55 protein-coding genes and 1 pseudogene (1 of these 56 cut by a window edge) are annotated in these 55,486 nt (G+C 65.2%); 23 read left to right on the top strand and 33 right to left on the bottom strand.

Features of this window, described 5'->3' with window-relative positions:
• A protein-coding gene (locus ACQUQO_RS11880; protein ID WP_435078235.1) for an Sjogren's syndrome/scleroderma autoantigen 1 family protein crosses the window boundary here: on the top strand, positions 1-188 show its 3' end. 451 nt of this gene lie to the left of the window's left edge; only the last 188 of its 639 coding nucleotides appear in the window; its start codon lies off the left edge, out of view; its stop codon occupies positions 186-188.
• Here the strand turns inward: ACQUQO_RS11880 and ACQUQO_RS11875 are convergent, their stop codons facing one another.
• From ACQUQO_RS11875 to ACQUQO_RS11820, 12 genes are all read right to left on the bottom strand, one after another.
• Positions 189-554 carry a hypothetical protein gene (locus ACQUQO_RS11875; protein ID WP_435078234.1) on the bottom strand — a complete coding sequence of 122 codons (366 nt, stop codon included), beginning with the start codon at positions 552-554 and terminating at the stop codon, positions 189-191.
• Positions 555-593: 39 nt separating this feature from the next.
• Positions 594-3,008 (bottom strand): DEAD/DEAH box helicase, encoded by a 2,415-nt coding sequence (locus tag ACQUQO_RS11870; RefSeq protein ID WP_435078233.1) that lies wholly within the window; start codon positions 3,006-3,008, stop codon positions 594-596.
• Between the two features lie 65 nt (positions 3,009-3,073).
• On the bottom strand, positions 3,074-3,658 hold the full coding sequence (locus ACQUQO_RS11865) for a dolichol kinase (RefSeq protein ID WP_435078232.1): 585 nt from the start codon (positions 3,656-3,658) through the stop codon (positions 3,074-3,076).
• Positions 3,658-5,409 (bottom strand): glycine--tRNA ligase, encoded by a 1,752-nt coding sequence (glyS, locus tag ACQUQO_RS11860; RefSeq protein ID WP_435078231.1) that lies wholly within the window; start codon positions 5,407-5,409, stop codon positions 3,658-3,660. The genes ACQUQO_RS11865 and glyS overlap by 1 nt, the downstream gene beginning before the upstream one ends.
• Complete coding sequence (locus tag ACQUQO_RS11855) at positions 5,402-6,253, bottom strand: CBS domain-containing protein (protein ID WP_435078230.1); 852 nt, start codon at positions 6,251-6,253, stop codon at positions 5,402-5,404. Before ACQUQO_RS11855 ends, glyS begins: the two co-directional genes overlap by 8 nt.
• Positions 6,254-6,299: 46 nt before the next feature.
• Complete coding sequence (locus tag ACQUQO_RS11850; RefSeq protein WP_435078229.1) at positions 6,300-6,830, bottom strand: DUF7529 family protein; 531 nt, start codon at positions 6,828-6,830, stop codon at positions 6,300-6,302.
• 41 nt (positions 6,831-6,871) lie between these two features.
• The gene (locus ACQUQO_RS11845) at positions 6,872-7,285 is read right to left on the bottom strand and encodes a DUF7555 family protein (protein ID WP_435078228.1); all 414 of its coding nucleotides are present in this window, start codon (positions 7,283-7,285) and stop codon (positions 6,872-6,874) included.
• Positions 7,285-8,622, bottom strand: a complete 1,338-nt coding sequence (locus ACQUQO_RS11840) for an ABC transporter ATP-binding protein (protein ID WP_435078227.1) — start codon at positions 8,620-8,622, stop codon at positions 7,285-7,287. Before ACQUQO_RS11840 ends, ACQUQO_RS11845 begins: the two co-directional genes overlap by 1 nt.
• Complete coding sequence (locus tag ACQUQO_RS11835) at positions 8,615-9,844, bottom strand: ABC transporter ATP-binding protein (RefSeq protein WP_435078226.1); 1,230 nt, start codon at positions 9,842-9,844, stop codon at positions 8,615-8,617. The genes ACQUQO_RS11840 and ACQUQO_RS11835 overlap by 8 nt, the downstream gene beginning before the upstream one ends.
• Positions 9,841-11,304, bottom strand: coding sequence for an ABC transporter permease (locus ACQUQO_RS11830; RefSeq protein WP_435078225.1), 1,464 nt, complete (start codon positions 11,302-11,304; stop codon positions 9,841-9,843). Before ACQUQO_RS11830 ends, ACQUQO_RS11835 begins: the two co-directional genes overlap by 4 nt.
• A gap of 3 nt (positions 11,305-11,307) precedes the next feature.
• Positions 11,308-12,369 carry an ABC transporter permease gene (locus tag ACQUQO_RS11825; protein ID WP_435078224.1) on the bottom strand — a complete coding sequence of 354 codons (1,062 nt, stop codon included), beginning with the start codon at positions 12,367-12,369 and terminating at the stop codon, positions 11,308-11,310.
• Positions 12,370-12,510: 141 nt separating this feature from the next.
• A complete protein-coding gene (locus tag ACQUQO_RS11820; RefSeq protein WP_435078223.1) occupies positions 12,511-14,388 on the bottom strand; it encodes an ABC transporter substrate-binding protein in 1,878 nt (625 codons plus the stop codon).
• A gap of 174 nt (positions 14,389-14,562) precedes the next feature.
• Here ACQUQO_RS11820 and ACQUQO_RS11815 point away from each other — a divergent pair, with 174 nt between their 5' ends.
• Positions 14,563-14,733 (top strand): DUF7556 family protein, encoded by a 171-nt coding sequence (locus tag ACQUQO_RS11815; RefSeq protein ID WP_435078222.1) that lies wholly within the window; start codon positions 14,563-14,565, stop codon positions 14,731-14,733.
• Positions 14,734-14,748: 15 nt separating this feature from the next.
• Here ACQUQO_RS11815 and ACQUQO_RS11810 read toward each other — a convergent pair whose 3' ends face one another.
• On the bottom strand, positions 14,749-15,252 hold the full coding sequence (locus ACQUQO_RS11810) for a 2'-5' RNA ligase family protein (RefSeq protein ID WP_435078221.1): 504 nt from the start codon (positions 15,250-15,252) through the stop codon (positions 14,749-14,751).
• A 262-nt stretch (positions 15,253-15,514) separates the two neighbouring features.
• On the opposite strand from ACQUQO_RS11810, the gene ACQUQO_RS11805 reads away from it, so the two are divergent.
• The 9 genes from ACQUQO_RS11805 (at position 15,515) to argF (ending at position 24,404) form a co-directional block, all read left to right on the top strand.
• Entirely contained in the window at positions 15,515-16,771 is a 1,257-nt protein-coding gene (locus ACQUQO_RS11805) for an argininosuccinate synthase (protein WP_435078220.1), read from the top strand.
• Position 16,772: 1 nt separating this feature from the next.
• On the top strand, positions 16,773-18,218 hold the full coding sequence (gene argH, locus ACQUQO_RS11800) for an argininosuccinate lyase (protein WP_435078219.1): 1,446 nt from the start codon (positions 16,773-16,775) through the stop codon (positions 18,216-18,218).
• A 155-nt stretch (positions 18,219-18,373) separates the two neighbouring features.
• Positions 18,374-18,538 carry a lysine biosynthesis protein LysW gene (gene lysW, locus ACQUQO_RS11795; protein ID WP_435078218.1) on the top strand — a complete coding sequence of 55 codons (165 nt, stop codon included), beginning with the start codon at positions 18,374-18,376 and terminating at the stop codon, positions 18,536-18,538.
• Between the two features lie 2 nt (positions 18,539-18,540).
• Positions 18,541-19,413, top strand: a complete 873-nt coding sequence (lysX, locus tag ACQUQO_RS11790; protein WP_435078217.1) for a lysine biosynthesis protein LysX — start codon at positions 18,541-18,543, stop codon at positions 19,411-19,413.
• Between the two features lie 21 nt (positions 19,414-19,434).
• Positions 19,435-20,472, top strand: a complete 1,038-nt coding sequence (gene argC, locus ACQUQO_RS11785; protein WP_435078216.1) for an N-acetyl-gamma-glutamyl-phosphate reductase — start codon at positions 19,435-19,437, stop codon at positions 20,470-20,472.
• Entirely contained in the window at positions 20,472-21,308 is an 837-nt protein-coding gene (locus tag ACQUQO_RS11780; RefSeq protein WP_435078215.1) for an acetylglutamate/acetylaminoadipate kinase, read from the top strand. The genes argC and ACQUQO_RS11780 overlap by 1 nt, the downstream gene beginning before the upstream one ends.
• The gene (locus ACQUQO_RS11775; protein WP_435078214.1) at positions 21,305-22,441 is read left to right on the top strand and encodes an aspartate aminotransferase family protein; all 1,137 of its coding nucleotides are present in this window, start codon (positions 21,305-21,307) and stop codon (positions 22,439-22,441) included. Before ACQUQO_RS11780 ends, ACQUQO_RS11775 begins: the two co-directional genes overlap by 4 nt.
• Positions 22,438-23,502: a [LysW]-lysine hydrolase gene (locus ACQUQO_RS11770; RefSeq protein ID WP_435078213.1), complete on the top strand. Its 1,065-nt coding sequence runs from the start codon at positions 22,438-22,440 to the stop codon at positions 23,500-23,502. Before ACQUQO_RS11775 ends, ACQUQO_RS11770 begins: the two co-directional genes overlap by 4 nt.
• Positions 23,499-24,404 (top strand): ornithine carbamoyltransferase, encoded by a 906-nt coding sequence (gene argF, locus ACQUQO_RS11765; protein WP_435078212.1) that lies wholly within the window; start codon positions 23,499-23,501, stop codon positions 24,402-24,404. The genes ACQUQO_RS11770 and argF overlap by 4 nt, the downstream gene beginning before the upstream one ends.
• On the opposite strand, the gene ACQUQO_RS11760 is transcribed toward argF, so the two are convergent.
• Positions 24,401-24,871 (bottom strand): histidine kinase, encoded by a 471-nt coding sequence (locus ACQUQO_RS11760; protein ID WP_435078211.1) that lies wholly within the window; start codon positions 24,869-24,871, stop codon positions 24,401-24,403. The two genes, argF and ACQUQO_RS11760, sit on opposite strands and share 4 nt — an antisense overlap.
• Before the next feature lie 123 nt (positions 24,872-24,994).
• Here ACQUQO_RS11760 and ACQUQO_RS11755 point away from each other — a divergent pair, with 123 nt between their 5' ends.
• Positions 24,995-25,387 (top strand): helix-turn-helix domain-containing protein, encoded by a 393-nt coding sequence (locus ACQUQO_RS11755; RefSeq protein WP_435078210.1) that lies wholly within the window; start codon positions 24,995-24,997, stop codon positions 25,385-25,387.
• A 15-nt stretch (positions 25,388-25,402) separates the two neighbouring features.
• Here ACQUQO_RS11755 and ACQUQO_RS11750 read toward each other — a convergent pair whose 3' ends face one another.
• A complete protein-coding gene (locus ACQUQO_RS11750; RefSeq protein WP_435078209.1) occupies positions 25,403-26,509 on the bottom strand; it encodes a S1C family serine protease in 1,107 nt (368 codons plus the stop codon).
• A gap of 88 nt (positions 26,510-26,597) precedes the next feature.
• On the opposite strand from ACQUQO_RS11750, the gene thrC reads away from it, so the two are divergent.
• Entirely contained in the window at positions 26,598-27,845 is a 1,248-nt protein-coding gene (thrC, locus tag ACQUQO_RS11745) for a threonine synthase (protein WP_435078208.1), read from the top strand.
• An 8-nt stretch (positions 27,846-27,853) separates the two neighbouring features.
• A complete protein-coding gene (locus ACQUQO_RS11740; RefSeq protein WP_435078207.1) occupies positions 27,854-28,021 on the top strand; it encodes a hypothetical protein in 168 nt (55 codons plus the stop codon).
• 35 nt (positions 28,022-28,056) lie between these two features.
• Here ACQUQO_RS11740 and ACQUQO_RS11735 read toward each other — a convergent pair whose 3' ends face one another.
• Genes ACQUQO_RS11735 through ACQUQO_RS11720 form a run of 4 tightly spaced genes read right to left on the bottom strand, consistent with a single transcriptional unit; the run spans position 28,057 to position 31,971 of the window.
• Positions 28,057-28,323 carry a DUF7513 family protein gene (locus tag ACQUQO_RS11735; RefSeq protein ID WP_435078206.1) on the bottom strand — a complete coding sequence of 89 codons (267 nt, stop codon included), beginning with the start codon at positions 28,321-28,323 and terminating at the stop codon, positions 28,057-28,059.
• Positions 28,320-29,885: a Na+/H+ antiporter NhaC family protein gene (locus tag ACQUQO_RS11730; RefSeq protein ID WP_435078204.1), complete on the bottom strand. Its 1,566-nt coding sequence runs from the start codon at positions 29,883-29,885 to the stop codon at positions 28,320-28,322. The genes ACQUQO_RS11735 and ACQUQO_RS11730 overlap by 4 nt, the downstream gene beginning before the upstream one ends.
• Positions 29,886-29,935: 50 nt before the next feature.
• The gene (gene serA, locus ACQUQO_RS11725) at positions 29,936-31,522 is read right to left on the bottom strand and encodes a phosphoglycerate dehydrogenase (RefSeq protein WP_435078203.1); all 1,587 of its coding nucleotides are present in this window, start codon (positions 31,520-31,522) and stop codon (positions 29,936-29,938) included.
• Between the two features lie 59 nt (positions 31,523-31,581).
• Entirely contained in the window at positions 31,582-31,971 is a 390-nt protein-coding gene (locus tag ACQUQO_RS11720) for a hypothetical protein (RefSeq protein ID WP_435078202.1), read from the bottom strand.
• Positions 31,972-32,061: 90 nt separating this feature from the next.
• Between ACQUQO_RS11720 and serB the strand changes: the two genes are divergently transcribed.
• The gene (serB, locus tag ACQUQO_RS11715) at positions 32,062-32,691 is read left to right on the top strand and encodes a phosphoserine phosphatase SerB (RefSeq protein ID WP_435078201.1); all 630 of its coding nucleotides are present in this window, start codon (positions 32,062-32,064) and stop codon (positions 32,689-32,691) included.
• A gap of 3 nt (positions 32,692-32,694) precedes the next feature.
• On the opposite strand, the gene metX is transcribed toward serB, so the two are convergent.
• From metX to ACQUQO_RS11700, 3 genes are all read right to left on the bottom strand, one after another.
• Positions 32,695-33,906: a homoserine O-acetyltransferase MetX gene (metX, locus tag ACQUQO_RS11710; protein WP_435078200.1), complete on the bottom strand. Its 1,212-nt coding sequence runs from the start codon at positions 33,904-33,906 to the stop codon at positions 32,695-32,697.
• Complete coding sequence (locus tag ACQUQO_RS11705; protein WP_435078199.1) at positions 33,903-35,186, bottom strand: O-acetylhomoserine aminocarboxypropyltransferase/cysteine synthase family protein; 1,284 nt, start codon at positions 35,184-35,186, stop codon at positions 33,903-33,905. The genes metX and ACQUQO_RS11705 overlap by 4 nt, the downstream gene beginning before the upstream one ends.
• A 356-nt stretch (positions 35,187-35,542) precedes the next feature.
• Positions 35,543-36,025, bottom strand: coding sequence for a peroxiredoxin family protein (locus ACQUQO_RS11700; protein ID WP_435078198.1), 483 nt, complete (start codon positions 36,023-36,025; stop codon positions 35,543-35,545).
• A 117-nt stretch (positions 36,026-36,142) separates the two neighbouring features.
• Here ACQUQO_RS11700 and ACQUQO_RS11695 point away from each other — a divergent pair, with 117 nt between their 5' ends.
• Positions 36,143-36,610, top strand: coding sequence for a hypothetical protein (locus tag ACQUQO_RS11695; protein WP_435078197.1), 468 nt, complete (start codon positions 36,143-36,145; stop codon positions 36,608-36,610).
• On the opposite strand, the gene ACQUQO_RS11690 is transcribed toward ACQUQO_RS11695, so the two are convergent.
• Positions 36,607-37,773, bottom strand: coding sequence for a pyridoxal-phosphate-dependent aminotransferase family protein (locus tag ACQUQO_RS11690; protein WP_435078196.1), 1,167 nt, complete (start codon positions 37,771-37,773; stop codon positions 36,607-36,609). The genes ACQUQO_RS11695 and ACQUQO_RS11690 overlap by 4 nt on opposite strands.
• Positions 37,774-37,938: 165 nt before the next feature.
• Between ACQUQO_RS11690 and ACQUQO_RS11685 the strand changes: the two genes are divergently transcribed.
• The gene (locus ACQUQO_RS11685; protein ID WP_435078195.1) at positions 37,939-38,421 is read left to right on the top strand and encodes a VOC family protein; all 483 of its coding nucleotides are present in this window, start codon (positions 37,939-37,941) and stop codon (positions 38,419-38,421) included.
• A 90-nt stretch (positions 38,422-38,511) separates the two neighbouring features.
• Positions 38,512-40,641, top strand: a complete 2,130-nt coding sequence (gene ligA / locus ACQUQO_RS11680) for an NAD-dependent DNA ligase LigA (protein ID WP_435078194.1) — start codon at positions 38,512-38,514, stop codon at positions 40,639-40,641.
• 6 nt (positions 40,642-40,647) lie between these two features.
• On the opposite strand, the gene ACQUQO_RS11675 is transcribed toward ligA, so the two are convergent.
• Positions 40,648-41,490: an ABC transporter permease gene (locus ACQUQO_RS11675; RefSeq protein ID WP_435078193.1), complete on the bottom strand. Its 843-nt coding sequence runs from the start codon at positions 41,488-41,490 to the stop codon at positions 40,648-40,650.
• On the bottom strand, positions 41,487-42,431 hold the full coding sequence (locus ACQUQO_RS11670) for an ABC transporter ATP-binding protein (protein WP_435078192.1): 945 nt from the start codon (positions 42,429-42,431) through the stop codon (positions 41,487-41,489). The genes ACQUQO_RS11675 and ACQUQO_RS11670 overlap by 4 nt, the downstream gene beginning before the upstream one ends.
• A 437-nt stretch (positions 42,432-42,868) precedes the next feature.
• Here ACQUQO_RS11670 and ACQUQO_RS11665 point away from each other — a divergent pair, with 437 nt between their 5' ends.
• The 3 genes from ACQUQO_RS11665 (at position 42,869) to ACQUQO_RS11655 (ending at position 46,404) form a co-directional block, all read left to right on the top strand.
• Positions 42,869-43,243, top strand: coding sequence for a hypothetical protein (locus ACQUQO_RS11665; protein WP_435078191.1), 375 nt, complete (start codon positions 42,869-42,871; stop codon positions 43,241-43,243).
• Between the two features lie 225 nt (positions 43,244-43,468).
• Complete coding sequence (locus ACQUQO_RS11660) at positions 43,469-44,641, top strand: DUF7343 domain-containing protein (protein WP_435078190.1); 1,173 nt, start codon at positions 43,469-43,471, stop codon at positions 44,639-44,641.
• Between the two features lie 26 nt (positions 44,642-44,667).
• Positions 44,668-46,404, top strand: coding sequence for an excinuclease ABC subunit C (locus tag ACQUQO_RS11655; RefSeq protein ID WP_435078189.1), 1,737 nt, complete (start codon positions 44,668-44,670; stop codon positions 46,402-46,404).
• 88 nt (positions 46,405-46,492) lie between these two features.
• Here the strand turns inward: ACQUQO_RS11655 and ACQUQO_RS11650 are convergent, their stop codons facing one another.
• The 4 genes from ACQUQO_RS11650 to ACQUQO_RS11635 form a co-directional block, all read right to left on the bottom strand.
• Positions 46,493-46,702: a hypothetical protein gene (locus ACQUQO_RS11650; protein ID WP_435078188.1), complete on the bottom strand. Its 210-nt coding sequence runs from the start codon at positions 46,700-46,702 to the stop codon at positions 46,493-46,495.
• A gap of 126 nt (positions 46,703-46,828) precedes the next feature.
• Positions 46,829-47,257, bottom strand: coding sequence for an acyl-CoA thioesterase (locus tag ACQUQO_RS11645; RefSeq protein WP_435078279.1), 429 nt, complete (start codon positions 47,255-47,257; stop codon positions 46,829-46,831).
• Between the two features lie 95 nt (positions 47,258-47,352).
• Positions 47,353-48,348 (bottom strand): ribonucleotide-diphosphate reductase subunit beta, encoded by a 996-nt coding sequence (locus ACQUQO_RS11640; RefSeq protein WP_435078187.1) that lies wholly within the window; start codon positions 48,346-48,348, stop codon positions 47,353-47,355.
• A complete protein-coding gene (locus tag ACQUQO_RS11635; protein ID WP_435078186.1) occupies positions 48,348-50,786 on the bottom strand; it encodes a ribonucleoside-diphosphate reductase subunit alpha in 2,439 nt (812 codons plus the stop codon). The genes ACQUQO_RS11640 and ACQUQO_RS11635 overlap by 1 nt, the downstream gene beginning before the upstream one ends.
• A 326-nt stretch (positions 50,787-51,112) precedes the next feature.
• On the opposite strand from ACQUQO_RS11635, the gene ACQUQO_RS11630 reads away from it, so the two are divergent.
• Entirely contained in the window at positions 51,113-51,235 is a 123-nt protein-coding gene (locus ACQUQO_RS11630) for a hypothetical protein (protein ID WP_435078185.1), read from the top strand.
• Here the strand turns inward: ACQUQO_RS11630 and uvrB are convergent.
• The 3 genes from uvrB to ACQUQO_RS11615 form a co-directional block, all read right to left on the bottom strand.
• Positions 51,232-53,301: an excinuclease ABC subunit UvrB gene (gene uvrB / locus ACQUQO_RS11625; protein WP_435078184.1), complete on the bottom strand. Its 2,070-nt coding sequence runs from the start codon at positions 53,299-53,301 to the stop codon at positions 51,232-51,234. The genes ACQUQO_RS11630 and uvrB overlap by 4 nt on opposite strands.
• Before the next feature lie 75 nt (positions 53,302-53,376).
• Positions 53,377-53,787 (bottom strand): hypothetical protein, encoded by a 411-nt coding sequence (locus tag ACQUQO_RS11620; RefSeq protein WP_435078183.1) that lies wholly within the window; start codon positions 53,785-53,787, stop codon positions 53,377-53,379.
• A gap of 50 nt (positions 53,788-53,837) precedes the next feature.
• Positions 53,838-54,731, bottom strand: coding sequence for a sulfurtransferase (locus tag ACQUQO_RS11615; RefSeq protein ID WP_435078182.1), 894 nt, complete (start codon positions 54,729-54,731; stop codon positions 53,838-53,840).
• Positions 54,732-54,978: 247 nt separating this feature from the next.
• On the opposite strand from ACQUQO_RS11615, the gene ACQUQO_RS11610 reads away from it, so the two are divergent.
• A complete protein-coding gene (locus ACQUQO_RS11610; RefSeq protein ID WP_435078181.1) occupies positions 54,979-55,116 on the top strand; it encodes a YHS domain-containing protein in 138 nt (45 codons plus the stop codon).
• A 22-nt stretch (positions 55,117-55,138) separates the two neighbouring features.
• Here the strand turns inward: ACQUQO_RS11610 and ACQUQO_RS11605 are convergent.
• A pseudogene (locus tag ACQUQO_RS11605) lies at positions 55,139-55,486 on the bottom strand (class I SAM-dependent methyltransferase); the annotation flags it as partial.

Here is a 55,486-nt window from a genome sequence, read left to right as displayed (position 1 = left end):
AAACGACCACCCGGCCCGCGGGCGGGGCAAACGACCTCGACGCGGCCGAGGCGTCGCTGTCGCGCACGCTCGCCGAACTAACGGCCACGGCCGAAGAAACCGAAGACTTGGGCCGGAAGCGCGAACACCTCGCCGCCGCGCGCGAGGCCGCCGAGGCACTCGATGCCGTGCGGACCGCACGGAAGTAGTTAGACCGTCTCGTCCGGGTCGACCTCGAATCGGGGACCGCCGCGGGCGATGTCGAAACCCATGAACGCGAACAGCACGGCCAACGAGAGGGTGGCGACGGCGTAGAACGCACCGTCAGTACCGAAGGACAGATTCGTGAGTTGATAGACCCCTATCATGAAGAAAGCGAGGCCCAAAATCCGGTGCCAGCCGAACCGTTTCGTGATGGGTGTCTCGAAGCCGGCGAGGACGAACAGCAGTCCGGTGAGGAACAACAGCCCCGATGAAATGCCGAGATTGCTAAATCCAATGAGAGCGGACAACCCGACTCCCAGCAACAACATGAGATAACCGATCCAGCGGGAGCCACGGCGCGTTATGGCCATACCAAAGATTAATTTTCTAATAGAAAAAGCCATCGCCGCCTACTGGTTGTAGTCGCTGCCGACGACCTCGCGGATGCGTTCGGCGGTCACCTCGCCGACGCCCGACACCTCCTGTAGGTCCTCCTCGTTGGCGATCATCACGCCCTCGACGCTGCCGAACGCTTCGAGCAGAGCGCGCGCGGTCACCGGCCCGATGTCCGCGATGGCGCTCACAACGTACTCCTGCTGTTCGTCGAGCGTTTTGGTCCCTTTCTCGCCGTGGACGCTCACCTCGCGGTCGGCCACCTCCTGTTCCCGGCCCGCAATCACGTGCAGGAGGTCCGCGGTGTCGGACTCGTCGGTCGTTCGGAGGACGCTCGCGCCGAAATCAACAGCTAAGGAGGCGAGCGCGCCCCGAATGGCGTTCGGATGGACGTTGCGCTCGCCGTAGAGGTCCCCACCCTCGATGAGCACCACAGGGTGGGCGTAGTGGCGCGTCGCATCGCCGACCTGCTCGAATATCGAGCGGTCGCCGCCGGTGAGCGTATCGAGGAAATCGCTCACGGATTTGCGCTCGACGACCACCCGATCCGACAGCACGTAATCACCCACCGCGAGCGTTTCGAGGCGGGTCTCACAGTCCTCGCGCGTCGAGAGGTCCCGGGCAATTGACGAATCGAGCTCGCGCTGGTCGACGACGATTTCGACGCCCTCGTCGCTCGCTGCGGTCGCTACCACCCCATCGTCCTCGGTCTCCCTCTCGGAGTCGGCGTCGTCAGTCTCGTCGGCCGCTTCGATAGCCGAATCGGTTTCCGACGGCACGGCGAACGACGACAGCCCCGACTGGCCGCCATCACCCGCCACGCCGCCGTCCGATGGCTCTCCCACCGGGCCGTCGAACGCATCGAGACCCTGCTGGGCGAGGTCGGATTCGATGGCTCCGGCGGCGTCCTTCAAACTGTCAAGTTCGTCGGTCATGCGGGACTGCTCGTGGCGCGACTTCCAGAAATACGCCTCGTCGCGGGTATCCTCGGCGAGCAACACCATTACCCGGCCCTCGGTCTGACGACCCGTCCGACCCTTGCGCTGAATCGAGCGGATGGCTGTCGGCACCGGCTCGTAGAACAGGACGAGATCGACTTCCGGCACGTCGAGACCCTCCTCGGCGACCGATGTCGAGACCAGTACCTCGAAGGCCCCCGCTCGAAACGCATCGAGGGTCTCCTGTTGTTCGGTCTGGGTCATCCCGTCCGAGCCCTCCTTGTCGCCCTGTCCGACGAACTTCCGCGTCTCGAAATGCGCGCCCAGAAATTCCGTAAGGGTTTCGGCCGTATCCCTGGATTCGGTGAAGACGATGACCCGCTCACCACCCTCGATGCCCAGACACTGGGCGAGCAGGATGCGCGCCCGGCGGAACTTCGGATGGAGGTCGTCGTAGGTTTCGGCTTGCTCCATCGCCTCTCGAACTTTGGTCTCGGAGACGAACCGCTGGCTCGCCTTCGACGCGCCCGACGAGCGCGCGGCGTTGCGCTGGCGCTCGAAGTATCGACGGAGGGATTCGACGCTTTGCGTCTCGGCGAGGGTCACCGCCCGCCGGAGTTTCATCACTTCGGCGTGGATGGACATCCCCTCGTAGCCCTCCGATTGGTCGTTGTCGATGAGCTGCTGGAGTTCGCCCCGAATCCGATTGAGGTCGCGCTGGGAGATGTCCGCACTCGTCGCGCGCGTCACGCCGAGTTCCTTCAACTGTTCGAGCCGCTCTTCGATGACCGCAACCAGCGCGTCCCGGATGGTGAGGATCTCGTCAGGGAGCGTCACGCGCTCCCACTCGACGCTCGTGTCGTGGGTATACTCGGCGACGTCGGCGTCTTCCTCGGTCATCACCGTGACGTTGGCGAGACCGAGGTTCTCACAGACCGAGCGTATCGCCTCCTCGTCGCCACCCGGCGAGGCGCTCATCCCCGTCACGAGTGGCGTCTCGGCGTCGGCGTGGTAGCGCTCGGCGATGTAGTTGTACGCGTACTCACCCGATGCGCGATGGCACTCGTCGAAGGTCAGATGCGTCGTCGTGGAGAGGTCGATACGGCCGCCGATGAGGTCGTTCTCGATGACCTGCGGGGTGGCGATGACGACCCGCGCGCGCTTGAAGAGGGCTTCGCGGTCGTCAGGACTGACCTCGCCGGTGAACACCACGATCTCGTCGTCGGGAATCGTGAGCGCTTCGCGGTAGAACTCGGCATGCTGAGTGACCAAGGGTTTCGTTGGCGCGAGCAGCAGCGAGGTGCCACCCTGCTCGTGGAGGCGTTCGGCAGTCACGAGCAGGCTCACGGTCGTCTTGCCGAGTCCAGTGGGCAGACAGACGAGCGTGTGCCCGCTTGCAGCCTCGTCGGCGAGTTCGGCCTGATAGCGCCGTCGTTCAAGCACGCCCGGTTCGACGAGCGGGCGCTCGACGTACTCCTCACCTGTGGCCGCCATTGGGCCGTTCTACCGCCCCATCCCGAATAAGGGTTCGCAGTCGAGAGTGAAAGTGAAACCGTTCGCTATCCGGGCGCAAGCGGAGCGCCGCCGGTGAGCCAGAGTCCAAGGGAGATGGCGAGCGCCGCCGCCACAGGGATGGTGAGGTTGTCGTCGATGACGTAGCCACGGAAAACGGGTTTCACGCCATCGGCGAGCGTCGCGGCGAGCGCACCGAGCAGCGCGGGCACGAGCGGGACGAACGGGATGGCGAGCACGAAACAGACCGCAAACGTGACCGCGAGCACCGACAGTTCCTTCATACTCCGGGGTTCGCTCGACCCCAACAGGCCGCTCAGCGGGTCGGCAATCGTCAGCATCAGGATGGCCGGGATGGCAATCCGCGCATCGAAGGCAAACGCGACGACGGTCGCCGCGACCATGTAGAGCGCGTAGCCCGCGAGATTGGTTTGTTCATACTCGCGGGTGAGTTCCTCGTAGAGCCGCCAGTCCAGTCCCACAGAGAGGCGCACGGCTTCGAGACAGAGCGCGACCAACGCCCCGAACAGGAACAGCCACCGAACCCACTCGTAGGTGATGATGCCGAGCAGATATGCCGCCGGCAGCGCCGTGCCGCTGACGTGGACGGCCCGACGCTTGAGTTCGCCCATCAGGCGTCGAGCGATTCGTCCGCCCGCAGCGCCGCGAGCCGGGCGGGCAGCTCGGCGGTGGCGATGCGCGTTTGAACTGTCGAATCGCGCTCGCGCACCGTCACCGTCCCCTCCTCCAGTGATTCGTAATCGACGGTCACACAGTAGGGTGTCCCGACCTCGTCCTGTCGGCGATAGCGCCGTCCGATGTTACCCGAATCGTCGTAGTCGACCGAAAAACCGGCCTCGCGCAGGTCGGCAGCGACCTCGCGGGCGCGCTCGCCCAGCCCGTCCTTGTCCATCAGCGGGAACACCCCTACAAATGTCGGTGCGAGCCTCGGGGGGAGGGCGAGATAGCGCCGCGGCTCGCCCTCGACTTCGTCCTCGCGGTAGCTGTGGGCAAGAATAGTATAGAGGACGCGTCCGATTCCGAAGGAGGGTTCGATGACGTGTGGCGTGACGTGCTCGCCGGTGATGGTCTCCGTACGCACCGCAAAGCCGGTTTCCTCGGTCGGCACGGTGTAGCTCTCGCCGCCGATGTCGACGGTGACTGCCTCGCCGTCGAACGCGGAGGGGTCCCGCTCGGCGAGGGCAGCGAGCTCGTCGGCCACGTCGCCGGCGTCCGCGCCGAACTCCGGACCGAGATAGCTCATGTTCGGCTCGACCGAGGGCCGCTCGACGGTCCGTGGCTCGTCGTAGGGTTTGAACACCGAGAAGTCCTCCTCGGAATACTCGTCGTGCTTCGAGAGGTCGTAGGCACCGCGGTCGGCGAAGCCGGTGATTTCGATCCAGTTGCCGTCGAGTTCGGTCTCGGCGTCCCAACAATCGCTCGCGTAGTGGGAGAGTTCGTCAGGCAGGTGCTGGCGATACCTAAATCGGTCCATGTCGACGCCGACGCTCTCGTACCACTCCCTGGCGATGGCGAGGTAGTAGGCGATCCACTCGCTCGTGATGACGCCCGTATCGAGCGCCTCGTCGACGGTCAGCCGTTCGATACTTCCCTCGGACTCCTGTGCGGCCGCCGAGTAGAGTGGAAGCGTGACGTCCGCGACCGGCTCGATGGGTGGGCCATCCGTTTCGGGGTCGACGAACTGTTCGAGTTCGGCCATCGTGAACTCCCGCACCCGGATGAGCGAGCGCCGCGGGCTGATCTCGTTGCGGTAGCCGTGGCCGATCTGGGCGACGCCGAAGGGGAGTTGATTGCGCGCGTACTCGGCGAGGCGGGGGAACTCGACGAAGATTCCCTGTGCAGTCTCGGGACGTAGATAGCCCGGCGAGGACGAACCGGGACCGATGGACGTCTCGAACATCAGGTTGAACGCCTCGACCGGCTCGCCGGCCAGTTCTCGGCCACACGACGGACAGGATATCCCGTTGTCGGCGATGAGTTCGGCAACGCGCTCAGTGCCGAGGGACTCGGCCTCCTCGATTCCTGTACTATCCTCGACGAGGTGGTCGGCGCGGTGGCTCGCACCACACTCCGGGCATTCGAGGATCATGTCGTCGAATCCATCCAAGTGCCCGGAGGCCTCGAACACCGCCTCCGGAGTCACCGTCGGCGAGGAGATCTCCATGTTGTCCTCGCGGGTGACGAAGCGCTCGCGCCAGCTCGCTTCGAGGTTGCGTTTCAGCGCTGCGCCCTCCGGGCCGTAGGTGTAAAAGCCGCTGGCTCCCCCATATGCCTCGTTCGCGGGGAAGAAGAATCCGCGGCGCTTGGCGAGTTCGGCGAGCGTTGCGGCGTCCGCACCGGCGGCGGTCTCGGGGTCAGCCATCGAGCGCCTCCAACAGGTTCACGTCCCGGACCACGCCGATGAGGTCACTCCCGCTGACCAGCGGAATCTGTTCGATGTCGTTCGTTATCATCGCCCGTGCAGCCTCCTGTGCCGTCCGTGTCGTCCCGACGCTCACGACATCGCTCGTCATGAACTCCCGAACAGGCTCGTTCGGAATTTCGACGTTTCGCGTGGGGAAATACCGGTTGCCGACGGCCTTGATTCCCTCCCACATCCAGTCGTCGTCCTGGCCGGCGATGGCATCACCAGTCTGGGCCTCACCCTCGACGACTCGGGCCACGGCGAGGATGTCCGGTTCGGTGAGCACGCCACACATCTCGCCGTCGTCGTCGAGCACCACGGCGTAGGGCACGCCCGAGTGTGAGAGTTCACGCTCGGCGACCGGTAGCGGCGTGCCGGCGTAGACGGCGTTGACGGTTCGGGAGGCGAGGTCGCCGACCTGTCTGTCGCCGGCAGCCTCGCCCTCTGCAATCGCCCGTACCACGTCGGTGACGGTGATGATTCCCTCCAGATAGCCGTCCACCACCGGCACGCGGCGGGCATCCTCGGCAACCATCGTTGCGGCAACCGCCTCGATGGTCGTCTCGGAGGTCGTCGTCGGGCCGTCCTCGACGAGCAGGGCGAGCTGGTCCTCGTCGGGCCGTTCGATGAGCGTCTGTCGCGAGACCAGCCCCCGAAACTCCTCGTCGTCGCCCTCGCCCTTGACGACAGGGACCGAGGAGAACGCACGCTCCTGGAGGTATTCGAGCGCGTCGTCGCGCGTCCCGGGCAGCGAAACCGTAACGAGCGACTCGCGCGGCGTCATCGCGTCGGCGACGTTCATGAGCGTTCACTGGCTTCCCACCTACAAAGTCCTTCCACTTCGCTGGCTATCGGACGGCGTCGTAATCGGTCGCCGGGAAGAACTTCTCGGGGTCGTCGTGCTCGAACGACCCCAGCCGCGTGCCGTCGAGCGTCTGGAGATGCGTGTACATCGCTTCGGCCTCGCTGGCGGCACCCATCAGCGGCCGCGAGCCACGGCGCTCGAACCCGCCGGCGACGAACACCGCCGTCTCGCTGTCCGGGTCGGCGAGCAGCGTCACCAGAAACACCTGGCCGTGCGATTCGTTGCGGAAGACGTCGTACTGGGGGAACCCGCCGTTCTCGAACGCATCGGAGAACTCCTCGGCGTAGTTATCGGGAATCACGTAGACCAATCCGAAACGCCCCTCGTCGCCGCTGTCCGGCGCTTCGGTCGCGGTGTGGCCAGCCGGAATCGTCAGCGTTGTCCAGCCGTCGGCTTCGTACTCCTCGGCGAGGGCGTCCATATCTTCGAGCGTCGCCGCCCACGCCTCCTTGAGACCGTCGGCACGGGCGGCGAGTCGGTCGTCGTGGTCGGCGTTCTCGCTCGTTTCTGGCATATGGACGTTTTCGAGCGCGGGGTGTAAAGCCTGTTGCCCGCTCAGGCGGCGACGCCGAAGCCCGCCTCCATCACGAACGACGTCACCAGGACGAGCACGCTCGCGACGAACAGCTTCGCCGGCGGCGACAGTCGCTCGTCGGGCGCGAGACCGTACCGTCCGAGCGGCGGCAGCCGCTGGACGAACGCCTGAAAGCTTGATTCGTCGCGGTCGACAATCACCGGGTCTTCGTCCTTCCACGGCGGCGTCGGCCGGAGTTGGAGCGCCGATAGCCCGAACAGGAAGAAACCGACGAAAAACAGCGCGAACTTCACGCCGACCCAGCCCGCACCGAGGGGAAAACTCACGACGGCCGCCAGCGCAACGAGGACGGCCACGAACGCGAGCGAGTAGACGACCGCGTCGAGGGCCTGCCGCAGTCGAAACGCCGCCGGTCGCGGCCGGTCGGCGGCCATCACTGCTCGTCGAAGACGGTGTGGGCGAAGAACTCGCCCGGCTCCTCGTGCTCGTCTTTGTGTCGGTGACAGAGACTCGTCCGCCCAGCCTCGCTCACCTCGTGGTGGGCCGGCATCTCCGTATCGCACTCGCTGCCGAACTCCTCGCGCAGACGGGCGATTGCCCCCTCCTCGTCGTTGTCGCGCAGGTGCTCCTCGACCGCGTCGAGATGGCTCTGGATTTCGTTCGGGACCTGCACGTCGCCGAACAGCTCCTCGTGCATCTCCTCGACGTCCGAGAAACGGGTGTCCATGCCGAGCAGTGCGCGCGCACGCTCCGAGAGCGAGCGCTCGGCACGGTCGCGCTCGCGCAAGACTTCGCGGAACACCTCGATGCGCTCCCAAAGCTCGTCGTCGGTCTCACGATACTTCTCGGGCCTGATCTTCGCCGGACAGCGCGTGCTGAACGGACAGCCCGTCGGCGGGTCGCGCGGGCTCGGCGGCGTCCCTCGCAGCGTGATGCGGTCCTTGTCGCTCTCGGGGTTCGCCTCGGGAATCGCCGACAGCAACGCGTGCGTGTAGGGATTCGCCGGGTCGGCGAACAGCTCCTCGCTCGCTCCGACCTCCATGATGTTGCCGAGATACATCACCGCCACGCGGTCACAGATATGCCGCACCACCGAGAGGTCGTGGGCGATGAACAGGTATGTCAGCCCAAATTCGTCCTGGAGGTCTTCGAGGAGGTTCAATATCTTCGCCTGCACCGAGACGTCGAGCGCGCTCACGGGTTCGTCGAGCACGATGAACTCCGGCGAGAGCGCAAGCGCCCGCGCGATGCCGACGCGCTGGCGCTGCCCCCCGGAGAACTGGTGGGGATATCTGTAGTAATGTTCCTCACGCAGTCCGACGGTTTCGAGCAGTTCGCGCACCCGCTGGCGGCGTTCGCGTGGCGTCTTCCAGTCGTGAACGTCGAGCGGTTCGCGGACGATTTCGCCGACGGTCATCCGGTCGTTGAGACTGGATTCTGGGTCCTGAAAGACGATCTGGGCGTTGCGCCGCCAGTCCTTCAGTTCGTTGCCCGAGAGCTGGGTGACGTCGGTCCCGTCGAACTCCACAGTTCCGGCGGTCGCCGATTCCAGCTGGACGAGCGTTCGCCCGAGCGTGGTCTTCCCACAGCCCGACTCGCCGACCAGCCCGAGGGTTTCGCCGCGCTCGATGTGGAGGGTCACGTCGTCGACGGCCTTGACCGGCTCGTCGGTGAGCAGTCCCCCGCCCTCGTAGTAGGTCTTCAGGTTCTCGACGTCGACCAGTGTCTCGCCGCTCGATACTTCCCTCTCGCGTTGGATGGTTTCACTCATCGAGTGCCTCCTCGCTGTCCTCGCCGCGCCGCCGATGGGTCTCGACGGCGCTCGCACGCGATTCGTCCTCGGGATAGAGCAGGCAGGCGGCGGTGTGGTCGCTCGCCCCCTCGTTCACCGGCACCGAGACCGGATGAACGCTCTCGCATTCGGCAAACGCCTCCGGGCACCGCGGCGCGAACCGACAGTACGTCGCGGGTTCGTTCGGCGTCGGCACGTCGCCCTCGATGGTTCGCAGGCGCTCCTCGTCGGGGTGGCGGCCCGGAATCGATTCGAGCAATCCCTGCGTGTAGGGGTGTTTCGGGTTCGCGAACACCTCCTCGACGGGTGCGGTCTCGACGATTTCGCCGGCGTACATCACGTTCAGCCGGTCGGCGATTTCGGCCATCACGCCCATGTCGTGGGTGATGAAGACGATGGACAGCCCACGGTCCTCCTGAATGTCCGAAAGCAGTTCGAGGATTTGGGCTTGAATCGTCACGTCGAGGGCCGTCGTCGGCTCGTCACAGATGAGCAGTTCGGGTTCGCAGGCCAGCGCCATCGCGATGACCGCCCGCTGGCGCATCCCGCCGGAGAACTGGTGGGGATACTCCGTGACGCGGCGTTTGGCGTCGGGAATCGAGACGGCTTCGAGCAGATTGATGGCCTCCTCGGTCGCCGCCTGCCCGCGGAGACCCTGATGGAGTCGGAGGGCCTCCTTGATCTGGTTGCCGACGGTATAGACGGGGTTGAGCGAACTCAGCGGGTCCTGGAATATCATGGCGATACCGTTGCCGCGCAGGGTTCGGAGCGCTGAATCCGGCATCCGCGTGACGTCGACGTAGCCGTCGGCGGGCTCGTCGCCGTCCCACTCCTCGACGAAGACGAAGTCGTCCTCGTCAGCGGCGTTCGCCCGCTCCTCGTCGGAGAGACCGGCGACGTCGGCCGTTCGGCTCTGGTTGGAGTCGGCCAGCCGTTCGAGGATAGCGCGGTCGCGGAAGTCGATGTTCCCGTCGAGGACGCGCCCGGGCGATCTGATGAGACCCATTATCGAGCGCGCCGTCACGCTCTTTCCCGAGCCGCTCTCGCCGACGATACCGACCGTCTCGCCCTCCCGAACGTCGAAGCTCACGCCGTCGACCGCGCGAATGGTCTCCTTGTCGGTGAAGAAGGCCGTTCGGAGGTTCTCCACGGAGAGCACTGTCTCGCCGGCGGGGCGTTCGCGCGGGAATTGGGTGCTCATGCGCCACCACCCCCGGCGACGGCGGCCTCGCCACCGTCGGTTCCCTCAGCGCCCTCGCTCTGTGGGTCGAGCGCGTCACGGATGCCGTCGCCGAGCGCGTTGAACCCGACCACGATGAGCGTGATGAGGATGCCCGGAATCAGCGAGATGTGCCACGAGACGCTCGCGACGTAGGGCTGGCCCGAGGAGACGACGCGCCCCCATTCGGGCGTCGGCGGCGAGATGCCGAGACCGAGATACGACAGCCCCGCCACGGCGATGATGATGCCGCCGAGGGTCAGCGACGCGTAGATGAGCAAGTAGCCGATGACGTACGGCAGCATGTGTTTCCGCATGATGATGCGGGGCCTCTGGCCGAAACTCTTTGCGGCGTCGATCCACTCTTCCTCGGCGATCTGGAGCGCCGGACCGCGCAGCGACCGCCAGAAGAAGGGCCAATACGTCAGCGAGAAGATGAGTATCAGCATGACGGCCCCGTTGTAGACGTTCGCGAGCCACGTGCTCGAAAAGACCGCCGACGCGAGGATGAGCACCAATAACACGGGTAAGGACTGAATCGAGTCGCTGGTGATGACCGTCGCGAGGTCGGCAAGCCCCTTGTAGTACGCCGTCAGCATGGCGAGCACGGTGGCGATGGACCCGGCGGCCAGCAGCGAGACAAGCCCGATCATCAGCGAGATGCGCGCGCCCGCCGCCATGAACGTGAAGAGGTCCTTGCCGTTCGTTATCGTTCCAAATGGGTGGAACCGTCCGTAGTCGTCGTAGCTCCACGGACCGACGTTCGAACTCGGGTTCCCTTGGGAGGTCGAGCCGAGGTTCGCGGTCCCGACGGTGACGTTCTGGACCGAGCCAAGCTCCTCGTCGTAGTACTTCGTGTAATGGGAGTACGGCTCCTGGATGTTCGCCTCGACGGTCGTCGGGCCGAGCGCCGGCGCGAACAGCGCCATGATGAAGAAGGTAAGCACGAGGACGAACCCGAACTGTCCCCAGCGATGGGAGCGCAGCCGGTCGACCACGTCGTCGCGGGGCGTCCAGTCGGCGTAGCGATAGTTCCCGCGGAACCAGCGGTAACCGACCCAGAACCAGCCGAGCCACGCGAACGCGTAGGCGTAGATAAGCGCGACCCGCAACAGCCACGCATACGCCGGCTCCAGCCCGAGGAACGTCCCCATCCACTCGCCGCCGGCGGTCTGGTAGCCACGGTTCGGGATGAGGCTCCGCGAGAGCAGCGTCGGAATCGCCTCGACGGCCTCGCCGGCGCTGACGAGCGCGCTCGCGCCTGGATTCGACGGAACGAGGCGTGCGACCGTCAGCACGAGCTGGATGACGACGCCGACGAACGCGCCGAGTTCGAGCGCGAACAGCACGGCCGCACCCGCCAGCCACCGCAGTGCCGGGCGCGGGTTCGCCGCGATGCGGTCGCGAAGCGGTACTTCCTCGTCGGTTGGTGTCTCACTCATGAATTACTCACTTTCGTAGCCGACGCGCGGGTCGATGAGGGTGTACAACAGGTCCTGCAGGATGTTCGTCGCGACGGTGATGAGGATGAAGATGAACATCAGCGCCCCCAGTAGCGGGAGGTCGGAGTTGATGGCCGCCTGGAAGAACAGGTAGCCGATGCCATTGATGGCGAAGACCGTCTCGACGAGCACCGAGCCGCCGATGAGCAAGAACGCCTCGCCGGTGATGATCGGTACCAGCGGGATGAGCGCGTTCCGAAAGACGTGTTTCCAGACGAGGCTCCGCCCGGAGACGCCCTTGGCGCGCGCGGTCTCGACGTACTCGGAGTTGATGGTTTCGAGGACCGCGGTGCGGCCGATGCGCATCTCGTTGCCCATCGAGGCCGACCCCAAGACGAGTGCTGCCGGCGCGATCTGTTTCAGCGCCGCGAGAAACGAACCGTTCGCGCCGGTCGTTAGCCACCAATCAATCGGACTCGTGATGGCACCGAGCGGGTTCGAGAGGAAATCGAGGTTCGGCGGCGTCAGGATATTGGTCGGGACGAGCCACTGCGACCAGTTGAAGCCGAAGAAGAGGTCTTGAGACTGGACGAGCGCGCTCACGAGAATGATGGCCAGCCAGAAGTTCGGCATCGCTCGCCAGACGATACCGCCGAAGGAGGCGAAGTAGTCACCGAACGTGTTCGGGTTCAGCCCCGCATAGAAGCCGAGCGGGATACCGACGACCAGCGCGATGACGACCGACCAGAAGCCGAGCCAGATGGTGCGTGGCGCGTAGCTCACGATGAGGCTATAGGCATCTCGCCCCGGCTGGATGACCCACGACTGTCCGAGGTCGAAGGTGAACATGTTTATCATGAAGTCGAAATACTGCTGCCAGAGCGGTTGGTTCAGCCCGAGCTGCTCGCGGATGCGGGCGATTCCCTGTGGGTTTCCGATGCCGACGATGGCCGCCGCCGGGTCGATGGGACCCAGCCTGACGAGCATGAACGTGATCGTCGTGCCGAAGACGACGACCGGAATCGCCAGCACGAGCCGCCTGAGGAAGTATCCCCACCGACTCATGGGGCTGTACTCGCTTCGGTACTGAGATGCATGCTATCTCCTCGTATGTGAGGTGAATTCATTATATCTTTCGTTCGGGTTCGAACAATCCTTACCGCAATCGATGCCAGCCGTAAACGACGAAACCGACGGCCAGCGCGGTTACTGGCGCTGTGAGGCGATCTTCACGTCGTCGTACTTCTGACGGCTCGGACCCATGCCGCCGTACGGTGGGATGTCGACCCAGTTGTACGCGAACTGCTCACCGAGGCTGTGGTAGACCGGCAGCATCGCCATGTCGCTCCAGTTGGCCTCCTCGATGGTGACGTAGGCCTCGTTGCGGGCCTTTTGGGCCTGTTTCGTCGGGGCCTGATTGTTCGAGACCTTATTGTAGGCCTGCGTGGCTTTCTTCGCCGAGTTGCCGTTCGCCTGCCAGTTGAGGTAGGACAACGGCGCTTCCGAGGAGGTGTCAGTGTTCGGCGGGTTGAGCAGCTGCAGGAAGTTGTCCGGCGCGGGCCAGTCGGCGATCCAGCCGAGGGTGTAGGCTTCGAGCTGGCCGTTGCGGCCGCGTTCGGTGAGGGTCGCAAACGGCGTCTGCTGGATCTGCATCTTGATGTGTGCCGTCGAGAGCTGGTCGCGGAACAGCTTCGCCATTGAGAGCCACGAGTCGGCTTGATACTGGGTCCACTGGACAGTGAACTGGTTGTTCGGCCCGTAGCCGGCGTCCTCCATCACCTGTTTGGCCTTGTCGATTTGGGTCTTGTTGTACCCGTAGGGATAGTTCTGCTTTGCGTGCTGGGTGTAGGCCTTCGACCCACCCGGATAGATGGGTTTGGGCGTGAAGTGATAGGCCGGCTCGCCGCGGCCCTTGAACACCTGTTGGGTGAGCTGCTGTTGGTTGGCGACGTAGGCGAACGCCTTCCGCACCGGAGCCGGGACCTTCGCCATGTTGAAGCCGACGTAGTAGGTGTTGATCTCCGGGACCGAGAGGTACTGGACCGTGCTGCCGTTGCGCATCGGACCGTACGTGCCGAACTCGCGGCCGAGTTTGTCGGGACCGCGCTGGACGTTGACCTTGCTCGGGTTGTAGAAGGAGGTCGGAATCCCGAACACGTCGGCGTTTTTCTGCATCGCGTAGTTGTACGTCGGCGAACTCTTCTCGATTATTTGCCAGTGGACACCCGCGATGGAGGCCGCGCCGCCGTGGAAGTCCTCGAACCGGGAGACCTCGGCTTCGGTGCCGGAACTCCACTTCTCGAACTTGAACGGACCGGCCCCGATTGGGTTGCTGGTGGCGAACTTGCTCTGGGACATCTCGCCCTCGTAGCCCTCGATGTCGCCGACGATGCCCTCCGGGATGACCGCGAAGGAGGTATAGGCCATCATCTCCTGGGCGGCGTGGAACGGCGCGGAGAGGGTGATTTCGAGGGTTTTCTCGTCCTGTGCCGTGAGCGCGAGCGTGCCGGGTTTGTACACCTCCTCGCCGTCCTTTGTCGTCGTCTCGTGGGCGACCCCCAGCGAGTCGAGGATGAAGTACGACCGTCGGGAGTTCGACGAGGCCGCGAGCCGCTCCCACGAGTAGATGACGTCCTTCGCGGTGACGTCCTTGCCGTTGTGGAACTTCGCGTCCTTCAGTTTGAACGTGTAGGTCGTCTTGTCGCTGGAGAGTTCGAAGCTCTTGGCGAGACCCTTCACGGCGTCGGCTTTCCCGTTGGGGTAGTTCATCAGCATCGAGTACAGCTGCTGATTGACGTACCCGCTCGCCTCGTCGGTCGCCGCAATCGGGTCGAAGGTCGTGATGGTGCTGTTGATGCGCTGGAGTACCTTCGACCGGTCGGCCTCGATGTTCTGTTGGGTCTGCTGGCCGCCGCTCCCGTTGCCGCCGGAGCCGTTGGCACCCCCACCGCTTCCGTTCCCACCTGAACCGTTGCCACCACTGCCACCGCCACCACCCGTGCAGCCGGCGAGCGCGAGCGCTCCGGCCGCGCCGCCGGTCGCCTTGAGGAATCGACGCCGCGTCTGTCTGTTATCGTCTTTCATTCCAATTGGAGGAGTTTTGCCGTATGCGCATAAGTTTTGTGTTGTGTCCCGCCTACCCACGTCCCGTGTCGCATTTTCACATGGTTTCGACGACCACACCGAACCGGATTCCGTGTCGTGGGAAACGATGACGGTCCGGTGAGTTTATATGTTAGTGGTATGTACTCACATAGTATGACGCCAGATACGGCCGCTGTGGCGACAGCCGGCCCCGCGGAGGACGTCATGGCCTCGGTCGACGATGACGGCAGCGTCGAGCGGTTCGTCATCGCCGATATCTCGCGGGACGACGCGTGGCTTTCGCTCCCGCTCGCCGAGACCGCCACACTCGCCGACTGGCAGTAACGTCTCCTTTTTTCTTCAGTACGACAGCGGCAGCGAGAGCGTGCTGACGCGCTCGTCGTGGGTAGCGTCGTGGAAATATAGCTCCGAGATGGTCCACTCGATTGGCTCGACGGCGAGTGCTCGAAGGGACTCGATGCGGCCGGCGCTCCCGCCACGGGCGAGGGTGATGTGGGGGACGTACTCGTCGCCTTCCAGGGCGGCTATCGCGCCGAACTCGCCGACGAGACGTTCGTGGATGGTCACGAGACCCGGACTCCCGATGGCGAGATATACCACCGGACCCGGACCGCGAACCGGGTCGTCGAAGGTCTCGATGCCCGTCACGCGCGCGGCAACGGTCGGCGCGCCGTCGAGCACCCGCCGGACGCGCTCTGCCAGCCGGTCGTACTCCTCACACTCGAAGCGCTTGCAGACCAGCGAATGGCGTTCGCGCACGCGCTCGAAGCCCGCCAGCCGAGGGTGGAGTTCCGCGGCGAGGCGCTTCACCCGACCGGGAGCCGGCACGTTGAGGCTGAACACAGCCGAGAGAGCGCGTCGAGCGGAATGACCCTACCGGTCGGTCTGCGCAAACGTTGCCGACCCGGAAGCGTTTAATAGTCCACCCGTCCACAGGACACACATGACGCGGACACACGACGCCGGCCCGTTCTACACTGCCGGCGCGTGCGCGCTTCGACCGCGACGACCGGGCCGTTAGGCCCGCATACACTTCTCTCACCGACTCGCTACGCTCGCCAGCATACCGAAGGGTTTGCTGGGCGAACTATCCACCACCCACCAGATGACACACTCAACACCCGACTCGACCGACCGCATCGCGCTCGCCTTCTCCGGCGGGCTTGATACGACCGTCTGCGTCCCGATTCTCGAAGAGGAATACGACTTCGACGAGGTCGTCGGCGTCACCGTCGACGTCGGCCAGCCGGAGGACGAATTCGACGAAGCCGAAGAAACCGCCGCCGCGCTCGACCTCGAACACCACGTGGTCGACGCCCGCGAGGCCTTCGCCGCAACCTGTCTCGACGCCGTCCGCGCGAACGCCACCTATCAGGGCTACCCCCTCGGCACGGCGCTCGCCAGACCCGTCATCGCACAGACCATCCTCGACGTCGCACTCGAAAACGATTGTACCGCGCTCGCCCACGGCTGCACGGGCAAGGGCAACGACCAACTCAGGTTTGAAACTGTGTGGCGCGCCTCGGACCTCGACGTCGTCGCGCCCGTGCGTGAGCTCGGTCTCACCCGCGAGGCCGAACAGGCCTACGCCGCCGAGCGCGATTTGCCCGTGGAGGGCGGCGACGGCGGCGCGTGGAGCATCGACACGAATCTCTGGAGCCGCTCGGTCGAGGGGTCGGACCTCGAAGAGCCTTCCTACGTGCCGCCCGAGGACATCTACGACTGGACCCAGTCCCCCGAAGGCGGGCACGAACTGCTCGAAATCGAGTTCAAGGAGGGCTACCCCGTCGCGCTGGACGGCGAAGATATCGGTGCAATCGACCTCATCGAGCGACTCAACGCGGTCGCGGGCGCACGCGGCGTCGGGCGCACGGACCTGATGGAAGACCGGATGCTCGGGCTGAAGGTCCGCGAGAACTACGAGCATCCCGCGGCGACAGTTCTTCTGAATGCCCACGCAGCCCTCGAAGACCTCGTGCTCACCAAGGAGGAACGGAGTTTCAAGAAGCAAGTCGACCACGAGTGGGCCGAGAAAGCGTATGAAGGGTTGCTCGCCGCGCCGCTGGTCGACGCGCTGGAGGGGTTCATCGATTCGACCCAAAAGCGCGTCACGGGAACTGTGACCATCAAACTGGAGGGGGGACAGGCCCGTCCGGTGGGCCGCGAGAGCGAGTATGGGGTGTATTCGGCCTCGGCGGCCTCGTTCAACACCGCCGACGTCGGCGGCGGCATCGAACAGAACGACGCCACGGGCGTAGCGAAATATCACGGCTTCCAGTCGCGGCTGGCCGGACAGGTCATCGAAAGTGCCGAAGAGACCGAAGCGGCCGTCGACGGCGGTACGGAAAACGGGGAGAACTGAGATGGGCGAGGAGAGCGGCGACGTGGTGCGGCGCGAACGCTTCAGCGGCGGTCCCGCCCGTGGTTTTCTCTCCTCGATGGACGCGGACGAACGCCTGTTCGCGGCCGACCTCGCGGTCGACCGCGCACACGTCGTGATGCTCGCCGAACAGGATATCATCGATGGCGAGAGCGCGAGCGCTATTTTGGCGGCGCTCGCCGATATCGAGCGGACGGGCTACGACGCGCTGGAGGGCGAGGACATCCATGCCGCCATCGAGACGGCAGTCATCGAGCGTGTCGGCGAGACGGGTGGTCGGATGCACACCGCCCGGAGCCGCAACGACGAGGTGGCGACGTGCATCCGGTATCGTCTGCGCGAGGACCTCCTTGACGGTGTGGAAGCGACGCTCGTGCTTCGAGAGGCGCTCGTCGAGGAGGCACACGCACACACCGAGACGACGATGCCCGGCTACACGCACCGCCAGCCCGCCCAGCCGACGACCGTGGGGCATTTCCTGTCGTCGTATGCGCAGGCGCTCGGGCGCGACACGGCCCGCCTGTGCCGGGCATACGACCGGACGAACCGCTCGCCGCTCGGCACGGCGGCGTTTGCGGGAACGCCCTTCTCTATCGACCGCGAGCGCACCGCCGACCTGCTCGGGTTCGACGGCGTGCTCGGCAATTCGATGGACGCGGTCTCGACGCGGGACTTCCTCGTCGAAGCGGCGAGCGCGCTGGTGACCCTCTCGGTGACGCTCTCGGGGCTTGCGACGGACCTCGTGGAGTTCGCCGCCGACGGCTATCTCGATGTCGACGACGATTACGCCTCGACGTCGTCCATCATGCCCCAGAAGAAGAACCCTGACACGCTCGAACTCGTTCGGGCGAGCGCCGGCACCGCGAGCGCCGGTCTCAATGGTTTGTTGACGACGCTCAAAGGGCTTCCACGGGCGTACAACCGTGACCTCCAGGAGGCGACGCCCCACATCTGGAGCGCCGTCGATGCGGTCGTCCCCGCGACGGAGGTGGCGGCAGGGGCGGTCGCAACCGCGACGTGGAACGGGGAGGCGCTGGCTACGGCGGCAGGCGATGGGTTTGCGACCGCAACCGGCGTCGCCGACCTACTCGCCATACACGGAATCCCGTTCCGCACGGCCCACGAGATTCTGGCGCAGGCAGCCGAGGACGGCGCGGACTACGCCGCCATCGAGAGTGCTGCGAACGCGGTACTCGACGACTCGCTCTCGTCGTATGTCGAGCGTGAGACCGTCGAGTCGACGCTCGACGCGGACGCGAGCGTGGCGAGTCGCGATTCCGTCGGTGGGCCTGCGCCCACGGCGGTCGAAGCGGCACTCGGTGGGATGGAAACCGATATCGAGGACGACCGGGAGCGACTCACGGAGCACCGCGAGCGCCTCGTGGCGGCCGAAAGCGCACTCGAAACGGAGGTGGGTGGATATGCCTGAGCGACCGCCCCCGCGAGGGGGAACATTTCACTTCGTCGATACCGACGAACCGAGCGAACCGCCCGATTTCGACGCCGAGAGCCGTCTGCGATTTTTGTAAGTTATCAGACAAGTTCGAAGGGTTTAAGCCGATTCACGGGTGAGGTGGGGACACAATGGTGAACTGTCCCGAATGCGGGGCCGAGCTGTCCCTGCACGACGACGTCGAGACCGGCGAAATCATCGACTGTGGCACCTGCGGCGGCGAGCTCGAAGTGGTCGCCACCAATCCTGTGGACCTCGAAACCGCCCCCGAACTCGAAGAAGACTGGGGGGAGTAAGCGTGAAGATAGGCGTCCTCTACTCGCGCATCAGGCGGGACGAAAAGCTCCTGCTTGCCGAGCTGCGCGAGCGCGGCCACGAGGTCGTGAAGGTCGACGTGCGCGACCAGCGCTTCGGTCTCTCGGAGCCGCCAGCGGCGTTTGCGGACGTGGACCTCGTCGTCGACCGCTGTCTGGCGACCAGCCGGAGCCGGTACGCGACGCAGTTCCTCGCGGCCTACGGGATTCCCGTGGTCAACAGCCCCGAGACCGCCGACGTCTGTGCCGACAAGGCCAAAAACAGCCTCGCGCTCGCTGGAGCCGGGATTCCGACGCCGCGGACGGAGGTCGCCTTCACCAAAGAGAGCGCGATGGAGTGTATCGAAGCGTTCGGCTACCCCTGTGTGCTCAAACCCGTCATCGGCTCGTGGGGCCGGCTGATGGCGAAGATCGACTCCAGAAGCGCCGCCGAGGCGATTCTTGAGCACAAAGCCACCTTGGGTCACTACGAGCACAAGGTCTTTTACATTCAGGAGTTCGTCGAGAAGCCCGGCCGCGACATCCGGGTTCTGAGTACCGATGGTGAACCCGTGGCGGCGGAGGCGCGCTCGTCGGACCACTGGCTCACCAACGCCTCGAAGGGAGCCGAAGCCACGAGCTTCGAACTCGACGACGAGGCCCGCGACCTCGTGGCTCGCGCGAGCGACGCGGTCGGCGGCGGACTCCTTGGTGTGGACCTGATGGAGACCGGCGATTCCTATACGGTTCACGAGGTGAACCATACTGTGGAGTTCAAGGCGCTCAGTGAGGCAACCGACGTGGACGTTCCCGCGCGCGTGGTCGACTGGCTCGAAACCAAAGCGGAGACGGCCGACCCGGCAGAGGTCCCAGCATGAAGACAGCGGGAGTCTGAGTCGATGAGTTACACCACATCAGTAGTCGGGGCGAGCGGATTCACCGGCGGCGAACTCCTGCGCCTGCTCGCGGGTCATCCCGAGTTCGAAGTCACACAGGCGACCAGCCGCGAGTACGCGAACAGGACGGTTGGAAGCGTCCATCCCAACCTCCGGGACCTCGATTTGCGCTTCAGCGAACCGGCCGACCTCGATGGCGTAGACGTGCTGTTCGCCGCCACCCCACATGGAGTCTCGATGGAGCACATCGACGCTTTTCGGGAGGCGGCCGACACGGTCGTCGACCTGAGCGCCGACTTCAGGTTGAGCAGCGAAGCCGAATACGACGAATGGTACGACGGCCACAGTCAGCCCGAGCTGCTCGACGAGTCGGTGTACGCGCTCCCCGAACGCAACCGCGAGGAACTGCCGGGTGCGTCGCTCATCGCGGCGGGTGGCTGCAACGCGACCGCCACGATTTTGGGACTCGCACCGCTGTTCGACGGCGGCATTCTCGATGGCGACGAGCGAATCGTCGTCGACGTCAAGGTCGGCTCCTCCGAAGGCGGCGCAGGCGGTGGCGCAGCCTCATCGCATCCCGAGCGCTCGGGCGTCGTCAGACCGTACGCGCCGACGGGCCACCGTCACGAGGCCGAAATCGAAGCCGAGTTCGGCTGCGAGACGGCGTTTTCGGCGCACGCGGTCGACATGGTACGGGGAGCATCGGCTACCTGTCACGTCTTTCCAGACGAGCCGGTCACGAGCGGCGACCTCTGGGGAGCCTTCCGCGAGACCTACGACGATGAGCCGTTCGTGCGGCTCGTGGCCGGCGGGTCGGGCGTGTATCGCTATCCTGAGCCGAAGGCGGTCGCCGGAACGAACCATGCGGAGGTCGGCTTCGAACTCGACCCCGGCAACGAACGCATCGTCGTCTTTTCGGCCATCGACAACATGATGAAGGGGTCGGCGGGACAGGCCGTCCACGCGGCGAACATTGCCCATGGATTCGAGGAGACTGCCGGACTCGATTTTCAGGGATTGCATCCCGTGGGAGCGCCCTGATGACGGTCGTCGTGAAGGTCGGCGGCGCACGGGCAGTAAATCCGGCCGGAGCCGTCGCGGACGTGACGGCCCTGACCGACGAAGGTGAGGACTGTGTCGTGGTTCACGGCGGTTCGACGGCCGTCGACGAAACGCTCGAAGCGTTGGGCGACGAGCCCGAATACGTCGAGACCCCGAATGGGGTTATGGGACGGTTCACCGACGAGCGCACGATGGAGGTCTTCGAGATGGTCTTACCGGGGAAGTTGAACACCGACCTCACGGCACAGTTACGAAAGTGCGGTGTGAACGCCCTCGGCCTCTCGGGCGTCGATGGCGGGCTACTGACCGGCTCGCGGAAGTCCGCCGTGAAAGTCGTCGAAGATGGCAAGACGAAGATCCGCCGCGGCGAACACTCGGGAAAGATCGAGTCGGTCAACGACGACCTGCTCGAATCGCTGCTCGCGGACGGCTATACACCAGTAGTGACGGTGCCGATGATCGCCGACGACCATACTCCTGTCAACGCCGACGCCGACCGCGCGGCCGCGGCGGTCGCCGGTGCGCTGGAGGCGACCTTGGTCGTGCTGACCGACGTGCCGGGCGTGCTCGAAAGCCCCGACGACGAGACGACACTCATCGAGCGCGCGGCAACGCCCGCGGACCTCGAACGGGTCGAGAGCGCTGCGCAAGGGTTCATGGGCAAGAAGGTGATGGCGGCCACGGAGGCGCTCGACGGCGGTGCGGCGTCGGTCGTCGTCGCGGACGCCAATACTGAGAGCCCCATCCGTTCGGCGCTCGACGGCGGCGGCGGCACGCATCTCCTGCCCGGCGTGCTCGGGGAGGGCGAGCCATGAGCGGGTTCGTCCATAGCGAAAAGCCGATTCGACTCGAACGCGGCGAGGGCGTTCACCTCTACGGCGAAGATGGAACCCAATATCTCGACTGTGGGGCGAGTTACGCCTGCACGCCGCTCGGCCACAGTCATCCGAGCGTGACCGAGGCGGCCCGCGAGCAGTTGGAGCGACTGACGTTCGTGCAGGCCTCCTATCCCGTGGAGGCGCGCGAGCGGGCGAACGCGGCGCTCGAAGCGGCCGCCCCCGAGGGGTTGGAAAACGTCTGGCTCTGCAATTCGGGCACCGAGGCGAACGAAGCAGCCTTGAAATTCGCCCGGAGCGCCACGGGAAGATCGAAGATCGTCGCCACGATGCAGGGCTTTCACGGCCGAACGATGGGCGCGCTCGCGACCACGTGGAACAGCGAGTACCGCGACCCCTACGAGCCGCTCATCGGGGATGTGGAGTTCGTCGCTTATGGAGATAGTGAGGCACTCGCCGATGCGGTGGACGACGAGACCGCCGCGCTCATTCTCGAACCCATACAGGGCGAAGGTGGCATCAACCGTCCGCCAGAGGGGTATCTCGCGGCGGCGCGCGAACGGACAGAGCGGGCGGGTGCGGCGCTGGTTCTCGATGAGGTCCAGACCGGGATGGGGAGGACAGGGAAGCTGTGGGCCTGCGGGCACGACGGCGTGACTCCGGACGTGCTCACGACGGCGAAGGGGCTGGCGAACGGCCTGCCCGCCGGAACGGCGCTGTGCGCTGACTGGGTCGCCGACGACCACGGCTCGCACAATGCGACGTTCAGTGGCGGGCCGGTCGTGAGTGCCGCCATCGACGCCACGCTCTCGACGCTGGTCGAGGAGGACGTACCAACGCACGCCGCGGAGGTGGGCGACTACCTCGAAAGGGAGTTGCGTGCAGCGGTCGGCGACGACGTCCGCGAAATCCGTGGGATGGGGCTGATGGTCGGCATCGAGGTGAAACGCGGGGCCAACCGCGTCCTCCGCGACCTCGCGCTCGAACACGACATCCTCGCGCTGCCGGCCGGTCGGTCGGTCGTCAGGCTGCTCCCGCCGCTGGTGATGAACAGAGAGGACGCCGACCGGATTGTCGAAGCACTCGTGGCCGTGTGCGGAGGGGATTCGTGAGCGAGAGCGTTTCGGGAGTTTCCACGGGCCAAGCGCGCGACCTGCTCGTCTCGCTCGTCGAAACCCCCTCGCCGACCGGCGAAGAGGAGGAATGCGCCGAGCAACTCGTCGAGTTCTTCGAGACACACGGACGTGAGGCAACCATCGACGAAGCCGGCAACGTCCGCGCACCCGCGGACGATTCGCTGCTGCTGACCTCCCACATCGACACCGTACCCGGCGAGATACCGGTCTGGGTCGAGGAAGAAGGAAGCGAGGAAGTTCTCTGGGGCCGGGGGAGCGTCGATGCCACGGGACCGCTCGCGGCGATGGCGGTCGCGGCCGTGCGCACAGGGGTAAGCTTCGCGGGCGTCGTCGGCGAGGAGACCGATTCCGAAGGCGCGCGCCATCTCGTCGCGACGCGGGAGTCACCGGGAACTGTGGTCAACGGTGAGCCATCGGGCTGGGACGGCGTCACCTTCGGCTATCGGGGCCTGCTCGCGGGCACCTACGTCGCCACGAGCGAGTCTGGCCACACCTCCCGACCCGAGAACAACGCCATCGAGGACGCGATGGAGTGGTGGCATCGAGTGGGGACGGCCGTGGCCGACGATGACGAGGAGTGGACGCCGGTTTTCGAGCGCGTCACGCCGAAGGCCACCGCCATCGCGGGCGGCGTGAGCGACGACGGTCTCTCGGTCGAGGCGACGATGGACGTTCAACTTCGGGTTCCGCCAGGTCTCACTACTGACGAGGTGCGCGAGATGGCCGACGGCGAACTCGATGGCGGGACCGTCCGCTGGCACGATGAAGTCTCGCCCGTCATGACGAGTCCCCGAACACCGCTCGCAAGCGCGTTCCGCGCGGCGATTCGGGAGGCAGGTGGCGAGCCGCGCAGCCTCCGCAAGACGGGCACCAGCGACATGAACGTCTATCGGGCGTGGGACTGCCCGATGGTCACCTACGGACCGGGCGATTCCGACCTCGACCACGCGCCCGACGAACGCCTCTCACTCATCGAGTTCGAGAGGAGTATTGGAGTGCTCGAAACCGTCGCCGAACGGCTCGCGGAGGACGAATGACTCGACATTTCACCGACATCGACGACCTCTCGGCGGGCGAACTCGAAAGCGTACTCGATGCGGCGGGCGAACTCAAATCACAGGTCCGTCGCGGCGAGCGCGAACCGCTGCTCGAACGCCAGACGCTCGGAATGGTCTTCGAGAAACCGAGCACCCGAACCCGAATCTCCTTCGAGACCGGGATGACCCAATTGGATGGCCACGCCATCTTCCTCGGGCCGGACGACATCGGTCTCGGCGAGCGCGAACCGCTCAAGGACACCGCGCGCACGCTCTCGGGCTACGTCGACTGTGCGATGGTGCGGCTGTTCGACCACGATGACCTCGACGAACTCGCTGCCCACGCCACAGTACCCATCGTCAACGGTCTCACGGACGACGCCCACCCCTGCCAGACGCTTGCCGACCTCCTCACGGTCCGCGAGACGGTCGGGTTCGATTCGCGGGTTGCGTGGGTCGGCGACGGCAACAACGTCGCTCAGTCCCTCGTATTGGGCTGTGCGCTTGCGGGAGTTGACCTCACGGTGGCGACACCCGACGAGTATGGCATCGACGACGACGTGCTGGCGCGGGCCGGCGACCTCGGCGCGCGACCCACGACGACCGACGACCCCGAGAAAGCGGTCGCCGATGCCGATGCAGTGTACACCGACGTCTGGGTGAGCATGGGCGAGACGGGCGGAGCCGAAAAGCGCGCCGCCTTCGAAGAGAGTGGCTTTCAGGTGAACGAGGACCTCCTGTCGGGAACCGACGCGCGCGTGCTGCACTGCCTGCCCGCCCACCGCGGCGAGGAGATCACCGACGACGTGATCGAAAGCGAGCGTGCGCTCGTCTGGCGGCAGGCCGAAAACCGCCTGCACGCCCAGAAGGGACTGCTTGCCTTCCTGCTCGGCGCGCTCTAGTTCCCGAGGAAGGGGACGAGCGCACCGAGCAGGACGCCGTAGACGGCGTGGGCCGGCAGGCTGCCCGGCAGCGCGAAGTTCGGGAACGGTGGCGCGCCGGGGAAGCCGAGGGTTTGAAGCCAGATCGGCATCACGAGCGCCGCGAGCACCGCCCAGAGGACGACTCCATAGACCAGCCCGGCGACCGCCGACCGGCCGATGCCACGGCCGAGGCCCGTGTTGGCCGCGATGGCGACGAACACCACCCCGAGAACCGCGCTGTGGGCCATGTGGACGACCCAGCCGGCGAGTCCACCCTGTAGGCCATACAGCGCCGGAATGGCCATCTCGATGACCGACGGCATCGTCATGGTTATCATCGCGCCCATCGCCGCGCCGCCGACCAGCCCCCCGACGACGCCCGCCTGCCAGTCGGCTATTCCTGTGCCGGTCGTTGCTGTCGTTTCTGTTCGTGTCTCTTGACTCATGCGCGAGGCGATAGGCCGCGGGGCGACATAACCATGTTTCGTGTTGGCGCAGACCACGCATTGGCGCGGGTCGCACACGACCGCGGGGCGGACGTTTATCTTCCGAGCCGTCGAACGCGCGGTATGGCCGAGACCGACCCGGACCCACAACGCTTCCGGGACCTGATGCTCGATGCCGAGCCGGGATTCGAGGAGGTGATGGTCTGTGTCTTCGACATCCAGCGCCACGAGACCCGCACCTATCGAGTGCTCTGCAACCAGCCGGAAAGCACCGTCGAGGAACTCGCCGCGGAGTTGGAGCGCGACCGCTCGAACGTCAACCGGTCGCTTTCGACGCTGCGCGAGAAGGGCCTCGCCGAGCGTGGTCGCCGACTGCTCGACGGCGGCGGTCACGTCTATCAGTACACCGCGACGCCGCTGCCCGAGACCAGGGAACTGATGCACGAGACCCTCGACGAATGGACCGCCTACGTCCACTCGCGCATCGACGAGTTCGGTGACGGGGCGCTCGAATAGCCGCAGGACGGAGAGCTACCCCGAACTGGGCGTGCGCCCGAACGCGTCCAGTTGGTCGGGCCGCCTGCCGAGCGTGAGCGAGACGGTCCGACGCTCGCCATTCCTGAGCACCGTGACGTCGACCGTCTCGCCCGGCGATGCCTGTAGCGCGAGGTACGAGGAGAGTTGCTGCTTGGAGTCGATTCGGTTGCCGTTGATGGCGAGGACGATGTCACCCTGTCTGAGCGTGCCGGCGGCGGGTGTCCCCGAACGGACGCTACGGACGAGCACGCCACGGGGCTGGTCGAGACCGACCCGCTCGGCGACCGACGGCGTGACCGTCTGTGGAACGATACCGAGATAGGCGTAGTCGTAGTCACCGTCCTCGATGAGTGCCGGCAGCACCCGTTTCATCAGCGCCGCAGAGACCGCAAACGCGAGGTTCTCGCCGCCGCCGGAGCTGACGACGCCGACGACCTCGCCCTGTAGGTTCAGGAGTGGTCCGCCCGAGTTGCCCGGATTGACCGGCGCGTCGGTCTGGATGGCATCGGGAATCGTCCGCCCGTTCGGGGCCGGAATCGACCGATTCACCGCGCTGATGATGCCCGACGTTATCGACCCCTCCAGACTGTAGGGGCTACCGATGGCGGCCACCTTCGTGCCGATTGCGGGCTGGTCCTCGACCAGCGGGAGTGGCTTCGCGTACTGGGGTGGGTTCTGGACTTCGATGACCGCGAGGTCGCTTGAGGGGTCCGTGCCGACGACCGTCGCCGAGCGCCACTGCCCGCGCGCAAAGCGGACGCGAACGTTTCTCGTGTTGGCGACGACGTGGGCGTTCGTCACGATGTAGTTGTCCCGATAGACGAACCCCGAACCCTGCCCGCTCCGGCCGCCGGTGGTCGTCGTTTGGACGAGAACGACCGACTGGATGGTCTCGCGGTACACTTGCGTGTACTGACTCCGACCGGCCGACTGACTCGCGTTCGTTGCGTTCGACTGGGTGGACGTTGCGCTCGCCGTCATGGCCGAGCCGTTGGTCGTATTTTCGCTGCCGAGGACGTCCGAGCAGCCGGCGAACGAGGCGGCGAGCGTCGCCCCGAGCGCGCCGAGATAGCGCCGTCGCGTCGTCCGGTCGGAACTCATACTCGAAGCTGTGTCTGCACGGTGGTAAGTACCACGGTTGCGGTGGGCGAACCACCCGACTTTTGCCGTCTCCCTGCGTGGCCCGCACATGTTCGACCTCGCCACAGCCACTCCCGACTGCGCCGACGGCGGCGTCTGGCTCGCCTGTATCGACTGCGGGCAGCGCCTCGCCCCGTTCGATATACCTGTGTATCGCTGTCCCGACTGTGATGGATTGCTCGAAGCGCGCTACGAGCAGTACCCGACCTTCGAGGAGTTCTCGGGCCGTGGCGTCTGGCGCTACGATGCGGCGCTACCGTTCGAATCGGGCGTCTCGCTGCCCGAGGGCGATACGCCGCTCCACGAGGTGCCACGCCTCGAATCGGACCTCGACGTCCGCAGTCTCAGGGTCAAACACGAGGGGATGAATCCGACGGGGAGTTTCAAGGACAGGGGCATGACTCTCGGGGTACGAGTCGCCGAGGAGCTCGATGTCAGCCGGCTGGCCTGCGCTTCAACTGGAAACACGAGTGCGGCGCTCGCGGCCTACGGCGGGCGCGCTGGATTGGAAACGCTCGTGTTGCTTCCTGCCGGCAAGGTCGCCGCCGGGAAAGTGGCACAGGCGGCCCTCCACGGCGCACGAATTCTGGAGGTCGACGGCAATTTCGATGCGTGTCTCGACATCGTGAGCGACCTCGCCGAACGCGGCGAGGCCTACCTGCTCAACTCGTTGAACCCCTTCCGGCTGGAGGGCCAGAAGACGATTGGCTTCGAGATTCTCGAAGCGTTTCGGGACGATTACGGTCGCTTTCCCGACCGCATCGTTCTTCCGGTGGGCAACGCCGGCAACACGGCGGCGCTCTACAAGGCCTTCCGCGAACTCGTCCAGTCGGGAGCGCTCGCCGAGGAGGAAGTGCCGATGCTCACCGGAGTCCAAGCGGAGGGAGCCGCGCCGATGGTCGAGGCCATCGAAGAGGGATGGGACGATACCGAGCGCTGGGAATCGGTCGAGACGCGCGCGACGGCCATCCGCATCGGCAATCCGGTGAACGCACCCAAAGCGATTCCCGGCATCCGCGCGACCGGCGGCACCGCAGTCGCGGTCTCGGACGCTGAAATCACGGATGCCCAGCGCTCACTCGCCGCTGAGGGCGTCGGCGTCGAACCCGCTTCCGCCGCGAGCGTCGCTGGCCTGCGGAAACTGCGGGATGAGGGCGTCATCGAGAGTGAGGAGGACGTGGTCTGTCTGACGACCGGCCATCTCCTGAAGGACCCCGATGCGGCCGCCGCCGCGGGGTCGGAACCGGAGCCAGTACCCAACGGCACCGAAGCGGTGCTCGACCATCTGAGCGGGTAGCAGCTACAATGGATGACAAATCGACCGAATCGAGCTACCGGGACGAGCGTATCGAACTCCGTGAGCGAGTGCGTAACGCCGGTTCCGATGCAGAACGACGCGAAGCGGTGCTGCGACTCGCCGAAATCGACCGTGAAATCCACGCCGACATCTACGCGAAGCTCGCACGCGAGTAGCGACGGGAAACGGAGTCGAGCTGTCGGGACGGGTATCAGTACGACCCGCCGCCGAGTTCTTCGAGCACCGTCGCCCGCCCGGTGTGGTCGTTGTCGTCGAACTCCTCGACGCGGATGCGCACCTGCGTGTCGAGCAGTTCCGACGCAGCATCGGGGATGCGAAGGACGCTATCGCCGAGGCGCACGAGCGCCGCACCGTTCTCGTAGCCTGTGACGAACGCCTTGAACTCCGTTCCGGGTTCGAACGTCGGTTTGTTCGTCCGGAATTGCAGCCCTTCGGTGAACGCAGCGAGACGGCTCATACCCGCGCCACCTCACCGGTCTCGCGGTCGGCCGTGTATTCGAGTCCGAAGCCGGTCACGGCGGCGACGATGAAGACGAAGAACAGCAACCAGCCGTGGAAGACGAACGGCCAGACCTGCGCCGGATTGACCAGCATCGACTGAGTGAACCAGCCGTACTGCTCGGGTAACCCCAGCATCGCGGTATACCCCGCGAGCAGGCCGCCACCCCACGGGAAGATATACCCGAGCGCGGAGGTGTTCGCATCGAGGATGTTCGCGCGGCGGTAGCCGTTGATGTTGAACCGCTCGCCGATGCGGGCGATGTAGGGGGCGATGGCGATCTCGGCGGCGGTGTTGATGGTTATCATCGCGTTCACGCCGGCGGTGCCGAGCACCATCGTCAGTTCGGCCCGGCGGACGCTCGTGGCGACCGACCCGAGCAGCAGGTCCTGCATCGCCTCGAACGCGCCGCCGCGAACCAGAATCTGCGCGCCGGCGACGATGAGCAGAGTGAGGACGATGAGCGGGAAGAAACCGGCCGCGCCGGTGTAGAGGCTGCCGCCGACGGCCGTCTCGGCGCTCTGCACGAGTTCGATGAAGGGCAGAAAGGAGAGCGACTGGGCGATACCGGAGTTCTGGGGCGCGCGGAAGACGAGCATGTCGCTCACGCTCGCCAGTCCCGTAATGACGTTCAGAATCGCCGTGACGATGAGCCCCCACGAGATGGCCTCGACGATGTGGCGACCCTGAATCGCCGTACCGATGACGACCGCGACCGACAGGAGATGGATGAGACCGAGCGGATTGCTGTTTTGGGCGAGCAACCCCTCGGCCTGTCGCGCGATGTCGAGACCGCCCATGAGGTTGCCGGCGACGACGTAGGCCGGCAGCGCGATACCCGCCGCGACGATGGCGTACTTGAACCGCGAGGAGACCACGCCACCGATGTCCGAGTTCTGTGTGACGGCGCTGACGATGGTCGTGTCGCTCACCGGCGCGAGGTTGTCGCCGAAGACCGCCCCCGAGAGGATGGCCCCGAAGGTGAGCACCGGGTTCGCTCCCAAGAGGACGCCCGCCGGGAAGAACAGCGTCGTGAACGCGACGACGGTCCCGTAACCGGTGCCGATGCCGGTCGCGAGCAGGCCGGCAAGGATGAACGCCGCCGCCGGGAACAGCTCCGCACCGATGTTGAGCGCGAGCGCCGCCCAGATGAGACCGTCGACGAACCCACCCGCTTGCAGGGTGTCAGCGAACATGCCGGCCCACAGCCACGCGACGATGGCCGTCGCCGCCACGGGTTGGGTCATCCCCTCGAAGATGGTGTTCGCGTACTGCTTCCAGTCGCCCTTCGCGAAGAGCATGCCCACGATGAGGGCGATGAGCATGCCCACGACCAATCCCGTAGTGTCACCTATCTGGAGGACGCCGCTCTGAAAGACCGCCCAGACGACGAAGAAAGCGAGCGGGAGCGCGCTCATCCACCGTCCGCCGTAGAACTCGATGCTTCGCTCCTCGTCGTCGGCCAGCCCTTCGCCATACTCGTCGGTCGGGTCGTCCGGCTCGCCGCCGTCGGTACTCATATCTCAGACTCTACACGGAACCACCATTATATAGTTATGGTCCCGCCGAGCTATTCGGTCCCGTTCAGCGCGATATATGTCGTATCGATGACTCGTTCGTCGGCTTCGAGGCGCTCGCGGAGTTCTTCAGTCACGGGTTCGTCGAGATTGTAGACCGACAGCGCCTCGCCCCCGATGGTCTCGCGGGCGTTGAACATGCCCGCGATGTTGACGTCGGCATCTCCGAGCACAGTTCCAATAAAGCCGATGAGACCGGGTTCGTCCTCGTTGCGCGCGACGAGCATGTGTCCCGAGGGAATCGCATCGACCCGGAAGCCGTCGATACGGACGATGCGGGGGTCCTCACCGGCAAAGAGGGTGCCACAAACGCCGATTTCGGTGTCGCCATCGGTGACCGTCACCGTCACGAGCGACTGGAAGTCCTCGGCGGTGTGGGTCTTCGATTCGGTGACGTCGATACCGCGTTCGTCGGCGATGCGCGGGGCGTTCACGGCGTTGACCTGCCACTCCAGCGGTTCGAACACCCCTTGGAGCGCGCTCGCGGTCACGAGGTCTATCTCCTCGCTCGCGATGTCGCCCGCGTAGGTTATTTCGACGCCCTCGACCCGGCCAGCGAGCAGTTGAGTGGCGATTTTGCCTGCCGTCGAGGCGATGTCGAGATACGGCTCGACCCGGGGGAACGCGCTCGCGTCCATCGAGGGGGCGTTGAGGGCGTTCATCACCGGTTCGCCGGCGAACGCCGACAGGACTTGGTCGGCGATGTCGGTGGCGACGTTCTCCTGTGCGGCGTGGGTGCTCGCGCCGAGATGGGGCGTCACGACCACGTCATCGACGCGCAGCAGCGGACTGTCGGCGTCGAGCGGCTCGTCGGCGAAGACGTCGATGGCCGCGCCCGCGAGCGTGCCGTCATCGACGGCGGCGGCGAGGGCAGCTTCGTCGACGACGCCGCCGCGCGCACAGTTGATGAGATAGCCATCGCCCAGCCTGTCGAGTTCCTCCTCGCCGACGAGGGCCTCCGTTTCGGGCGTCAACGGCGTGTGCATCGTGAGCACGTCAGCGCGCGCGAGGCAGTCGTCCAACTCGACGAGTTCCGCACCCAGATTTGCGGCGCGCTCCTCGGAGATGTAGGGGTCGTAGGCAACGAGGTCCATGCCCAGCCCGTCGAGTTTCTTCGCGACCTCCTGGCCGACGCGACCGAAGCCGACGATGCCGAGCGTCGCGCCGTTGAGTTCGGTACCCAGATAATCGCCCTTGGCCCACTCGCCGGTTTTGAGGCGGGCGTGAGCCTGTGGAATCGAGCGCGCGGCGGCGAACGTCATCGCGACGGTGTGTTCGGCGGCCGCGCGGACGTTGCCCTCGGGGGCGTTGGCGACAATGACACCCTGTTCGGTCGCGGCATCGATGTCGATGTTGTCCACCCCGATTCCCGCCCGGCCGACGATGGCGAGGTCAGGGGCAGCGTCGAGCAGTTCGGCCGTGACGTCGGTCCCCGAGCGCACGACCAAGGCATTGGCGTCGGCGACGGTTTCGAGGAGGGCCTCACCCTCGGCGTCGTAGGCCGTTTCGACGGTGTGGCCGGCCTCGCGCAGGCGTTCGATGCCCGGCTCGGCGATGGGGTCCGTGACGAGTACCTTCATGGGAGGACGACCGACGCAGGAGGGTTAACGTTTTCTTCATTGGCACGTCTCGCCGGCCGCTACGCGATTCGCGCCCGATAGAGCGAGAAGGCGATTGCCAGCGCCACGGTCGCTCCGCCAGCGAGTCCATCGCCGAGACTCCTGCTGACACCGAGCCATGTGAGACCGACGAACACGAGCACATAGAACCCGAGCGCAACGGCGCTTGCGAGAACCGCCCACAGGAGGGCTGTGGTGGCGGTAGTGTCGGCGTTCCACTCGTCGTACAGCGACGGCACACCGATACCGACGCCCAACAGCGCGCCCACACCGGAAACCGCCCCGGCGGTCCACGCCTGCGTGGCGTACGCTCCAGCGAGCGCGAGCACCGCAGCGACGAGAATCACGACCGACGAGACCGAGACCACGTCGGCTTTGAATCGGGAATACAGCGAATCGTGTTCTTCCATATGGAAATCTGACAACTGTTCACCCATAAATTTTGTGTGATGGCGACCGCGGATGCGAACGTTTTGAACCCGGCGGACCGATGGGCGCGTATGAAACTGGTCGCGTTCGATTTCGATGGGACGCTCTCGGATTCGGAGATGAGCGTGTTGCTCGGCGAGCAGTGTGGCGTCGCCGACGAGATGGCAACCATCACCGAACGGGCGATGAACGACGAGATCGAGTACGCCGAGAGCCTGCGCGAGCGCGTCGCGCTGCTCGAAGGCCTGTCGGCCGGGGGCGTGGAGGCGGCCTTCGAGAACGTGGAGCTTCGCCCCGGGGCGGGCGAGACCATCCGAGAACTGAACGACGCCGGTATCGTGACCGCAATCGTTACTGGGGGATTCGGCCGCGGCGTCGAGAGCGTGCTCGCTCGGACCGATACACCCGTGGACGCCATCGTCGCCAACCAGCTCGAATTCGCCGACGAGCAGCTCAACGGCGAGGTCTCCGGCCCGCTCGTCGAGGGAACCAAAGACGACGCGCTTCGTGCTGTGGCGGACAACGCCGGCGTCGCCATCGAGGAGACCGTCGCCGTCGGCGACGGCGCGAACGACCTGCCGATGCTGCGGACTGCCGGCTTCGCCGTGGGGTACGAACCGAAGCCAGCGGTCGAGCCGCACTGTGATGCCGTGGTGGCATCGATGGACGAACTCGGCGAGCTACTCGCCGAGCGCGTTTAGAACTCAGTCGCCGAACAGGCTGGCGTGGACGGGCGCGAACGCCTCGCCGGTCTCGGTGGTCGTATCGGTCACGGCGCGGCCGGCGGTGCCGTGGGCGAGGAAATCGGCGATGGGCGGGCCGACGTTTCCGGGTTCGACGAGGAACGCGTCGTGGCCGTGGTCTGAGTCGACGACGTGGTGGGCGACATCGACGTCCGCCGTGCGACACGCCGCGGCGAGTGCCTCGGACTGCTCGGTCGTGAAATGCCAGTCGCCGGTGAAGCTCATCACGAGCACCTCACCATCGAAGTTTGCGAGCGCGTCGGCGTCAGAGGCGCAGCCGGCCGCAAGGTCGTAGTCGTCCATCGCGCGCGTGAGGTAGAGATAGCTGTTCGCATCGAAGCGTGCGACGAACTTGCTGGCGTTGTAATCGAGATAGGATTCCACATCCCGATAGGGGAAAAAGCCCGCCGCGGGGTCGATGGGGAAGTCCTCGCGGGTGGCGTCCCGGCCGGCGGCGCGCCGACCGAACTTCCGGGCCATCGAGTCCTTCGAGAGATACATCAGATGGCCGAGCTGGCGTGCGAGCGCCAGTCCGTCGTCGGGTTCGGAGTTCCCATAATAATCGCCGCCCGCCCAGTCGTCGTCGGTCGTGATGGCCCGGCGGGCGATGCCGTCGAGGGCGACACACTGGGCGTCGAGCCGGGCGGCGGCCGCCACAGGAATGGCGCGCTCGACGCGTTCGGGATAGCGTTTCACCCATTCGAGGACGTTCATCCCCCCGACGCTGCCGCCGACGACCGCTGCGAGGGTCGAAATCCCGAGGTCATCGCACAGACGGCGCTGGGCGCGCGTCCAGTCCGTGACCGTGACCGGCGGGAAGTCAGTTCCATAGGGCTCGCCGGTGTCGGGATTCGTCGCGGCCGGTCCCGTCGAGCCGTAGCAGGAGCCGGGCACGTTCACACAGATGACGAACTGTTCGGTGGTGTCGATGGCCTTGCCGGGACCGACGACGTCATCCCACCACGCACGGGCCTGTCCGTCCGTTTCGGCCGTCCAGCCGCCTTCTCGCCCACCGCTGGCAACGTGGTGACTTCCGGTGAGCGCGTGACAGACCAGTACGGCATTGTCGCCGGTGAACTCGCCGTGGGTCTCGTAGGCGAGTTCGAGGTCCGGGATGGACTCGCCACACTCGAAGGTGAACGGACCCAGCGAGCGGGTCTCGCGCGTCGTCATCGGATGGCCGCCTCCAGGTCGGCGACGATATCATCCGCATCCTCGATGCCAACGGAGAGCCGCACGAGGTCGGGAGTCACGCCTGAAGCGCGCTGGTCGGCTTCGGAGAGTTGGGCGTGGGTCGTGCTCGCCGGGTGAATCACCAATGTCTTCGCGTCACCGACGTTTGCCAAGAAACTGGCGAGTTCGACGTCCTCACAGAGGCGCTTGCCCGCCTCGTACCCTCCTGAAAGGCCGAACGCTATCATCCCGCCGAATCCGCCATCGAGGTATTCGCGGGCGTTCGCGTGCGTCTCGTGGCCCTCCAGTCCGGGGTAGGCGACCCACGCGACCGACTCGTGGTCGTCGAGATACTCGGCCACCCGGCGGGCGTTCTCGGCGTGGCGCTCCATCCGGAGATGGAGGGTTTCGAGTCCTTGAAGGGTGAGCCACGCGTCAAAGGGTGACTGACTCGCGCCGAGGCTCCGGACGGCGCGCTGGCGGGCGGCGGCGGTAAACGCGCGGTCGCCGAATTCCTCGGTGAAGTTCAAGCCGTGGAAAGCGGGATTGTCGCCGCCGATTTCGGGATATTTCTCGGGATAGTCGCTCCACGGGAACGAGCCGCCGTCGATGAGCGCGCCGCCGACCGTGGTGCCCGCGCCGTGAATCCACTTCGTGGTCGATTCCCAGACGAGGTCCGCGCCGTGGTCGAGCGGGCGACACAATGCAGGAGTGGCGAAGGTGTTGTCCACGAATAGTGGCACACCGTTGTCGTGGGCCACGTCGGCGATTTCCTCGATGTCCGGCGTGACGAGCGAGGGGTTGCCAATCGTCTCACAGTGGACGTAGGCGGTGTGCTCGTCGATGGCGTCGGCGTAGGCCGCGGCGTCGAGCGTGTCGACGAAGCGCGCCTCGATACCTCTTCTGTGGGCGGTGTGGCTGAGATAGGCATGGGTCCCGCCGTAGATGGAGGCGGCGCTCACCACGTTGTCGCCCGCCCCGGCGAGGACGAACGTTGCGGCGTCGAGGGCGGCCATCCCCGAGGCGGTGCAGAGCGCGTCCACGCCGTTTTCGAGGTCCGCGAGACGGTCTTCGAGCATCGAAACCGTGGGATTCGAAATCCGCGAATAGACGTCGCCCTCGGTCTCAAGCGCGTAGAGGTCCGCGGCGCGGTCGGCGTCGTCGAAGGTGTAAGAAGTCGTCTGATACAGCGGCGGCGCGCGGGACCCGGTCGCCGTATCCGTGCCCTGCCCGGCATGGACACAGCGCGTGCCGAACCCGCGCCCTTCTGCGTCGGTCATGTATGCAGTGCATATATCGCCACCCATCTATAACCACGAGTTACGGCAAGTGTCGCCGGTCGTCGTGGTGGAGAGTGGTCAAGATGGAATGCACCGGCGTGGAAAATCAAATCGAGCGAAAATACAACGACAACAGCCGATTCGTCACATCTGTTTCCGATACAAACGAGAACCGCAGGCCACACCCTCCCCAACCGATTCCTTCGCTCGCTACGCTCGCTCAGTCATCCCTCGCGCGAGTCGCGCCTACGGCGCTCCCGCGCGCCACCGCTACCAGTCAAATTGTTTCATCAGTCGCGTCTTCATCCGAAAAATCGGCTCGTTCGCGGTCGGTGCAGCGTCCGGGAGTGCTGTCGTCAGTCGCCGAAGGGGTCCTCGAAGTCGTTGCGGATGAAATACCGGACCCAGTTGCCGTAGGTGCGGTCGGTGAGACCGTCGGCGACCTGCTCGTAGCGGATATCGCCGTCGCCGTCGATGACGTAGGTGCCGACGACGCCCGTGAGACCGTGGCTCGTCTGCTCGGTGCCGCTGTACTGGTCGGCGACCTCGCCATCCGGGTCGGCAAGTAGTTGAAAATCGAAATCGAAGCGGTCGCGCATCTCGACCAGTTTCTCGCGCTCGCTCGTGACGACGGGGAGGATGTCCACGCCGTCGTTGAACCAGAGGTCGTAGGCGACCTCGCTGTACGTTCCCAACTGTTCGGCACAGAAACTACACCAGTAGCCACGGTTGACGAGGACGATTGTGGGACCGGATTCGAGCGTCTCGGAGAGGGTGACCTCGCCGCCGGCGGTGCTCGGAAGGGTGAAATCGGGGGCAGAAATCGATTCGTTGCTCACGGCTAACGAAGGGGCGTCAGTCGGATAAATCCCATCCGACTATGCGGCGCTCGCACAGATCCGCCGGTTGCGTGTGCCGGGAACATTCATATCCGTCGGCCGCCATAGGTTTCAACAATGGCAGACGACACTCCCGAAGAAGCAATCGAACGCGGAATGGAGGCGTACTTCGCTGGCGACACCATCACGGAGCTACTGGAGGGTATCGACGTCGAGGCGCTCGCCGAGGGTGCGGCGCTCGACGACGCCGTCGAGTACGAACGACTCGGAAGGGTCCTCGGTGCGCTCGTCGGGCGGCTGGCCGCCAAAGGTGCGAGCAGTAGCGGGCTGCTCGGTCGCGTCGTGAAGGAATCGGCCGGCAGCGAGGTCGGCGGTCGCGTCGGCGAGGCGGCCGCGGTGGCGCTCGTCGAGAACGTCGACATCGACGCGCTCGCCGAACAGGTCAAATCAATCGGCGACGGCGAACGGCTCGGCGAGGGACTCGGCGACGCGGTCCGCGGAACGGGCGCGGCGTTCGGACCTGAGGCGTCGGCGGACACCGACTGGACCGAAATCGATGTCGAGGACGCGAGCGAAGAGGGTTAGAGTTCCGCACGCGCCGCGTCGTGGCCAGCCGCGGAATCGACGTCGTGGCCGACCGCCGCGAGCGCCTCGCCAACCGTTTCGATGCCGCGAAGCACCTGCTCGTCGGCGAGTTGGCCCATGTTGCTCACCCGGAAGATGTCGCCACCGAGGTGGGCCTGTCCACCGCTGATGGAGACGTTACGCTCGGCGACCGCATCGAAGAAGTCGTCGGGATTTTCGCGCACCCCATCGGGCAGGGCGATTGCCGTGACGGTGTTCGAGTACTCGCTGGCGTCGTCGAGCGTCGGAAACCCATCGAGTCCCATCGCCGCAAAGCCGGCACGGAAGGCGGCGGCCTGCCGGCGGTGGCGTTCGATGCGTGCCTCCATCCCTTCCGATTGGATGTCCTCGACGGCGACCGCGAGCGCCCGAAACAGCGAGACGGCGCTCGTGAACGGCGTCTGGTGCTGTTCGGCTTTCCGGAGGTGCCACTCCAGATCGGCGTAAAAGGGCGCGCGCTCGCCGTCGAGGTGTTCGACCGCCCGGTCGGCCACGTACAGCGCGCTGATTCCGGGCGGCGCGGCGAGCGCTTTCTGGGAGTCCGTGATGGCGATGTCGACGTTCCAGTCGTCGATGCGGAAGACATCGCCGCCGATGGAAGTCACGCCGTCGACGACGAAGCGGGCGTCGTGGTCGGCGGCGATCTCGCCGACCACGGCGACGGGGTTCAGGATACCAGTCGAGGTCTCGTTGTGGACCATCGTCACGAGGTCGGTGTCGTCGGTGACGTGCTCGGCCACCGTGTCGGGGTCGAGCGCCTCGCCCCACCCGACCTCGACCGGCGTCACGTGACAATAGCGCTCGGCGATGCGCTTGAATCGCCGGCCGAACTTCCCGTTGACAAGGGCGACGACCTCGCTTTCCGCGTCGACGAGGTTGGCGACGGCGGCCTCCATTCCCATCGTCGCCGTGCCGTTGAGGATGAGACTGGTCCCACCGGCGCTGGTCGCCCTTTCCTGTGGCGTCGAGTGCTCGAAGACGTATTCGAGTCCGTCCTGTGCGCGCTCGTAGACCGTCTCGAAGTCCGTCGAGCGGTGTGAGACCATCGATTCGTCCATCGCCGCGCGGACCTCCTCGGTGACGGGCACCGGCCCGGGATTCAACAGCAGGAAGTCATCGCTCATATTCGACTGTGCGTCCCGGTTCACATAAACCTCGCCGGTATCGCTCCATCTTGCCACGACACGGCCGGTTGTGGCGGACGGGTTCCCGGTAGGCGGCCACCGCCATCGGTCCCAACTGTGGTGACCATGCTGAGACTTTTGGAACCGGGGGAGCAAGCGGAGGCGATGGAGTCCGTGAGATTCACCCACGTGAGCATCTCCGCGAACGACCTCGACGAGTCGGTCCGCTTTTACACCGACCTGTTCGGGATGGAGCGCATACCGTCGCCCGACTTCGACGTCCCGGTGGAGTGGTTGCGGTGTGGCGACCGACAGCTACATCTGTTCGAGCGTGACGTCGACGCCCCCGAGCATCACCATCTCGCGCTACACGTCGACCGGTTCGAGGAGGTCTACCGCGTGGCGCTGGATGGGGACCTCTTCGAGGACTACTTCGACGAGACGACGCCGGCCGTATACGAGCTTCCGGACGGGTCGATACAGACGTACATCCGGGACCCGAGCGGGAACCTGGTGGAGTGCAACAGACCAACCGACGAGGGACTCAGCCCGGAAATCGCCGAGACCATCAGACGCCAATCCGAGGTGGTTCCACAGTCGGACGAGGCCCTCCGTTCGAGCCTCTATGAGGTCGAGAACCGAGGGTAGGAGGAGCGTTCGCGGGCCAGTGTTCGGGTTCCATAGGACGACGACAGTGAGGCGAACGGCCTAAGCGGAGCGGGGGAGTAGCCCGGGAAAATGACGCGTTCGGACGCTGCGGCTGCGGAGAATCCCTACCTCCGCGACCCGCCCACGGAGTTCGAAGACCCCGACGACCTCGCCGAGGGAGCGGCCCGCGGGCAGGCCGAACAGTTGCGCGAGGCCATCCGACAGCACGACCACCGCTACTACGTCGAAGCCGACCCCCAAATTCCCGACCGGGCCTACGACGCGCTGTTCGCCCGGCTCGAAGAGTTGGAGGACGCCTTCGACATCGCAACCGAGACCAGTCCCACTCAACGGGTCGGCGGCGAACCGCTCGACGAACTCGCTACTGTCGAACACGTCGCGCCGATGCTCTCCATCGATTCGAGCGGCGACCCCGAGGAGGTGAGGGAGTTCGACGAGCGGGTCAGGCGCGAACTCGGTACTCCCGAGGGCCAGCAGTCGCTCACGAACTACGAGTCGAGCGAGACCGATACTGACCCCGACGTCGAGTACCTCTGCGAACCGAAGTTCGACGGGCTTTCCATCGAAGTCATCTACGAGGACGGTACCTACGAGCGCGCCGCGACCCGCGGGGACGGCCGCGAGGGCGACGACGTGACCCAGAACGTCCGGACCATCAGGTCCGTTCCACAACGCCTCCGTGGGGCGTATCCCGACTATCTGGCCGTGCGTGGCGAGGTCTACATGCCCCGTGATGCCTTCGCCGAGCACAACCGCGAGCGCGTCGAGCGCGGCGACGACCCCTTTGCGAATCCCCGTAACGCCGCCGCGGGCACGCTCCGCCAACTCGACCCCGCCGTCACCGCCGAACGGCCGCTCGCCTGCTTCTTCTTCGGCGTGCTCGACACGAGTCACGAGTTCACGAGTCACGAAGAACAGTACGAGAAGCTGCGCGAGTTGGGGCTACCGGTCAACGACCGGGTGGCGGTCGTTTCGGACATCGAGGACGCCATCGACTACCGCGACCGAACGGGCGAGGCGCGCGAAGACCTGAACTACGAAATCGACGGCACCGTGTTCAAGGTCAACGACCTCGCGGCCTGCGACCGATTGGGAGCGACCGCGCGCGCGCCGCGATGGGCCTACGCCTACAAGTTCCCCGCCCGGAGCGAGGTCACGAAAATCACGGATATCACGGTGCAGATCGGCCGCACGGGGCGGGCGACGCCGGTCGCGCTGCTCGACCCCGTGGAGGTCGGCGGCGTCGAGGTCTCGCGCGCGACGCTGCACAACCCCGGCGAAATCGCGGAATTGGGGGTGAACACCGGCGACCGGGTGCGCCTCCAACGCGCGGGTGACGTGATTCCCTACGTCGTCGAGGTGGTCGAGGACGGCGGTGAAGGTGTCTTCGAGTTTCCCGAAACCTGTCCGGTCTGTGACAGCGCCATCGAACGCGACGGTCCGCTCGCGTTCTGCACAGGAGGAGTGGCCTGTCCCGCCCAACTCCAGCGCGCGCTCGAACACTACGCCAGCCGCGAGGGCCTGGACATCGAGGGATTGGGCGAGGAGCGCATCGACCAGTTGCTGGATACAGAATTGGTGACCTCGATTCCCGACCTCTACGACCTGCGGGAGACCGACCTCGCCCGGTTGGATGGATGGGGCGAGAAGAGCGCGGCGAACCTCCGGGCCGAACTCGACAGGTCGAAAGAGCCGCCGCTTGCCGAGTTCCTCACCGCGCTCGGCGTGCCAGAGGTAGGGTCGACGACCGCCGAGAGCCTCGCCCGCGAGTTCGGGACGCTGGACGCGCTGATGGACGCGAGCGAGGTCGACCTCCGCGAAGTTACGGACATCGGCCCGCGCGTCGCGAGCGAGATTCGGGACTTCTTCGACAGCGAGCGAAACAGGGAGACGGTCGCCGGCCTGCGCGAGCGCGGCGTCGACCCCGAATCGGTCGAGCGCGAGCGCGGCGACGCACTCGCCGGCAAGACGTTCGTGTTCACCGGCGGGCTGTCGGAACTGACGCGCGAGGAGGCCGAGAGCCTCGTTGAAGGGCATGGTGCGAGTAGTACGGGCAGCGTCTCGGGCAACACCGACTACCTCGTGGTCGGCAAGAATCCCGGACAGACGAAGCGCGAGGACGCCGAGCAGGAGGGCGTGCCCGAACTCACCGAGGAGGAGTTCGTGGAGCTACTGGGTGAGCGCGGTATCGAGCTCTGACGGTCGTCAGAGGTCGGTGCGCTCGAAGCGGCGATAGCCGAGCGCGAGCGGGACGATGATCCAGACCGCGAGAATCACGAACCCGAACCAGTCCTGGAGGTAGAACGCGTCGGGGGTCGGGCCGGTGATGGCGAGCGTCGTCGGGTTCTTCGGGAGCAGCGACCGCGCAGCGTTGCTGTACGCGCTGCCGGGCGGAAGGGTTTGTAGGAAGAAATACCAGTCGCCGGGTGCTTGCTGGGGAAGACTGAGTCCGTTCACGAGATAGACGATGGCGATGCGCACCGGTCTCCAGAGGAACTCCAGGACGGCGAGCAGCGAGAGACCGCCGATGAGTGCCCGAAACGTCGAGGTCGTCGCCGACGAGATCGCGACCCCGATGGCGATGTAGGCGAGGCCGAGCAGGACGGTGGCGAAGGCGAACGCGACGTAGTTCACCGGGGTGAAGCGGCTCGACTGCCAGAAGATCACCGCCGCGCCGACCGCGAAGCCGACGACGACCGGCACGACCAGAACGCCAGTACGGCCGAGCGCCTTCCCGAGAACGACGTCGAGCCGGGAGTGGGGCAGCGAGAGCAGGAGCTTGATGCGCCCGCTCTCGCGCTCGCCGGCGACGGCCTTGTAGCCGAGCGCCAGCCCGAGTATCGGGACGAACAGGCTCGCGGGCGTGAGCAGCGAGAAGATGAGCACCAGCGCCGTCGGGTCACCGCCCGTTCCCGGCTGTGGCTGAATCCGTGCAAAGAAGTACGAGGCTCCCGCCACGAACAGCACGAACAAGCCTGTGAGTCCGAGCAGTACCCGCGAGCGGAGCGCATCCCGGAAATCCTTCCGGGCGACCGCGAGCGTGCTCACGCGCGCGCCTCCTGTTCGTCGGTCGTGTAGCTTGCGAAGACCTCCTCCAGCGAGCCTCCGACCGTATCGAAGTCGGCCACCGGCACGCCGTTGTCTTCGAGCGTTGACAACACTGTCGTCTTCGCGCCGTCCGCACAGTCGACGGTCAGCCGCTGGTCGTCGGCTTCGACCGTCGAAACGCCGTCGAGCGCGCGGACCGCCGCCACCGCGTCGTCGGGAAGGCGCTCGACGTCGATTACGAGGGTTGTCCCACTGCCCGCTGCCTCGCGCAGCCCCTCGACGGTGTCCTCGGCGACGAGTTCGCCGTCCCGGAGGATACCCACACGGTCACAGACCGGTTCGACCTGTCCGAGGACGTGGCTCGAAAAGAACACGGTCGCGCCCCGGTCGCGCTCGGCGCGAACGATGTCGCGCATCTCGCGCGCACCGTTCGGGTCCAACCCCGTGGAGGGTTCGTCGAGAATCAGCAGGTCCGGCTCGCCGATGAGCGCCATCCCGAGGACGAGGCGCTGGGCCATCCCCTTCGAGTAGCCACCGGCCGTGCGGTCGATGGCGTCGGCGATGCCGACCCGCTCGGCGATGTCGGCCGGGTCGTCGTCGGCGTTCTTCGACTCGATGGCGAAATCGAGGTGCTGGCGGCCGGTCAGGCGGTCGTACGGCGAGAACCCCTCCGGGAGCACGCCGACGCGCTCGCGCACGCGCTGGCTCTCGGTACGGGCGTCGAGATCGAGTACACGCGCGCTCCCCGCCGTCGGCCGAACGAAATCGAGCAGCACGTTGATGGTCGTCGATTTCCCCGCCCCGTTCGGCCCGAGAAAGCCATAGATGTCGCCCTCACGGACCGTCAGGTCGAGATTCGAGAGCGCCGCGACGGGCTCGGAACGTCCCGAGAGCCCGCCGCCGTAGCGCTTGGTCACCCCATCGAGTTCGATGGCTGCCATGTGCGGGTGTTTTCGGCACCACGGTATGGGCCTTCCCATTCGGTGCTCTCGGGAGGGCCCCTCACGCAGAAATGGCCAATATTTCGTCATATTTCGAGTTATTCCACGGCATTCAGGCGGTATCGAACACCAAAAAGATAGGATATCCTACTGTTTCGGGCGTGAAACGGTAGAATATCCGAACACACATGGGGGTTTCACGCCGTATTCCGAGACCGTAAGGCGACTGTCGACCGCGAACGACGGGGGGCGACTCGCGGGCTCGGGAGCACGGAGTCAGAGTGGCTGACTTCGGTCTGCCGCACGTCCGACAAATATTATATAACTGTAACGAAATGGGCGTGAAATACGTCGTCAGGGGCCGTAACGGTGCGCAACAGTCGGAACAGGACGGGCTATTTATGTGGTCGAGGCTGCTGGTGTCGAGTGCAGAACGCATGACAAGCAAACGATTCGGCGCGCTCGGGGAGCGGCTTCCCTCACGGCGCGTTCTGGCGGTCGGTCTCGTTGCCGCGCTGCTCGTCTTCGCCGGCTGTATGGGCGGCGGTGGCAGCGGCAACGGTAGTGGCGAAGGAACGACAGCGATGAGCGGCGAGGAGACGACCATGATGGGCGGTGAAGAGACCGAAATGATGGGCGGTGAAGGAACGACAGCGATGAGCGGCGAGGAGACGACTATGATGGGCGGTGAAGGAACCGAGATGAGCGGCGAGGAAACCACCATGATGGGCGGCGAGGAGACGACCATGATGGAAGGTACCGACATGGGTACCGAGATGATGGGCAACACGACGACCGAGATGGCGGCCTAGATCCGGTCCCCAGCCCTCTCGACATCGCGACGCGGTCGGCGCTGCCGACCGTTCGTTTTTATCGACGATAGTGACGCGACCGTCCGACGTGCGTCGTCGCCGGTCGATTCTACGGTGTTGCCGACTCGACGACAGGGCCGCCGTTGGGACCGTCAGGACACGATACGTGCAGTTCCCTGTTGACCGACAGTATAATACCGAGCGCACGCCGAGGGTATGCGAAGGATGAGCGATGGCGCGCGCGTACTGGCGGGAATACTCTGTCTGGTGGTGCTCGCCAGCGCCGCCGTCCCGGCCGTCGCCCAGTCCGGAGCCGGCATCGGCGAGGTCGAAGTGTCGGGCGAGGGCGTCATCGCCGCCACCGAATCCGGCAACGGCTCGACGTATCTCTGGAGCGACGAATCGGTCAACGTCAGCGTCGAATTCACGGACTACCCCGAGGCGCGCAACTATCGCGTCTGTCTCGGTGCCGACCGGGAGCAAGCGGTCGACGAACTCGACTGCAACCCGAAAGCGCTGTCGGCGGGAACGAACGGCACCGCCGAGTTCGCGAACGTCACGTGGCCGGCGAACACCACCGGCCAGCAGGGCCTCGTCGTCGAACTCCAGAAGCTCTCGAACGAGAGCAACGCGACGGTGCTCGACCGCACGACCGTTCCGGTGGCGGTGCTCCGACGACAGGGCGACCTCGACGGCGATGGGCTGGCCAACGCCCGCGAGGTCGAGGCGGGCTACAACGTCTCGAACCCGGACATGGATGCGGACGGGCTGACCGACGGCGCGGAGGTCAACCAGTACGGTTCGGACCCGCAGGACCCCGACAGCGACGGCGACGGCATCCGCGACGGTATCGAAATCCAGCGCGGGACCGACCCGACGACCGGCGACACCGACGGCGACGGACTCGCCGACCCGCTTGAGGCAACCCTCGGCACGAACCCGACGAACGACCTGACGCCGGTCTGGCTCGTCGTCGGACTAGTGCTCGTCGTCGCCGTCCTCGTGGCCATCGGCGTGTTCGGCCGCCGACAATGGCGCGAACGCTCCGGCGAGCTACTGACTCTGGGTTCGAACGCGAACTCCGAGCCGAGAGCCGACCCGGACGACGGTGTGGATTCGACAAGTGGGGAGTCCACGACCGAGGTCGCCGAACCGATGCCGATGACCGACGAGGACCGCGTGCTGGCGCTGCTGCGCGAGCATGGCGGGCGGATGAAGCAATCACAGATCGTCGAGCGAACCGAGTGGTCGAAGGCGAAGGTGAGCCGGTTACTCTCGTCGATGAACGAGGAGGGCACCGTCGAGAAGCTCTCCATCGGCCGCGAGAACATCATCAGCCTCGACGGCCACGGTCCGGAGGCCGCGCGCTCGCCACACGAGGAGAACGCGTCAGACTGAAGCGCCTCGCGCGCCTTCAGTAGCCGATGGACCCAGCGCACGTCCGCGAGCGCGCCGGCGACCTCCCGCGCGAACCGGGCGTCTATCAGTTCCGCGACGGCGAGACGACCCTCTATGTCGGAAAGGCCGTCGACGTCCGCGACCGGGTGCGCTCGTACGCCGACCCGCGCTCGTACCGCATCGGGAAGATGGTCGAGCGGGCAGAGGAAATCGAGTGTGCGGTGACGGATACCGAGACGCAAGCGCTCTTGCTGGAGGCGAACCTCATCAAGCGCCACCAGCCCCGCTACAACGTTCGCCTGAAGGACGACAAGTCCTACCCCCTCGTGCAACTCACCGACCACGAGTTCCCGCGCATCGAGATCACCCGCGACCCGAACCCCGGAGCCGTGGCGTTCGGGCCGTACACCGAGCGCGGACGGGTCGAAACCGTGGTGAAAGCCCTCCGGGAGACCTACGGCGTGCGGGGCTGTTCGGAGCATAAATTTTCCGGGCGCGACCGGCCCTGTCTCGATTACGATATCGGTCTGTGTACCGCGCCGTGTACCGGCGAGATAGGGGCCGAGGAGTACATCGCTAATGTCGAGTCGGTCGAGCAGTTCTTCGAGGGAAGTACGGGAGTGCTCGCCGACCCGCTGCGCCGCGAGATGGAGCGCGCAACGGATGGAAAGAACTTCGAGCGGGCCGCGAACCTGCGCGACAAACTCGAAGTCGTCGAGTCGTTCCACGAGGGCGGTGGTGAGGCCGTGTCGGCCCACACGGGCGAGGAATGGGTCGACGTGCTGGGTGCGGTCGTCGAGGGCGAACGTGCGACAGTCGCACGCCTCCACAGCGAGGGGGGCCAGCTCGTCGAGCGCGACCGCCACACGCTCTCGGTGCCCGACGACGGCGAGGAGGGGGTCGGGGGGGTGCTCGCGGCCTTCATCGTCCAATACTACGCCGAGCGCTCGCTGCCCGATGCACTGTTGCTCTCCGAGCGATTCAGCGACGACGAACTCGACGACTGGCTCGAAAGCGAAGGGGTCGCGGTGCGCGTTCCCGGTGCGGGGCGCGAAGCGACTTTGGTCGAACTGGCGCTCAAAAACGCCCGTCGTGGGCGCGGACAGGCCGACGGAACCGCGGCGCTCGCCGACAGACTCGGCATCGAGCGGGCGGACAGAATCGAAGGGTTCGACGTGAGCCACGCACAGGGCCGGGCCGCCGTCGGCAGCGACGTGACGTTCGTCGACGGCAGCCCCGCGAAATCTGACTACCGCCGGAAGAAACTCGACGACGAAAACGACGACTACGCGAACATGCACGCGCTCGTCGCGTGGCGCGCACGGCGAGCGGTCGAAGAGCGAGACGATAGGCCGGCCCCCGACCTGCTGCTCATCGACGGCGGCGAGGGCCAACTGAGCGCCGCACGCGAGGCGCTCTCGGAGGTTGGTTGGGATGTGCCAGCAGTCGGGCTGGCGAAGGCCGAAGAGCGCGTCGTCACCACGGATGGAAGCTTCGCGTGGCCCGACGACGCGCCCGAGCGCCACCTGCTCCAGCGGGTGCGCGACGAAGCTCACCGTTTCGCCGTCCAGTACCATCAAACCGTGCGCGACGAGGTGAAGACGGCGCTCGACGACGTGCCCGGCATCGGGCCGGAAACCAGAAAGCGACTGCTCCGGCGCTTCGGCAGCGTTGACGGCGTGCGCGGAGCCTCACCGGACGAACTCCAGTCGGTGGCGGGCGTCGGCGAGAAGACCGCTACGACGATTCGCGGGCGACTTTGAACGGCAATCAGTACCCGGTTTGTAGATGCACGCAAGCAACTCACTCTCGATTCCAGTCGTCGTACGCTATATCAACCTCCAAATTCAGTCATCGAAATTCTCGACGGTAGAGCCGGCCGAGGGTGATGACGGCGATTCCAGCACACATGAGACCGACGACGAACCCCACTGTGGGCCCCAAAGTCACGCCCGCACCGATGAGTGCAACGAGAAAGACGAGCATATCCAACTGTGAGCGGGTCTCAAACTCGAAATCCGAGGGCACACTTTCAGTTTCTAACGAGGATGATTCCGACATGGTTACGGAACTATCTCTCGTGGTACGTTAAAACCCCGTTTCCAGTGGCACGCCCTGCCATCACTCGAAGTCGTCGAGCGGTCCGAAAAAGAATAGAAACATCCCAACCGCCGCATCCGCCAAGAATTAGCCGGTGCGTTCGCGGTGTTCGCGCCGCTGGTCAAGCGCGCGCTCGCGGAGGTCGCGCTGTTCGTCGGTCGGGCAGGAAAGTTCGGGAACCGGTCGCGTACTGTGGGAATTATCGACGGCGACAAAGGTGAAAAACGAGGTCGTGGTCTCGCGGACCACGCCCTCGGTGGGTCGCTCCGCGGTGACGGCGACTTTCACATCCATGCTCGTTCGGCCCGTCTCGAAGACGTACCCCGAGAGCGTGACGATGTCGCCCTGCTCGATTGGCGCGAGGAACTCGACGCCCTCCATCGCGGCGGTGACGGTCAGGCCGCCCGAGAACCGACGGGAGGCGATTGCGCCACAGATGTCCATCCAGTGGAGTACCGTGCCGCCGAGTGCCTGACCGAGGTTGTTCGTATCAGTGGGCATCAGGATTTCGCTCATCTCGGTGTGCGAATCACCCAACGTCGCCTCGCCAGCGCTCTCGGCGGTCGAGTCGGCAGCCGCGTGGTCGACAGCGGTGTCGGATTCGGCCACGCTCACCACTCCAGCGAGCCGCCGGTGCGGTACTCCGTGACCTGCGTCTCGAAGAAGTTCTTCTCCTTGTTCAGGTCGGCGGCCTCCGAAAGCCACGGGAACGGGTTGTCGGCGTCGTACTCGGGCGCGAGGTCGAGCTGGCCGAGGCGGCGGTCGGCGACGTACTCGACGTATTCGGCGAACTGGTCGGGTCCCATCCCCAGAATCTCCTCGGGACAGGCCTCGCGGGCGTAGCGTCGTTCGAGTTCGACCGCTTCGGTAACGAGTTCTCGAACTTCCTCGCCGAACTCCTCGGTCCACGCGCCGGTCTCCGTGCGGATGGCGTCGATGAGGTCGACGCCGAATCCCAGGTGGAGCGACTCGTCGCGCATGATGTACTCGAACTGCTGACCGACGCCGGTCATCTTCCCCTGTCGCTTGAGGCCGAGCATCATCGCAAAGCCGGCATAGAAGAAGATTCCCTCCATGATGACGTAAAAGCCGATGAGGTCGCGCATGAAGGCCCGGACGTCGTCCTGACTCTGGATTTCGAAGTCGTCGCGGTCGATGACGCGCGTGAGGTCGACAACGAACTCGTCCTTGTCCTCGATGGCGGGAATCCGGTCGTACATCCCGTAGAGGTAGTCCGGGTCGAAGCCCAAGCTATCACAACAGTAGATGAACGTGTCGGTGTGGACGGCCTCCTCGTAGGCCTGTCTGAGGAGGTACTGGCGACACTCCGGGGCGGTGACGTGGTCGTACACCGCGAGCACGATATTGTTCGCAGTCAGGGACTCGGCGGTCGAGAAAAAGCCGAGGTTCCACTCGACGAGTTGGCGCTCGGCCTCGGTGAGGTCGCCCTCGTTCCACTGGCGAACGTCTTCGCCCATCGGAATCTCCTCGGGCGTCCAGTTGTTCGCCACGCCGTCGCGGTAGTACTCGCGCGCCCACTCGTAGTCGATGGGCAGTATCTTGTTCGGGTCGTGGCCGTCGGCGTCGGTGGTGTAGGTGATGGGCATTACTGGCAGGCGTCGCAGGTCGGGTCCTCCACGGTCGGGAGGTCGGTTTCGTCGCTATCCGAGCCAGCTTCCTCGACATTGCGGGTCTGCGTCCGGCCGTATTCGGCCATGTCGATGGTGGATTTCTCGAACTGGCTCGCGCCGAGGGTGCGGAGGTAGTAGGTCGTCTTCAGGCCGAGTTCCCACGCCGTCCGATAGACGTCATCGAGCAGCGAGCCATCCGTCGAGGGGAAGAAGACGTTCACCGACTGGCTCTGGTCGAGCCAGATGCCGCGATTGGCGGCGAGCCTGAGCTGGTGGCGCGGGTCGATTTCGAACGCGCTGCGGTGGCGTTCGCGCACGTCCTCCGGAATTTCGGTGATCTCCTGAATCGAGCCGTCGTGGTACTTGATGCGGTCGAGCATCTCGCCGTCCCAGAGATTGCGCTCGTCGAGGTCGGCGACGAGGTGGTCGTTGACGACGGTGAACTCGCCGCTCATATTGGATTTGACGTAGAGGTTGGAGTACAGCGGTTCGATGGAGGGCGTGGTGCCCGCGATGGTCGAAATCGTCGCCGTCGGCGCGATGGCCATCGTGTTCGAGTTGCGCATCCCATGAGTGGCGACGTGCTCGCGGACCGGTTCCCAGTCGAGGCGTTCGGTCACGTCGACAGGAATCTCGCGGTCGCGTTCGGCTTCGAGGAGTTCCACGGTGTCCTGCGGGAAGATATCCCTGTCCCACTTCGACCTCTCGTAGGACTCGTAGGTGCCGCGCTCTTCGGCCAGCCGTGAGGAGTTGAGGATGGCGTGATAGGAGTGGAACTCCGCGATGTGGTCGGCAAAATCGACCGCCTCCTCGCTCGCCATCGAAATCCCCTGTTCGAGCAGCGCCTCGTGAAACCCCATCATGCCGAGGCCAACAGGTCGATGACGCATGTTCGAGCGCTCGGCGCGGTCGGTAGGGTAGAAGTTGAGGTCCACCACGTCGTCGAGCATCCGCATCGCCGTCTCGATGGTGTCGGCGAGGCGCTCGCGGTCGATACCCTCGATGGCTCCGTCGTCGTCCGCGTCCGCGACGTGACGCGCGAGGTTCACGGAGCCGAGGTTGCAGACCGCTGTCTCCTCGTCGGAGGTGTTGAGCGTGATTTCGGTACAGAGATTTGAAGAGTTGATGACGCCCGCGTGGTCCTGTGGCGAGCGCACGTTGCAGGCGTCCTTGAACGTGATCCACGGGTGGCCGGTCTCGAACAGCCGGGTGAGCATCGTCCGCCAGAGGTCGGCGGCGTCGTGGCGTTCGTACTGGTCGATTTCCCCGTTTTCGGCTTGGCGCTCGTACTCCCGATATCGCCGCTCGAACTCCTCGCCGTAGGTGGAGTGAAGGTCGGGCGTCTCGTCGGGAGAGAACAGCGTCCACTCCTCATCGTTTTCGACACGTTTCATGAACAGGTCGGGCACCCACGCCGCGGTGTTCATCTCGTGGGTGCGCCGGCGCTCGTCGCCGGTGTTGCGTTTCAGGTCGAGGAAGGCAGGGAAGTCGAGATGCCACGGTTCGAGGTACGCACACGCCGCGCCGCGGCGTTTTCCCGACCGATTTATCGCCGCGGTCACGTCGTTCGAGATGTTGAGGAAGGGCACTATGCCCGTGGACTCGACACCCGTCGAGGAGATGTGTGCGCCGGCCGCGCGGACGTTGGTCCAGTCGTTGCCCAGCCCGCCGGACCACTTCGAGAGCTTCGCGTGGGCCTTGTAGGAGTCGAAGATTCCTTCCAAATCGTCCGGCACAGTCGTGAGATAGCACGAAGAGAGCTGTGGGTGGGTCGTGCCGGCGTGGAACAGCGTCGGCGTCGAGAAGACGAATCGGAGGGTAGAGAGCGCGTCGTAAAACTCCTTTGCGCGCGCGAGGCGCTCGTCTTCGGGTTCGGCGAGCGCGACGCCCATGGCGACGCGCATCCAGAACGCCTGCGGGAGTTCGAGCGGGTCCTCGCCCTCGGTGAGGAAGTACCGCTGAGCGAGCGTCGTCATCGCCATGTATTCGAGCCGGTCATCGCGCGCGGGTTCGAGGGAGTCGGCGAGCGCGTCGAGGTCATACTCACACATTCGCTCGTCGAGAATATCGGCTGCGACGCCGCGCTCGATACCCGCACGGAACGTCTCGCGGTAGCGCGTTTCAGGGATACCCTCCGGGCCGGGTTCTTCATCGGCGACATCGCGGTAATGCTGATGGCGGAACACCGCGGCAGCGAGCCGGCTATACCGTGGCTCGCGCTCGATACGGGCAGTCAGGACCCCGATGAGCGCCTCGCGGGCCTCCGCGTCGGTCGCACCCGCATAGAGGTCGCGTTCGGTCGCGGTGACGATGTCCGCGGCAGCACTCTCGGTGAGTATTCCCTCCTCCGGGCGCGCTCGGTCGAGCGCCCGACGAACGATGTCCGCCTGTGCGGCCTGTGCTCCTTCGGTCATGGTGTGACTGTCGGTCGGCGCATGGTTGTGACTGGTTGTGGGTCGCTGTCCGGCGATTCCCGGCGAACGGAAACCGCGTCCGTATCGAACGAGCAGGCGGAACTCGGATAAATCTTTCCAATGCTGCTTTCAGTAATACAAATTTGTTTGTTTGTAGTGGTTCCGAGACGGTCGGCGTCGGCTCACCGAAAAGGTAGAGAACGACAACCGAAGGCCGAACCAACGGATGCGCAATTGGAGCAGCTACCGACTCGGCGTGGCGGTCGCCCCCTGCTCGTCTTTGCCGTCTCGTCAGGCGTTACGTTCTCGCGAGTTATCGCATGTTCATGAGCAGCATGCCGCTCCTCGCGACCGTCGTGGTCGTCGCTTTCCTCTCACTGTGCGGGTTTTACGAATCGATGGCCGAATTCATCGCATCGAACCGTTCGACGGAGCGGACAGCGGGCTAAAACTCCGCTTCCGGCGGTACGCTCTCCTCGGGCGGAACGCCGTCCTCGCCTTCGAGGGCGAATTCCTCGCGGAGTTCGCGGATGCGGTCGCGGATGTCCGCCGCGAGTTCGAACTCCAGATTGCCGGCGGCCTCGTCCATCCGGTCTTCGAGGTCGGCGACGAGGTCCCTGGCGTCGTCGGTCGAGTCGGGTTCGAGAGTTGCCGTCCCGCCGGTGTCGGTTTCGGCCCCCGGCAGGTTGGTCTCGCCGACCTCCTTCTCGATGGTTCGTGGCTCGAAGCCGTGCTCTGCGTTGTATTCCTGCTGGATTTCTCGGCGGCGCTGGGTTTCGTCGATGGCCGACTGCATCGAGTCGGTCACGTCGTCGGCGTACAGCACGACCTCGCCGTTGACGTTTCTTGCTGCGCGGCCCATCGTCTGAACAAGAGTAGTCTCCGAACGCAGGAATCCCTCCTGATCGGCGTCGAGAATCCCCACCAAGGACACTTCGGGGATGTCGAGACCCTCCCGCAGGAGGTTGATGCCCACGAGCACGTCGAACTCGCCGAGTCGGAGACCGCGGACGAGTTCGTGGCGTTCTAAGGTGTCGGTCTCGTCGTGCATGTACTCGACGGCGACACCGGCCTCTTCGAGATATTCGGTGAGGTCCTCGGCCATCCGTTTGGTGAGGGTGGTCACGAGAGTCCGCTCGTCCCGTTCGGTGCGCTCGTCGATGCGTTCGAGGAGGTCGTCGATCTGGCCATCGACCGGCGAGACTTCGATGGCGGGGTCGACGAGATGCGTTGGTCGAACGATCTGTTCGACGACCTGCTCGGAATTTTGGCGCTCGTAGTCGGCGGGTGTGGCGCTCACGTAGAGCGTCTGGCCCGTGCGCTCTTCGAACTCGGGCTGGCGGAGCGGGCGGTTGTCGTAGGCCGTTGGGAGCCGGAAGCCGTTCCCAACGAGTGAATCCTTGCGGGACTTGTCGCCTGCGAACTGACCCCTGATTTGGGGGGCGGTCTGATGGGATTCGTCGATCACAGTCAGAAAGTCGTCGGGGAAGTAATCGAGCAGGGTCGATGGCGGGTCGCCGGGGTCGCGGTCGGAGAGATGCACCGAATAGTTCTCGATGCCCGAGCAGTAGCCCGTCTCGCGCAGCATTTCGAGGTCGAAGGTGGTGCGCTCCTCGATGCGCTGGGCCGCCACGAGGTCGTTCTGGCGCTCGAAATACGAGACCCGCTCGTCCATCAGGCCCTCGATTTCGTCGATGGCGGTGTCGAGGCGATTTTCGGGAATCGAGTAGTGCTCCGCGGGGTGAATCAGGACTGCCGGCTCTTCACTTTGGACCTCGCCCTCCAAGGGGTCGAGCTTGGTGAGGCGGTCGATTTCGTCGCCCCAGAACTCGACCCGCACCGCGAACCGGCCGTACATCGGGAAGATCTCCACCGTATCGCCCCGAACCCGAAAGGTGCCCTGCGTGAAGTCCACGTCGTTGCGTTCGTAGTTCAGGTCCACGAGCCGGCCCAACAGTTCGTCGCGGTCGATTTCCTGACCGACATCGAGTTCGAGGCTCATGTCGATGTAGTTCTGCGGGTCGCCAAGCCCGTAGATGGCCGAGACCGAGGCGACCACGATGACGTCGTCCCGCGTCAGGAGTGAGCGCGTCGCCGAATGGCGCAACCGGTCGATCTCGTCGTTGATGGAGGCATCCTTGTCGATGTAGGTGTCGCTGGCCTCGACGTACGCCTCGGGCTGGTAGTAGTCGTAATAGGAGACGAAGTATTCGACGGCGTTGTCGGGAAAGAGGTTCCGGAACTCCTCGTAGAGCTGGGCCGCGAGGGTCTTGTTGTGGGCGATGACGAGCGTCGGCTTCTGAATCTCCTCGACGACCCACGAGACGGTGTTGGTCTTGCCCGAGCCAGTGACCCCGAGCAGCGTCTGTGCGTCCATCCCGTTCTGGAATCCTTCGGCGAGTTGCTGGATGGCTTCGGGTTGGTCGCCGGCAGGGTCGAAGGGAGCCTCGACGCGAAACGGGGTGTCCTTTCCGGGTCGGTCCGGCTGGAGCGGGCCGGACTGGGTGTCGCTCATTGGAGAGTGAAGGGACTGAAGCCACTTGACGCGCTCGCTCGGGGCGAATCGGCCATCGTTCGACGTGTGGAGCGATCAGGGAGTTCCGACGTACCGATGACGACGATAGAGGTAGAACAGCGCAGCGGGCATGGTAACGGCGTAAACGACGACGGTAAACAGCGCACCGAGATGAACCAGACCGACGAGACCGTACAGATACTGATTGGGTCGCCAATCGAGGTTGCTCTGGCGGACCCGACGGGCGTCCATGAACAGGCTGATTGTGAATATCGGTCCACTCGCCCACGTTGCTGCCACGAAAACGACCGTCCCGAGGAGGAAGACGAGCGATTCGATGCCGTGAGGAACGAGCTGGCCCGGGTCAGTCCCGGGCACGACAGTAGTGGTCAGCCTGACGCCCGCCCATCCAACCCAGACGAACACTAACAGTACGAGCGTCGCGGCGATTCCGTACCACCACCGCGAGGAAAACGATTCAGTCATACCGCTACCGGCCTCTGCCCAAAAAATAAGTGTTGCTACGGCTATCCGAGTCAGTTATGCTGACCTTCGCCCTTCTCGATGGGCGAGCGGATGATGTTGCCCCACTCGGTCCACGAGCCGTCGTAGTTCTGTACGTCGTCGAAGCCCAGCAGTTCCACAAGCGCGAACCACGCAATCGAGGAGCGCTCGCCGACCCGGCAGTAAGTCACGACCGACTGGTCTTCGGTGATGTCGGCATCGGCGTAGAGTTCGCGGAGTTCGTCGGCGGACTTGAAGGTGCCGTCGTCGTTGAGCACTGTGGCGGTCGGGACGTTGCTCGCACCGGGGATGTGGCCGCCGCGCTGGGCGGTCTCCTGGAGTCCCTCGGGCGCGATGACTTCGCCGGTGAACTCCTCGGGCGAGCGCACGTCGACCATCGGCAGGCCACCCTCGACGGCCTGCTCGACGTCTTGGCGATAGGCCCGGATGCTCTCGAAGGGACCTCGCGCGGTGTAGTCCTGACTCGGGAAGTTCGGTACCTCCTCGGTGAGCGGGTAGTCGTTTGCGACCCAGTAGTCCTTTCCGCCATTCAGCACACGGGCGTCCTCGTGGCCGTAGTATTTGAACTGCCAGTAGGCAAACAGCGCGAACCAGTTGGGGACGCGGCCGCCGCCGTAGAACACTACTGTACTGTCCTCGGTGACGCCGGCCTCGCCCATCGTCTCCTCGAAGGCGTCCTTCGAGAGGATGTCGCGGGTCGTCCGGTCGGTGAAGTCCTCCTCCCAGTCGAGGAAGACCGCACCGGGGGCGTGGCCCTCCTCGTAGGCAGTATAATCCGAGTCGGTCGTGACCGTCGGATTGTTCACTTCGAGCAGTCGGTAGTCGGGGTCGTCGCTCTGGAACTCGTCGAGATGCTCTTCGACCCAATCGGCCGAAACGAGCACGTCGTTTGCGTAATCACTCATGGCCACGTACCCCTTCGACGCGGAGGTATATATTACCGGTACTTTCGGCAGGTTCCGCCACTACTGCGGACTTCCCGGCAATATTTCCCGATAGCTGCCGAGCATTCACGGCTTGCCGTCGATACGGCAGCGTTCGGCACCGTATCGGGAGGAAAAAGCGGGTTCGATTGCCGATATCGGAGGAGGAGACCGAGACACCTGCGACTGCTGGCACCGAGTGTATTGCCGCAGGCGCGTATCGGAGGATATGCAGTGTACGGTCTGTGGAGCCGACATCCACAAGGAGAACGAACCGGAGCAGACCGAATACGAGGGCGAGACGTACTATTTCGACTCGACGGAGTGCCAGGAACGCTTCGAGGAGAGTCCCGACGAGTACGCCTGAATCGACCGGGTGAACGCCGTGCTCAAGGAACGACGCCGACGGTGAGAAGCGTCCCGAAGGTTCGATAGCGCTCGACCATCGCCTCGCGCGTCACGAACTCCTCGGTCGGAAACTCGCTTTCGGCAGGGATTTCTGTCTCGCGGTCGGGAATCGTGTCTTGGGCGGCGACGTGAAAACCTGCCTCGCGGAAGGCCTCACGGTACTCGTCCATGTTCCAGCGGGTCATCGCCACGCTAATGGAGTCCTGCCAGTCGTGACTGTGGACGTTCTCCTCGTAGTAGTTCACCGCACAGTCGCTAGTTGTCCACTTTGGCTCAACAGCCCAATAGCTGATACGTTGTAGGAATGAAGCGGATGAATCAGTGACCTG

The organism is Halococcus sp. AFM35 (genome assembly GCF_051195015.1).
In the GTDB taxonomy this organism is placed as follows: domain Archaea; phylum Halobacteriota; class Halobacteria; order Halobacteriales; family Halococcaceae; genus Halococcus.
The sequence above is the reverse complement of the archived record's forward strand: the minus strand, read 5'-3'. Positions and strand labels throughout refer to the sequence as shown.

Coding starts and splice junctions, on each gene's coding strand:
- ACQUQO_RS11825 (WP_435078224.1), bottom strand. CDS start 12,369: ATGAGTCGGTGGGGATACTTCCTCAGGCGGCTCGTGCTGGCGATTCCG.
- argH (WP_435078219.1), top strand. CDS start 16,773: ATGGGCGAGGAGAGCGGCGACGTGGTGCGGCGCGAACGCTTCAGCGGC.
- ACQUQO_RS11755 (WP_435078210.1), top strand. CDS start 24,995: ATGGCCGAGACCGACCCGGACCCACAACGCTTCCGGGACCTGATGCTC.
- ACQUQO_RS11870 (WP_435078233.1), bottom strand. CDS start 3,008: ATGGCGGCCACAGGTGAGGAGTACGTCGAGCGCCCGCTCGTCGAACCG.
- thrC (WP_435078208.1), top strand. CDS start 26,598: ATGTTCGACCTCGCCACAGCCACTCCCGACTGCGCCGACGGCGGCGTC.
- serA (WP_435078203.1), bottom strand. CDS start 31,522: ATGAAGGTACTCGTCACGGACCCCATCGCCGAGCCGGGCATCGAACGC.
- ACQUQO_RS11695 (WP_435078197.1), top strand. CDS start 36,143: ATGGCAGACGACACTCCCGAAGAAGCAATCGAACGCGGAATGGAGGCG.
- ACQUQO_RS11850 (WP_435078229.1), bottom strand. CDS start 6,830: ATGCCAGAAACGAGCGAGAACGCCGACCACGACGACCGACTCGCCGCC.
- ACQUQO_RS11830 (WP_435078225.1), bottom strand. CDS start 11,304: ATGAGTGAGACACCAACCGACGAGGAAGTACCGCTTCGCGACCGCATC.
- ACQUQO_RS11620 (WP_435078183.1), bottom strand. CDS start 53,787: ATGACTGAATCGTTTTCCTCGCGGTGGTGGTACGGAATCGCCGCGACG.
- argF (WP_435078212.1), top strand. CDS start 23,499: ATGACTCGACATTTCACCGACATCGACGACCTCTCGGCGGGCGAACTC.
- ACQUQO_RS11760 (WP_435078211.1), bottom strand. CDS start 24,871: ATGAGTCAAGAGACACGAACAGAAACGACAGCAACGACCGGCACAGGA.
- uvrB (WP_435078184.1), bottom strand. CDS start 53,301: ATGAGCGACACCCAGTCCGGCCCGCTCCAGCCGGACCGACCCGGAAAG.
- ACQUQO_RS11865 (WP_435078232.1), bottom strand. CDS start 3,658: ATGGGCGAACTCAAGCGTCGGGCCGTCCACGTCAGCGGCACGGCGCTG.
- ACQUQO_RS11845 (WP_435078228.1), bottom strand. CDS start 7,285: ATGGCCGCCGACCGGCCGCGACCGGCGGCGTTTCGACTGCGGCAGGCC.
- ACQUQO_RS11615 (WP_435078182.1), bottom strand. CDS start 54,731: ATGAGTGATTACGCAAACGACGTGCTCGTTTCGGCCGATTGGGTCGAA.
- ACQUQO_RS11720 (WP_435078202.1), bottom strand. CDS start 31,971: ATGGAAGAACACGATTCGCTGTATTCCCGATTCAAAGCCGACGTGGTC.
- ACQUQO_RS11705 (WP_435078199.1), bottom strand. CDS start 35,186: ATGACCGACGCAGAAGGGCGCGGGTTCGGCACGCGCTGTGTCCATGCC.
- ACQUQO_RS11660 (WP_435078190.1), top strand. CDS start 43,469: ATGAGCGATGGCGCGCGCGTACTGGCGGGAATACTCTGTCTGGTGGTG.
- ACQUQO_RS11645 (WP_435078279.1), bottom strand. CDS start 47,257: ATGAGCGAAATCCTGATGCCCACTGATACGAACAACCTCGGTCAGGCA.
- ACQUQO_RS11805 (WP_435078220.1), top strand. CDS start 15,515: ATGACACACTCAACACCCGACTCGACCGACCGCATCGCGCTCGCCTTC.
- argC (WP_435078216.1), top strand. CDS start 19,435: ATGAGTTACACCACATCAGTAGTCGGGGCGAGCGGATTCACCGGCGGC.
- serB (WP_435078201.1), top strand. CDS start 32,062: ATGAAACTGGTCGCGTTCGATTTCGATGGGACGCTCTCGGATTCGGAG.
- ACQUQO_RS11775 (WP_435078214.1), top strand. CDS start 21,305: ATGAGCGGGTTCGTCCATAGCGAAAAGCCGATTCGACTCGAACGCGGC.
- ACQUQO_RS11635 (WP_435078186.1), bottom strand. CDS start 50,786: ATGACCGAAGGAGCACAGGCCGCACAGGCGGACATCGTTCGTCGGGCG.
- ACQUQO_RS11690 (WP_435078196.1), bottom strand. CDS start 37,773: ATGAGCGATGACTTCCTGCTGTTGAATCCCGGGCCGGTGCCCGTCACC.
- metX (WP_435078200.1), bottom strand. CDS start 33,906: ATGACGACGCGCGAGACCCGCTCGCTGGGTCCGTTCACCTTCGAGTGT.
- ACQUQO_RS11650 (WP_435078188.1), bottom strand. CDS start 46,702: ATGTCGGAATCATCCTCGTTAGAAACTGAAAGTGTGCCCTCGGATTTC.
- ACQUQO_RS11815 (WP_435078222.1), top strand. CDS start 14,563: ATGACGCCAGATACGGCCGCTGTGGCGACAGCCGGCCCCGCGGAGGAC.
- ACQUQO_RS11670 (WP_435078192.1), bottom strand. CDS start 42,431: ATGGCAGCCATCGAACTCGATGGGGTGACCAAGCGCTACGGCGGCGGG.
- glyS (WP_435078231.1), bottom strand. CDS start 5,409: ATGGCTGACCCCGAGACCGCCGCCGGTGCGGACGCCGCAACGCTCGCC.
- ACQUQO_RS11750 (WP_435078209.1), bottom strand. CDS start 26,509: ATGAGTTCCGACCGGACGACGCGACGGCGCTATCTCGGCGCGCTCGGG.
- ACQUQO_RS11875 (WP_435078234.1), bottom strand. CDS start 554: ATGGCCATAACGCGCCGTGGCTCCCGCTGGATCGGTTATCTCATGTTG.
- lysW (WP_435078218.1), top strand. CDS start 18,374: ATGGTGAACTGTCCCGAATGCGGGGCCGAGCTGTCCCTGCACGACGAC.
- ligA (WP_435078194.1), top strand. CDS start 38,512: ATGACGCGTTCGGACGCTGCGGCTGCGGAGAATCCCTACCTCCGCGAC.
- ACQUQO_RS11665 (WP_435078191.1), top strand. CDS start 42,869: ATGACAAGCAAACGATTCGGCGCGCTCGGGGAGCGGCTTCCCTCACGG.
- ACQUQO_RS11640 (WP_435078187.1), bottom strand. CDS start 48,348: ATGCCCATCACCTACACCACCGACGCCGACGGCCACGACCCGAACAAG.
- ACQUQO_RS11685 (WP_435078195.1), top strand. CDS start 37,939: ATGGAGTCCGTGAGATTCACCCACGTGAGCATCTCCGCGAACGACCTC.
- ACQUQO_RS11655 (WP_435078189.1), top strand. CDS start 44,668: ATGGACCCAGCGCACGTCCGCGAGCGCGCCGGCGACCTCCCGCGCGAA.
- ACQUQO_RS11630 (WP_435078185.1), top strand. CDS start 51,113: ATGAGCAGCATGCCGCTCCTCGCGACCGTCGTGGTCGTCGCTTTCCTC.
- ACQUQO_RS11780 (WP_435078215.1), top strand. CDS start 20,472: ATGACGGTCGTCGTGAAGGTCGGCGGCGCACGGGCAGTAAATCCGGCC.
- ACQUQO_RS11820 (WP_435078223.1), bottom strand. CDS start 14,388: ATGAAAGACGATAACAGACAGACGCGGCGTCGATTCCTCAAGGCGACC.
- ACQUQO_RS11610 (WP_435078181.1), top strand. CDS start 54,979: ATGCAGTGTACGGTCTGTGGAGCCGACATCCACAAGGAGAACGAACCG.
- ACQUQO_RS11855 (WP_435078230.1), bottom strand. CDS start 6,253: ATGAACGTCGCCGACGCGATGACGCCGCGCGAGTCGCTCGTTACGGTT.
- ACQUQO_RS11835 (WP_435078226.1), bottom strand. CDS start 9,844: ATGAGCACCCAATTCCCGCGCGAACGCCCCGCCGGCGAGACAGTGCTC.
- ACQUQO_RS11840 (WP_435078227.1), bottom strand. CDS start 8,622: ATGAGTGAAACCATCCAACGCGAGAGGGAAGTATCGAGCGGCGAGACA.
- ACQUQO_RS11735 (WP_435078206.1), bottom strand. CDS start 28,323: ATGAGCCGTCTCGCTGCGTTCACCGAAGGGCTGCAATTCCGGACGAAC.
- ACQUQO_RS11730 (WP_435078204.1), bottom strand. CDS start 29,885: ATGAGTACCGACGGCGGCGAGCCGGACGACCCGACCGACGAGTATGGC.
- ACQUQO_RS11740 (WP_435078207.1), top strand. CDS start 27,854: ATGGATGACAAATCGACCGAATCGAGCTACCGGGACGAGCGTATCGAA.